Origin of the sequence: Flavobacterium caseinilyticum, from assembly GCF_004349085.1 — a bacterium.
Classification (GTDB): Bacteria; Bacteroidota; Bacteroidia; order Flavobacteriales; family Flavobacteriaceae; genus Flavobacterium; species Flavobacterium caseinilyticum.
Genome location: NZ_SMFM01000002.1, coordinates 173,015 through 230,685, shown reverse-complemented (window position 1 = coordinate 230,685; position 57,671 = coordinate 173,015). Strand labels below are relative to the sequence as shown.

Genomic DNA, 57,671 nt, shown 5'->3' with positions numbered 1-57,671 from the left:
TTGTAGCTCCAATGGCGCGAAGTTCTCCACGAGCCAATGCCGGTTTCAGAATATTCGCCGCATCCATAGCACCTTCGCCACCGCCGGCTCCGACAAGCGTATGGATTTCGTCAATGAATAATACAATATCACCTTCAGCAGAAGTCACTTCTTTTACTACGGATTTTAATCGCTCTTCAAATTCACCCTTATATTTAGCACCGGCAATCAGCGCTCCCATGTCAAGAGAATAGACGATTTTATCTTTTAAATTGTCCGGAACATCGCCATCTACAATTCGGTGTGCCAAACCTTCGGCGATAGCGGTTTTTCCGACGCCGGGTTCTCCCACTAACATCGGGTTATTTTTGGTTCTACGAGTTAGAATCTGCAACACCCTGCGAATTTCCTCGTCACGACCAATAACAGGATCGAGTTTACCGGCACGGGCCAATTCATTGAGGTTTTTTGCGTATTTGTTCAATGAATTATAGGTTTCTTCAGCCGAAGCCGAAGTTACTCGTTCCCCTTTTCGCAATTCTTCTATTGCCGCTTTCAATCCTTTTCCGGTTACGCCCTGATCTTTTAAAATTTGGGCTGCCTTAGTTTTAGAATCAAAAATCGCCAAAATTAAATGCTCCACGGAGACGAATTCATCATTCATTTTTTTAGCAATAATTTCTGCTTCATTTAGGGTTGTGTTTGCAGTTCTTGAAAGCATAATTTCGCCACCGGAAACTTTTGGAAAACTTTGAATCGTGCTATCTAAAATTTGAAGAAATAGAGGAACATTTACGTTTAATTTTTTCAAAATAAAAGGAGCCACATTTTCATCAACTTCAAAAATAGCCTTGAAAATATGTTCGTTCTCTATTTGCTGTTGCCCTTGGCTTTGCGCCAATTGCTGCGAAAGCTGAATGGCTTCCTGAGATTTGATCGTGAATTTATTTATGTTCATGATGTTATATAGTTTTGTGGTTATTTAACTAACTTTGCAATTCAATATTCAATATATATTCCATTACAATAATACCGACAAATTGACAGAAATTTCATGATTTATATCATATTTCAAAGTCAAAATGTCTTAAAATAAGACAATTATGAGTTTTTTTAAAAATATATTCAGCAGTTCCGACGACGCCAATGCAAACGAAAACAAAATCAACTGGAATGAACTGACCGGTTTAGCGCAACTGGATGAAATTATTGCTGTGTCGAATGAAAAACCAGTTGCGATTTTCAAACACAGTACACGATGCAGCGTAAGCAGAATGGCGCTGAAACAGTTTGAAAATCAGTTTGATAGCTCAGATAAAGTTACACCTTATTTTTTAGATTTAATAGCACATCGTGATATTTCTAATGAAATTGCAACTCGTTTTGGAGTGTATCATCAGTCACCACAATTGATTCTTATAAAAGACGGAAAAGCCATTTATAATGTTTCGCACAGTGATATTGATGCTGAAGAATTGAAGAAAAAATTGTAGATTTCTTTCGACAAATATTTCTAATATTCTCCTGTAGAGCCCCCACCACTAAATCCTCCACCACCAAATTTAATTGGTGACTCTTCTTGATTTATTTCTGGTTGCAATCCAAATTGTGAGGCAATAACTATTGTTTCTAAATTTAATTGAGAATTAGAATTTGAGAAACGATCTGGCAGAAAGGTTAATCCAGTTTCATTATTCTTGATTTTTTTAATCGAGAAATAAGTAAAGACAAACAAAGCCAATCCAGAAATGGTTAATGCCTCTTCAGGGAGAAGAATGTGGTGGTAATAGAGAATGGTGAAAATAGAAAAGGCAAGTCCCAAAAATCCAATCCAAAGCATTATCTTGTCTTTTTTTATCAAAGAATAAACTAGATAAAAAGCTGGGACAATAATGGTGAAAGCATAAAAAAATAGTGCAAAAGAAATTTCTTGAGTCGCTGGAATCTCTTTTTTTAGCAATAAAACAGATAATTCTCGTACTACTAAATAATTTCCAGATAGATAAAATAAAATTAAGCTAAAGCTATTTACTAATTCTATTCCCTTTGAATAATAAGGCAATTTAATGTTCTTTAAGGCTATTTTGGCCGAGAAATATAACAGCCCCGAAAATAACATCAGAACAAAGGGCAAGATTGATTTTCCGATGTCACCAAATTCAAACATCAAATACGCCAAGCTCCCTGTTAGTCCCAGACTAAATAGTAATGCTGATGATAAATAGATGTATCTTAAATAACTAATTATTGATGCTGCAGCAATAGTTATAAAAACTGCTAAAAAATTTCCCTTGGTAGTAATTCCCACTCCTAAAAATAAAAGCAATTGCGCGCCTAATAAAAAAGCATCGTCAAGACCAAATCCATAAAATTTTTGTTTGGCTAGAAATTCTATTCCAACAAAACCAATTATGGAATACACAAATAATAGTATTTCATCATTAAAATTTTCAAAATTTATGGAAAAAATAGAAAGCATTCCACAAATTGAAGAATATAAGAACTTGCCAAGTAAAAAAAAGCCTAATCGAATTAATATGTTTTTATGCCTTTTTAAAGTGGACAATTCACCAATTATAGTTTGGTATTGAGCTGGATCGATGAAACCTGATTCTTTTAAAGAAGAGGCTTCATCAACAAACAAAGTGTTGTCTAATAAGCTTTTATTGTAAACTATCATTTGAAGTTTTTTTATTAAAGTTCTTAATCAGTTTGATAAACATTACTATTGAAAGAATCAGATAGGCAGGTGTCAAAAAAATTAATGGAGTAACTAAATATTCAGGGTTTATCTGCTCCAAAATTTTAAAAAGTAAAAAGTTAAATCCTAGATAGGCATATAAAATTGTGAATACAAATATCGAAATTGAACCCATTTTATGGCTTATTCTGTAAAAATAATAAGTGGAAAGCCCCAAAATAATTTCAAAGAAATACCAATAAACTTCTAATAGATTGTTTAAACAAGCAATACTAATTAGATGTAAGGAAAACGTAAAATAGATTAAATTAAAATGCTTTTTTAGGTCTATTTTCGTGGCATAAATTGTCCATAGTACAAGAGCTATTCCTAAAAGAATGCCCGAATAACTTAACGAAGTGGTGTTGTAAGTGGTATTGTTTAATAATGCTGGTGGACTAACCGATAATCCTACAAAAGCAGCCAGTCCAGTGATGGCAATAGATAAGACACTTTTGTTGTCAAAATAATAAGCGCAAAAAAAGCAAATTAGTGTAGGGATTAATGTTGCCAAACCATAATGTGTTCCAAAAGGATGGTACTGGTACTGCAAATAACCAATAAAAGTACAAGTTAAAATAGTGGCAGAAAGCAGCAAATAATCAAAGATTGGATTGGCAAAAGCAGTTTCGTTTTTTTTGAAATTACCAGCATTTTTGAAGCAAAAATAGAAGCATATAATCGTCACTACAAGTATAAAAGAAAGTATGGCAATGTGGCCAATACTGTCGATGTTTTGATAAATTATAGTCCCCATTCCAGAGGTAAACAGCAAAACGGACAGATAAAGTAAAAATCTCAATTCATTGCGGAGTGAAAAGATATTTAAACTTCGATAGGCTTGAATCTGTAGGTATTGTTCTTTTGAAATAAGATTTCTTGCTAAAAGAGTTTGTGTTGCTTCTGATTCAAATTTTTTCATTTCAATTAATTCAGATAAGTATAAATCAAATATAAGGAATTACACAATAAAAAAAAACGCATCGAGGTTACCGATGCGAAATTATTTTTATATGAAACAGAGTTTAAAAAGCCAATCTCATTTTCTCTTTGATTTCCTCCAAACAAAGGTTGTTGATGCTTCCTTCGTGCGTATGTCTGGTTTCTTTGGGAGATTGAAAAGTACCATTTTCAAGCTGCTCAGCAACCGCTTTATACGCGTCTCTAAAAGGCATTCCCGTAACTACCATTTCATTTAAAGTGTCAACGGTAAACAAATAATTGTATTTTGGATCCGCAAGAATATTGTCTTTTACTTTAATGTCTTTGATTGCAAAAATCGCGATATCCAAACAGGCTTGCAGGTTTTGAATCGCTGGAAATAATCCTTCTTTCAGTAATTGTAAATCCCTGTGATAGCCACTTGGCAGGTTATTGGTGATTAAAGTAATTTCGTATGGTAACGCTTGGATTTTATTGCATTTCCCGCGAATTAATTCAAAAACATCCGGATTTTTCTTGTGTGGCATGATACTCGAACCGGTCGTAAGATGCGAAGGCAAAGTGATGAAATCAAAATTCTGACTCATATACAAACAAACATCCATCGAGAATTTAGCCAAAGTTGCCGCGACGCTGCTCATAGCAAAAGCAACTGTTTTCTCTGATTTTCCACGGCTCATTTGTGCCGCTACCGAATTGAATTTTAAAGTTTCAAAACCCAATTCCTGTGTAGTGAATGTTCTGTTGATAGGAAATGAACTTCCGTAACCTGCAGCTGATCCTAATGGGTTTTGGTCCACAATTTTCAAAGCAGCATTCAACATCGTTACATCATCAATCAAAGTTTCGGCATAAGCGGAAAACCACATTCCAAAAGAGGAAGGCATTGCAATTTGTAGGTGCGTGTATCCTGGTAATAAAACATTTTGGTGTTTTTCGGCTGATTCCATCAGTAAATCAAAAAGGCTTTTTACTTGCTCTTTTAGTTCTTTAACTACATCTTTCAAATATAAATTAACATCTACCAAAACCTGGTCGTTACGGGAACGGGCAGTATGGATTTTCTTTCCGGCGTCACCCAATTTTACGGTCAGTAAATATTCGATTTTGGAATGCACGTCTTCAAAGCTGTCTTCTATTTCGAATTTTCCGCCTTCAACGTCTTTTATTATTTCTTCCAAAGCCAAAACCAAAGAAACGGTTTCGGAGTCTGTTAAAAGACCGATTTGTCCCAACATTTTTGCATGTGCGATAGAACCCAATGCATCATATTTGGCCAGAACTAAATCCAGTTCTCTGTCGTTTCCAACGGTAAAATGTTCGATTTGCTTATCGGTTGGTATTCCTTTTTCCCAAAGTTTCATATTGTGGATAATTAGATTTTTAGACTGTTAGATTTTTAGCCCCGATTACTTCACTTAATTTCTATTTTCACAGGAGTTCAGTGAACTCCGTTTGCAGTGGAAATCCTTTTATTTTTTTTCTTTAAAAAATAAAAGATTGCAACGTATAGCGGGATTAGCTCCTGAAAATAATCAGGATAAATTCAAATTATTTTATTGTTTGAAAAAATCAGTTAGTATTTTGATATACAATTTAATTCCTTCTTCGATTTCGTTTATAAATATAAATTCGTCTGCCGAGTGTGACCGCAGGGTTTCACCAGGTCCTAATTTTAAGGATTGACAACTCAAAACCGATTGATCCGAAAGGGTAGGCGACCCGTACGTGGTTCTTCCCACTGCGATTCCGGCCTGTACCAATCCGTGAGCAACTGGAATCGAAGACGCATTCAAATGCATCGAACGCGGATTGACTTCAGCAGTTAAATGTTGTCTTACGGTATCTAAAATTTCTTGATTGCTATAACAATCATTCACCCTGATATCGACAACCAAATGACATTCAGCAGGAACTACGTTGTGTTGTTTTCCAGCAGAGATTTGTGTTACCGTCATTTTTACAGGACCTAAAACCTCCGATATTTTTTCGAATTGATAGCTATTAAACCATTCAATAACGGGTACCGCATTATAAATAGGATTATCCGGATTGTTATGTGCGGCGTGACTGGCAGTACCTTTTACGATGACATCAAGTACTAGTAAACCTTTTTCGGCTACGGCCAATTGCATCAAAGTTGGTTCACCAACAATCGCACATTCCAGTTTTGGTAAATGTTTCAATACGCTGTTTAATCCATTTTTTCCACTGCTTTCTTCTTCGGCTGAAGCGACCATCACAATATTGTAAGGCAAATTTTCATTCAGATAAAAATATACAAAAGTGGCTAAAAGCGAAACCAGACAACCTCCCGCATCATTACTTCCCAATCCAAATAATTTACCATCTTTTACGATAGCTTTAAAAGGATCCTTGGTATAACCTTGGTTTGGTTTTACGGTATCGTGGTGTGAATTCAGTAAAAGCGTTGGTTTGGACTTGTCAAAATTCTTATTGAAAGCCCAAACATTATTATTCTCTCTTTCGAAAGGAATGTTATTTTGTGTGAACCAATTTTCAATTAAAAGTGCAGTTTTGTCTTCTTCACTAGAAAATGAAGGCGTTTCAATCAGTGCTTTTAATAGCGCAATGGCTTCTTGTGTAAGGATTTCTATACTCTTCATATTTTATTTGCCACAACGGGTCTGTTATTTACGACGAAGGCACAATGACACAAAATTTTCAGTTCGTGTAAATTTGTGAAATTCGTGTTTAACTTTTTATAATTCTATACTTGTGTACAATGAGGTCTTGTCTTGCAACATGCGATGATGACCAATTTTTATTTTTTGAACTCCTTTGGATAAACTGTTGAAACAGTTGTCTAATTTAGGAATCATGCCCGAATGTATCGCTTTTTCGACTTTTAATTTGGAATATAGTTCTTGATTGATGTTTTCAATTACTGAAGAATCGTCTTCGGCATCATATAAAACACCAGGTTTTTCGAAGCAATAATTCAATGTGACATCAAAAACTTCTGATAAAGCAATTGCTAATTCACTGGCAATCGTATCCGCATTCGTGTTTAATAATTGTCCTTTTCCATCATGTGTTATCGCGCAAAATACAGGGACAATGCCATTTGAAAGCAACGTTTCCAGCAATTCGGTATTCACTTTTTTTACATCGCCCACGTAGCCATAATTGATTGTTAGGTGGTTTCTTTTATCCGATTGAATTAAATTTCCATCAGCACCAGAAAACCCTATCGCATTGGTGAAATTTGCTTGTAATTGAGCAACAATATTTTTATTAATTTGGCCTGCATAAATCATCACAACAACCTCAAGCATAGCAGCATCGGTGATGCGTCTTCCATCAATCATTTGAGGTATTAAACCTATGCTTTCGGCCATTTTGGTAGCTGATTTTCCTCCGCCATGAACGAGTATTTTATCCCCTTCAATTATAGAAAAATCAATTAAGAACTGTGCTAATTCCGCTGGATTATCAATAATGTTTCCTCCAATTTTTATGATTGAAAGTGGTTTTAGGTTCTTGGTTTTTGGTTTCGGACTCATCACTAATATTTTAAAAGTCTTTTCTCTATTTTCTATTTTCTAAAATCTTCTGCAACACTAATTGCGCTGCATACGTTCTATTATTGGCTTGTTCAATAACAATTGAATTTTCGCTGTCAATCACTTCATCGGTAACAATCACATTACGTCTTACCGGTAAACAGTGCATGAATTTAGCATTGTTGGTTAGCTTCATTTTATCGGAAGTTACGGTCCAATTTGGGTCAGAATTTGTAATCTGACCATAATCGTTATAATTGCTCCAGTTTTTGGCATAGATAAAATCGGCATTTTCGAAAGCTTTGTTTTGGTCGTATTCAATCTTGGAATCTTTCGTGATTTCGGGATTCAACTCATAGCCTTCGGGATGCGTAATCACAAAGTCGGCATCTTGTAACTGCATCATTTCTACAAAGGAATTGGGAACAGCTTGAGGTAATGCTTTAGGGTGTGGCGCCCAAGTTAAAACTACTTTTGGGCGGTGTTCTGTTTTGTGCTCTGCCATAGTTATAGCATCGGCAAGAGATTGTAATGGATGTCCAGTAGCACTTTCCATATTGACAACAGGCACGGTGGCGTATTTTAAGAAACCGGAAAGTACAATTTCGGCATTGTCTTTTTCTTTATCTACCAATCCGGCAAAAGCCCTGATGGCAATTATATCGCAATATTGAGAAACTACCGCAGCAGCTTCTTTTATATGTTCCGAAGCACCTGAGTTCATGATGGCTCCATCTTCAAACTCAAGTGTCCAACCTTCACTGGTAAAATTCATTACCATGACGTTCATTCCCAAGTTTAAAGCTGCTTTTTGTGTACTCAAACGCGTTCTTAAACTGGAATTGAAAAACAACATGCCTAAGGTTTTGTTTTTTCCCAATTTTTTGTTTTTAAGAGGTTTTTTCTTGATTTTTAATGCTTGTTTCACCCATTTATCGAGCGAATCTATGTTTTGTATGGAGATGTAGTTCATTGCAATTATGAATTATGAATTATGAATTGTCGAAAGATGATCCAATATTTGGATGAAAAAATAGATAAAAATATACTTATAATTCAGTTAAACTTTCTTTTAAAGCTATTATAAAGGTGTCAATTGCTTCCTTCTTGATTGTCAATGGAGGAAGAATTCTTAATAAGTTTTTATTATTAGCATTTCCCGTAAAAATATGTTTATCAATAATCATTTTTTTACGAAGTGTACTTACGTCAAAATCAAATTCTACGCCTAACATTAATCCTCTTCCTTTTACTTGGATCACTTCAGGAACTTGTTTTATTGCTTCTGAAAAATAGGCGTAAACGTCATTTACGTTATCCATTAATTTTTGACTTTCAATCACATCCAAAACTGCTATTCCGGCGGCACAAGCCAAATGATTTCCACCAAAAGTAGTTCCCAATAATCCATAACTAGCTGTGAATTTTGGAGAAATCAGGATTCCGCCAATAGGAAATCCGTTACCCATTCCTTTTGCCAGACAAATAATATCTGCTTTGATGTTATGATGCTGATGTGCGAAAAACTTCCCGCTTCTTCCGTATCCTGATTGCACTTCGTCCAAAATCAGAACGGCATCGTATGCTGCACATATTTTTTCTAATGCCTGGAAAAATTCAGTTGTACCTTGGTCTAAACCACCAACTCCTTGAATTCCTTCAATGATAACAGAAGAAACATCTCCTTTTTTTAATTCGTTTTCCACCAACTCGATGTCATTCAATGGTAAAAAAGTAACGATTTGTTGTGCATTGATTGGCGCAACAATTTTTTTGTTATCTGTCACCGCAACTGCCGCCGAAGTTCTTCCGTGAAATGCATTATCAAAAGCAATAACACGTGATTTATTGTTGTGAAAAGAAGCCAGTTTCAACGCATTTTCATTGGCTTCGGCTCCGGAACTGCACAAGAATAAAGTGTAATCTTCCAATCCTGAAAGTTTTCCTAATTTTTCCGCTAATTCTACCTGCAATGGATTCTGAATCGCATTGGAATAAAAACCAATATTATCCAATTGATTTTTTAATTTGGCAACATAGTCCGGTTGTGTGTGTCCAATGGAAATTACTCCATGACCACCATATAAATCTAAATATTCCACTCCTTTTTCATCTGTAATTGTGCAATCCAGCGCTTTTACAGGAGTGATGTTGTATAATGGGTAAACGTCAAATAAGTTCATTTTATTTTTTTGTTTAAATGGTTTAAGGTTTAAAGTTTAAAGTTACGTGTACAACCTTAAACTTTAAACTTGAAACAAATTTTTTCTAAAATCCGCTTGGTTTCAAATGCAATCCTGTGGTTTCATCCAATCCAAACATCAAATTCATGTTTTGTATGGCTTGTCCCGAGGCTCCTTTTGTCAAATTATCAATTACTGAAGTAATCAATAACCGGTTTCCTTTTTTTATTAAACTGATAATACATTTATTCGTTTGAACCACTTGTTTCATATTGATTCCATTGGTAGTAACCGTTACAAAAGGCTGGTCTTTGTAAAAAGCCTCATATTTAGCTACTACATCTTCCAGATTTTCTTCGATTGTTGTGTATAATGTAGCGAAAATCCCTCTGGCAAAATCCCCTCTGTTGGGTACAAAAATCAATTCGTTTGTATAATTCGCTTGCAATTGGTTTACACTTTGGTTTATTTCGCCCAAATGTTGATGCTCAAAAGCTTTATAATGCGACATGTTGTTCGATCTCCAGCTAAAATGCGTCGTTTCCGAAGGTGAAACTCCGGCTCCCGTGCTTCCGGTTGTAGCACTGATATGAACGTCAGTTGCTAGTATTCCGGCGTTCGCCAAAGGCAATAATGCCAGTTGGATTGCTGTCGCAAAACAACCTGGATTAGCTATGAATTGAGCGTTTTTGATCGCTGCTTTATTCAATTCTGGTAAACCGTAAACGAAAGTTTTACTGTCAAAATCTTTGTCTTTTGTCAATCTGAAATCATTTCCTAAATCGATGATTTTGGTATGGCTTGCAAATTGATTTTGCTCTAAAAATGATTTTGATTTTCCATGACCTAAGCACAAGAAAACCACATTTACATTTGGATTTACGGTATCAGTAAAATTCATTTCGATATCGCCCATCAAATCATGATGCGCAACATGCAGCGGTTTCCCGGCATTTGTTGTGCTGTAAACAAAATCAAGTGTGGCATTGGGATGAAACATCAGTATTCTGATGAGTTCCCCCGCTGTGTAACCTGAACCACCAATTATTCCAATATTAATCATGTGTCAGTTTATTTACAGATGAAAATATGTTTTGGGCATTCCCCAGAATTTTGATAAATCCTTTGGCATCGTCAGATGTCCAAGCATTGTTCATTTCTCCATATTGTCCAAAACTGGTATTCATTAAATCATTTTCAGATTCAATTCCGTCCAATGTAAAGTGATATGGTTTTAGCGAAACTATAACGGTTCCGTTTACAGTGGATTGAGTGTCTTCCAAGAAAGCCTCGATGTTTCTCATTACAGGATCTAAAAATTGCCCTTCATGAAACAACATTCCGTACCAGTTTCCTAGTTGTTCTTTCCAGTATTGTTGCCATTTACCCAGCGTATGTTTCTCCAGTAAATGGTGTGCTTTGATAATGATTAAAGGCGCAGCGGCTTCAAAACCAACTCTTCCTTTAATTCCGATAATCGTATCGCCAACATGAGTATCTCGGCCAATTGCATATGCGCTGGCTAGTTTTTCTAATGCAACGATGTTTTTTGTTGGTGTGTCCAATGTCCCGTTGATACCTACTAATTGTCCTTTTTCAAATTGTAGTGTCACTTTCTCTTCACCCGTTTTTTGCAATTGAGAAGGGTATGCTTCACTTGGCAACGATTGATTAGAGGTCAATGTCTCTTTACCACCTACGCTTGTTCCCCACAATCCTTTATTAATTGAATATTGTGCTTTTTCCCAAGAATAATGAACTCCGTTTTTGGCTAAATAATCCACTTCTTCCTGTCTTGATAATTTTAAATCACGGATAGGAGTGATGATTTCAATTTCGGGAGCAATGGTTTGAAAAATTAAATCAAAACGAATTTGGTCATTTCCTGCGCCGGTACTTCCGTGAGCAATTGCTTCAGCACCTACAGATTTCGCATATTTAATTGCTTCAATGGCTTGAAAAACACGTTCAGCACTTACAGATAATGGATACGTATTGTTTTTTAAGACATTTCCATAAATCAAATATTTAATGGCTTTGTCGTAATATTTATCTACGATAGTAAGGTTGGCATGTTGGGCACTCCCTAATTCGTAAGCTCTTTCTTCAATAGCGGCTAGTTCCGCTTCATCAAATCCACCTGTATTGATAAGGACTGTATGAACTTCATATCCTTTTTCATTTTTTAAATATTTTAGGCAATATGAGGTGTCTAATCCTCCGCTGTATGCTAATACTACTTTTTTCATGATATTATTTTTTTTCCTCCCCCCAACCCCCTCCGAAGGAGGGGGAGCCAATACTGGCAAAAGGGGAATTTTTATTATTAATTTTTTTTCTCTCTTTGGCTCCCTTCCCTTCAAGAATCCCGAGGCTTCGGGAGGGGAGGGGATTTATTTTTTTAAGAACAAGGCTTGTTTAATTGATTTTAATCTATTGAGAACTCTTGTGTTAAATGGATGTTCAGGCGGATCTACCGGTTTTTCTTTTGGATCATAAAGCATTCCGGTGCACAAACACATTTTGTTGTCTTTACTTTTGAGGATTTCATAATTGGTGCAGGTTTGGCATCCTTTCCAAAAACTTGGATCGCTGGTCAATTCTGAAAAAGGAACTGGTTTGTAACCTAAATCGGAGTTGATTTTCATTACTGCAAGACCAGTTGTAATACCAAAAACCTTGGCATCTGGATATTTCTCTAATGAATAATCGAAAACAAATGATTTGATCTTTTTAGCTAAACCTAAATTTCTGTAATCAGGATGTACAATCAGCCCGGAATGTGCCACAAATTTCCCGTGTTGCCAACTTTCGATATAGCAAAAACCTGCAAATTTGCCATTGTCTAATGCAATTACAGCATCTTTGCTTTCCATTTTTTTCTGGATGTATTCAGGAGTTCTCTTAGCAATTCCCGTGCCTCTTAAAAGGGCGGATAATTCTATAGTATCGCATATTTCCTGCGAATACTTATAATGTTCTTCGTGAGTTGTTATAATAGAAATATTCATTTCAAAAGCTAAATTTTTGAGTTATAAAATGATTTGTGATTTTGTAATTGAAATATCTCCTTGCCAAATTTAGCTATAACATCAAACCAGTTGATTGTTGTGCAATAAATTGAACCGCAATGCAATAGTAATGAATATGTAGCTTTTTTTGGATTTGAAAATCCAATGGAAAATAAGGTTGATTTCAAAACGGAAAAATGAAAAATGAATAATAAAACGAAACAGCTTTTGGGTACTATAGAGATAGTATCCGTACTTCGGGAGAAGTAGAAGGTCTGTTTGTCCGTGACAAAGAAGTTATATGTAAACTTGTTTTATTCATTGGTACAAAAGTACACTTATTTTTATAACACCATGCAATTTTTGTGTTTTCTAACAAAATTTTAATGTATTGTGTGTTTTTTTTAAAATAAAAAACTCCTTGATAGTTTGATTATCAAGGAGTTTTGCGTACAGAAATTAAATTTAAGGGATTAGTTTCTAAATTTATTTCGACTTATGATATCTTTAATTTTAGCTTTTAAGTCTTCTCCGGTGTCATAAACCATTTGTTCACTGTTAGGAAAAGCTACTGGTTTTCTGTCAAAATAAGAGTAATAATTATCGTCAGAAGCCCGTCGATCTCCCTTGTAAGTAGCATAAATATTTTCGAAAATGAATTCGCTGCTTAGAGGAAAAGATTGTAATAATTGATTGCTTTTAAAGTTAATGTAGTCAATTTTTGCTGTAATTTGACACGACTTAAATTGTCTGAATTCATAAATCCTGGCAGTTACAGTTTTGAGGTTATCGACCATAACTACTTTTCCTTTTTCGTCCAGCATTTCCTTTCCGTTGGCATCAATTAGTTTTTTGACACCGTCTTTGATGATGCGTTCTTTTACAAATTCTCTTTCTTTTATTTGCTCTGGCGAAATATAAATTTGTCTAAAATTGATTACCATTCCATAATCATAGCTGATTCCTTTTTGTTTGTTGCTATGATAAACTGTCCATTTGTCATTTAATCCTAAAGTGCTAAAATCCAGTAAGTCATTTTCAAGCCGGACCGGAATGATCATATTTGTTTCATTTTTAGTGTAAACCGAAACGTAATCAGAACCTTTGAATCTTGCATCATCCATCAATCGCAGAACATCTTTATAATTTGGATTTATCTGGTTTAAATAATCCAAATCATCATACGCTTTTCGGTAATTCATCTTGTCTGATGTCGCCAATAGTTTTTTAGCATTAGCATACAAATAAGCAGACAACGCATTTTTGCTGTCAATGATCTGATCGTTATAGTTGTCGAATGCGAAAATGGCATTTCTACCTTCTTTGATTAAACTTAAAGGAAGTAAGGGTTTTATTTTTTCCTGTCGGGAATTCAATTGCAAATAGGTATTGTACATTTTTTCCAATTGTGCGGGATTAGCATCTTTTGCCAATAAATTTATTGCATTCAAATCGCGTTCTTTGGCTTTGGCGAAAGCCTCTTCGAGCAAATAAATATAATCTTGCTTGCCTTTTTTATCTTTATTGGTTTGCAAATTGGAAACGGCATTATCTATTGCCTGATCGTAATTTCCGGAACTTAGTAAATTTTGGGTTTGCTTTACGCCACAGGAAGAGATTAGGACCAAAAAGGATATTAAAAGAGTAATTTTTCTCATAAGCTTTACGATTGAACAGATGATTTTTATGATGGCAATGCTGCTTTTTTCAAACAGATTAATTGATTCTAATTTTCAAAATCCAAAAATATTGCCATAAAAAAACCTAACAAAAATAGTACAATTGTTAGGTTTTTAGAATGTGTATTTTACTTTTTATTTTCTGACGAAAGGTGGTAGTAACTTACTGGAAACTTCACCAAAACCAATGCGAACATGTCCATTTTGGCAATGTCCTTTCATGATTACAGTGTCATTATCGTTGATAAATTTACGTTCCGTTCCGTCATTCAATTTTATTGGATTTTTTCCGCCCCAAGTTAGTTCTAACATCGAACCATAACTGTCTGGCGTAGGTCCGGAAATAGTACCAGATCCCATCATATCGCCAGAATTTACTCGACAACCATTAGAAGTGTGGTGTGCTAATTGCTGACTCATTGTCCAATACATGTATTTGAAATTCGAATGTGAAATAACTGTCGCTTCTGAATTTTCAGGCTGAATAGCTACTTCCAAATTAATGTCAAAAGAATGTTTTCCTTTTTGTTGCAAATAAGTAAGTGGAGTAGGTTCTTGTTTTGGTCCTTTGGTTCTAAAAGGTTCTAAAGCATCCATAGTCACAATCCAGGGTGAAATTGATGAGGCAAAGCTTTTCGCCAAGAACGGTCCCAGCGGTACATATTCCCATTTTTGGATATCACGTGCGCTCCAGTCATTTAATAAAACCATTCCGAAGATGTATTCTTCAGCTTCAGTAACAAGGATGTTTTCCCCCATAATGTTTACATCAGTGGTTATAAACGCTGTTTCCAGCTCAAAATCTACAGAACGGGAAGGACCAAAAACCGGTGTGGCTTCTCCGTTTGGCAATGTCTGTCCCATCGGCCTGTGAACCGGAATTCCAGACGGAACAATGGTAGAACTTCGGCCGTGATAGCCTACAGGAATGTGAAGCCAGTTAGGTAACAATGCGTTTTCAGGGTCACGAAACATTTTTCCTACATTGGTTGCGTGCTCTTTGCTGGAATAGAAGTCCGTGTAATCACCAATAAGTACCGGTAACTGCATTTCTACATCTTCCATTTTGAAAATTATGATGTCTTTATCTTTTGCATTATCCTGTAATTTCGGATTTGTCACATCAAAAAGCTCTGCAATTCGGTTTCGAACCAGACGCCATGTTTTTTGACCATCAGAAATAAAATCATTCAAAGTGTCCTGCATGAACATATCATCCGTCAGCTCAATGCCTTCAAAATATTTTAATTGTTGTAAAGCTCCCAAATCAATGGCGAAATCTCCAATTCTTGTCCCTACGGTTACTATGTTTTCTTTAGTGAGAAAAACTCCAAAAGGAATGTTTTGAATGGGAAAATCACTGTTGACAGGTACTTCTAGCCATGATTTTCTATTGGTATCGTTAGCTGATATTGGCATATTTTGTTAATTATTTTGTTGAAAAATTACACATCAAATATATCATAATCTAACTATTAACCAAACGTTTTTTTGTATTTTTGCATCAAATTAACGAAAATCAAAAAAATGCAACGCGACGAACAAATTTTTGACCTTATTCTGGAAGAACAAGAAAGACAAATTCACGGATTAGAACTTATTGCATCGGAAAACTTCGTAAGTGACGAAGTGATGGAAGCGGCTGGTTCTGTTTTAACTAACAAATATGCTGAAGGATATCCTGGCAAAAGATACTACGGCGGTTGTGAAGTAGTTGATGTTGTGGAGCAAATTGCTATTGACAGGGCCAAAGAATTATTTGGTGCTGCTTACGCAAATGTGCAACCACATTCCGGTTCACAAGCCAATACGGCGGTGTACCACGCATGTATTAAACCTGGAGATAAAATCTTGGGTTTTGATTTGTCTCATGGTGGGCATTTAACGCATGGTTCGCCAGTTAATTTTTCGGGACGTTTGTATACTCCTTCTTTTTATGGTGTAGATAAAGAAACAGGAAGATTAGATTATGATAAAATTCAAGAAATAGCGACTAAAGAACAACCAAAATTAATTATCGCAGGTGCTTCGGCGTATTCCCGTGATATGGACTTTGAGCGTTTCAGAGTAATTGCTGACAGTGTTGGCGCTATTTTATTAGCTGATATTTCGCACCCTGCAGGTCTTATTGCTAAGGGCTTAATGAACGATCCATTGCCACATTGCCATATTGTAACTACTACGACACACAAAACATTACGTGGTCCTCGTGGAGGATTAATCTTAATGGGTAAAGATTTTGAAAATCCATTTGGCTTAACAACCCCAAAAGGCGAAATCAGAATGATGTCTTCTTTATTGGATTTAGCTGTTTTCCCTGGAAATCAAGGAGGACCGTTAATGCACATTATTGCCGCAAAAGCAGTAGCTTTTGGTGAAGCTTTGAAAGATGAATTTTTCACTTACGCTTTACAATTGCAAAAAAATGCCAACGCTATGGCGGAGGCTTTTGTAAAAAGAGGATATGAAATCATCTCTGGCGGAACTGACAATCACATGATGCTGATAGATTTAAGAAATAAAAATATTTCTGGAAAAGATGCTGAAAACGCATTGGTTAAAGCAGAAATAACCGTAAATAAAAACATGGTGCCATTTGATGATAAATCTCCATTTGTAACTTCAGGAATCCGTGTAGGAACTCCGGCAATTACTACTCGTGGCCTGGTTGAAGCAGACATGGAAACCATTGTTGCTTTAATCGACAGAGTTTTGATGGATCACACTAACGAAGATGTTATCGAGGCAGTGGCGAATGAAGTAAACGAAATGATGAGCGAAAGAGCTATTTTCGTATACTAATTTTTTTGTTTTAGAGTTTAAAGTTTAAGGTTTAAGGTTTAAAGTTTTGGAATCAACAGTTATCAAATACTATTGGGTATTTAAATAATGTATTGGTTTCTGAATTTTAATTTTAAACCTTTTTCTTTAAACTTTAAACTTTTTCAAACTTTAAACAAATTTTGTAATGTCTGTATTAAGATTAAAATTGCCAACTGATCCAAGATGGGTCAATATTGTAGAAAAGAATATCGAGGAAATCTTGACTGATCACGCTTGGTGCGAACAAAAAGCAGCAACTAATGCTATTACCATTATTACAAACAATTCCGAGCATCAGGATTTAGTAAAGGATTTATTGGCTTTGGCCAAAGAAGAAATCGATCATTTTGAGCAAGTTCACAATATTATTATCAAGCGCGGACTCAAATTGGGTCGCGAACGCAAGGATGACTATGTCAATGAATTGTATTTGTACATGAAAAAAAGTGGAAATGGCAGCAGAGTTTCCAGTTTAGTGGAACGGTTGTTGTTTTCTGCCATGGTCGAAGCCAGAAGCTGCGAGCGTTTCAAAGTGCTTTCTGATAATATCAATGATGAAGAGCTGTCCGTTTTCTACAGAGATTTGATGGAAAGCGAAGCAGGTCATTACACGACTTTTATCACGTATGCAAGAAAATATGGCGTAGGAATTGATGTCGAAAAACGCTGGAGAGAGTGGATAGAATTTGAAGCTTCAATAATAGAAAATTACGGGAAAAACGAAACGATTCATGGATAATTATCAGAAAAAAAACATCAATAATCAGGAATGCTTTTACGATATTTTTGATTAAATTTTTGATGCATCTGCATTTTCCAAAAAGAAGGTTTTACATTAAAATTACATTAATTGTTATGGATTAATATTTTTTAATTTATATTTATGATAAATATTAACTTTAACAATTGTTTAATTAAATGAAACTCAATTTTAGTTATGACGGAAATATTGCTGTCAAGGCGATACTACAAGAGCAATTAGAACACTTAGATATTAAGTTTCAACTCCTGGATTTGGGACAAATTGAAATAGGAGATGATGTTTCTGAGCAGAGTTTTACAACGCTTCAGACTAATTTAAAAAAGTACGGAATTCAAATTGTAGATAATCCGAAAGGACAATTAATTCAAAAAATTAAAGATGCAATAATTGAAATCGTATATGATAAAGAAAAATTCCCAAACATCACGATTTCTCAATATTTATCTGATAAATTGAATTTCAGATACGGGTATATCACCAATTTTTTTTCGGAGTACACGCATACTTCTATAGAGAATTTTATTATCCTGCAGAAAATCGAAAGAGCAAAAAAATTAATTATGGAAGAGGAGCTCACTTTAACCGAAATTTCGCATGAATTAAACTACAGCAGTGTAGCGTATTTATCCACACAATTTAAAAAAGTTACAGGATTAACTCCTTCTTTGTTCAAGAGAATCGTAGTGAAAAGAAGAGAAATGACAAATAACGATTAAAAGAAAATTAGAAAAATAACGCCCCAATTTTATGATTACACATCAAGATTCAATGCACATTCTTTTAGTCGATGATGACGAAGATGATCGTGCTTTTTTTAGCGAAGCGATTCAGGAACTTAAAATGAATAATAAATTAACACTGCTTAAAGATGGCAATGATTTAATGGATTATTTAATACTGCCAGAAATTAAATTGCCTCATGTGCTGTTTCTTGATTTGAATATGCCCGGTAAAACTGGCATAGAATGCCTGAAGGAAATCAGAGCCGACACTCGTTTTAAAGACGTTTCCATTGCCATATATTCTACTTCATCCTCAGAAAAAGATATTGAAGACACTTTTATAGGAGGAGCAAATATTTATATTAAAAAACCCAATGATTTTTCGAAACTAAAAAAAGTGATAAAAGAAGTCGTAAATATGAACTGGCAATTTCACACTTCAGGCCTAAATATTGAAACTTTTTTCTTTAGCGTTTAATAGAGGATAAATGAAAATTTTAGGACTGTATAAAAATTCTCAGGTATTCAAAATAGCTTTGGCTATAGCAATTCTGGTGGTTTGTTTTATTGGCTCGGTATTTTATTCGCAAATGAAAAAACTGGATGCTACAGTTGCATTGATTGCCAACTCCAATAAAACGCAGCTGGAATTAGAAAAACTTTTATCGGTTATTAGTGTCTATGAAACGAATTTAAGGAGTTACATTATTACCAAAGATGAATCCTATATACAAGATCGATTTTTGAGTAGAGGAAAAATTGAAGAAAGCATCCAGAACTTAAAGGAATTAACTGCGAACGACACCTTAGCAAATAATGACATAAACCGCCTTCAGATACTAATTGAAAACAGATTTAAACTTTTCAGACAAACACTGCTTATTGCTAAAAGTAAAAATGCTGTTCCGTTAGATTTAAATGAAAAGTTGCTGGAAAGCAGCCATGTTACACAAGTTATGAAAGCTTTTGTGACGAAAATAATATTTTCCGAAAGTGCAAAAACGAAGTTTCAAAATGACAACCATCAGTTTGAATTGCGGGATTCCATAATAACGGCTTTTTTATTAGTGCTCATTTCCCTTTTAATCTTGTGGCTGTCATTCAATAAAATGAATGTCGATATTGCTGAACTCAAAAAAGCCAACGATAAATTAAAACTACTCAATGAGTCGTACAATACCGCTGAAATGACAGCCAATTTGGGCCATTGGATGGTTAATTTAACATCTGACACCTATTCTTTTTCGGATAATCTTTTTCGGCTGATGGGAGTTGCACCCAACGCATTCGAGCCCAATCTGGAAAACTCAGTTAAATACATTCATCCCGATGATGTAGAACAGGTAACCAAATTACATATGGATTCTCTCGTTAATAGACAATATACCTCAACGATTTTTAGATATTTGACTGCAAAAGGAGAGCTAAAGTATATTATGGGAGTGGGAAGTTTTACTAAAAATGGAGCTGGAGATTTGATTAAAATTGGAGTAAATTATGACATTACCAGCCAATATAAAAAAACGCTGGAACTAGAAAAGAATAACAAGGAACTTCAATACATTAACAAAGAACTGGAGGCTTTCAATAACATCGTAAGTCATGATTTACAGGAGCCACTTCGCAAAATTCAGATGTTTATTTCCAGATTAGAAGAAAAAGAATTCGAAGTGCTATCGATGCAAGGGAAAGACTATTTTTCAAAAGTTCGTGCGACGGCTAACCGAATGCAGAACTTACTGATTGATTTAGTAGACTATTCCAGAACCATAAAAGGCGATAAAGTTTTTAGCGATACGGATTTGAATGCAGTACTGAACGAAATAATGCACGATTTATCGACTAACATTGAAGAGAAAAAAGCAGTAGTTAATGTTGGAAATTTGCCCATTATAAAGGCCATTCCCTTTCAGATCAAACAGCTTTTTATCAATTTGATTTCAAATGCATTAAAATACAGCAAAGAAGGAACTCATCCCGAAATAAATATTTCCTCACTGACTATAACGGAAAAGGAAATGCAGGATTATAAAATTAGCAACAAAGAAGATTATTATAAAATTGTTGTTTCGGATAACGGAATTGGCTTCAAGCAGGAGTACGCCGAGAAAATATTTCTATTATTCAAACGCCTGGAAACCGATGCAAAATATTCAGGAACCGGACTTGGTCTGGCTATTTGCAGTCGAATTGTAGATAATCATAAAGGGTTTATAAAAGTAAAAGGTGAACCAGGCGTGGGAGCTGAATTTTATATTTTCATTCCAAAAGGAGATTTGCTTTAATTTTATAGTTTCATCAATAAATCTTAAGTAGAAGCTCCCACAGTGGGCTTTAAAACTGATGGAAAATTCCCTATGCTTCCCAACAGTAAAAAGCTCCAGTCTACTGCATTTCCTTTAACGCGGAAAGCTTTTTGGCTCGTAATTTTACAACAATGAATGTAACTTCAAAATGGATATTGTCGTATATTTATAGAAGAAATTACAACAATTTACAAAGTTAAATAAGAAGCGAAATGAGTCTGAAATTACAATCACTATTTTATCTGCTAATTTTCAGTGCGCTTTCTTGTTCCAAAAATGAAACTGAAGAAATAAAACCAACCTTAGGCGCGGTTACTGAAAGTGTCTACGCATCCGGAGTGATCAAAGCGGAGGGTCAGTACACTGTTTATGCAACGGTAAACGGGACATTGCAAAAAGTAAATGTTATCGCCGGTCAATCCATAACTAAAGGACAGTCGTTATTTGAACTGGAAAGCGATAAAGCGGAACTGAACACGGAGAATGCGCGTTTAGCGTATCAATTAAGTCTGGAAAGCAGTCGGTATATTCAGGATAAAATTGCCGAAATGGAAATGAAAGTGCAATCCAGCAGAGACAAATTGACGTTGGACGAATCCATTTACAACCGCAACAAAAACGTCAGAAACCAGGGAGGAATTTCGGAAGTTGATTTTGAGAGAGTGGAATTAGCGTATAAAAGTTCCAAAATTAATCATGAATCGGCTAAAAAACAATTGGCACAACTTAAAGCCCAATTAAAGAACGATCAAAGCAGAAACTCGGTTAATCTTCGGATAAATCAGAAATCCCAAAGTGATTTTAGCGTCAAAAGCGCCTTTTCCGGACAGTTGTTTGATATCTTGGTAAAAGAAGGAACGCTAATTACACCGCAAACACCTTTGGCTATAATTGGTCAGTCCGATTCGTTTGTATTGGAACTGGAAGTAGATGAAAATGATATGGTTCGTGTGAGCACGGGACAAAAAGTATTGGTGACAATGGATAGTTATAAAGGACAGGTATTTGACGCCTTGGTTGATAAAATCTATCCGATAATGAACGAGCGTTCCCGTACTTTTAAAATCGAAGCTCATTTTGTAAAACCGCCCCAAAAACTGTATCCAAATCTTACAGCTGAAGCCAATATTATCATTCAGATAAAGCAGAATATCATTACGATTCCAAAATCATATTTGATAGAAGGCAAATATGTTTTAGTAGATAAAGACGAAAAACGCGAAGTGAAAACCGGTTTGAGTGATTATCAGAAAGTGGAAATAGTATCGGGGTTAACCGCCGAAGAAACGATTTATAAACCCAAATAATGAACTTTAAACTTATTTTAAATATCGCTCTGCATTTGCTTCAGGCGCGATTGAAGCAAACAATTGTTGCTGCTATTGGCGTTACTTTCAGCATCGCCATGTTTATTGCTTTAATTAGTTTTATGAATGGTTTAAATGATTTATTGGATGGCTTAATGCTGAACAGAACGCCTCATGTGCTGCTGTACAACGAAATTAAACCTTCCGAGAATCAGCCCATACTTTTGTCCGAGGCGTTTAAGGACAACACGAACTTTGTTCGTTCGATTAAACCGAAAGACCGTGGGAAATCCATTTACAACAGCAAAACAATTCTGGCTGTTTTAAAACAAGATCCAAGGGTTATTGATGTTGCTCCAAAGGTGACTTCGCCCGTTTTTTTTAATTCGGGGACAATCGAAATCTCAGGAATAATTAATGGAATTGATGTTCTATCCGAAGATAAATTATTCAAAATCAGCGATTATATCATTGAGGGAAAAGTAGCTGATTTGCTTCAGAATAACAGTATTATAATAGGAAAAGGTTTGTCGGATAAAATGCTCCTTGTCAAAGGCGATATCATCAAAATTACCACTTCTAAAGGAAATTTAGCTTCGCTAAAAATTGTCGGTATTTCCGAAATTGGAATAGCAGAAATCGATAATGTGATGAGTTATACCTCGTTGGCGACAGCCCAAAAATTATTGGGAGAACCCACAAATTACATAACCGATATTCAGCTAAATTTATACGATATGACCACGGCACCTGCTGTAGCAAAAGAGTTTCGGGAAAAATTCAATCTCGATACGATTGATTATCAAACCGCAAATTCGCAATTTGAAACCGGAAGTTCGGTCCGAACTATCATTTCCTATTCCGTTGGAGTGGTGTTGCTGATTGTTGCCGGTTTTGGAATTTATAATATCCTGAACATGATGATTTATGAAAAAATGGACAGTATTGCGATTTTGAAAGCCACGGGATTTTCAGGTAATGATGTGAAATGGATTTTTGTTTCGCTTTCGATCATTATTGGACTTACCGGAGGATTGTTTGGGTTGCTGTTTGGTTATATTTTCTCCTCTATTATTGATGTTATTCCGTTTGAAACGGCTTCATTACCTACGGTGAAAACATATCCCATAAATTACAATCCACTATATTATGGTATCGGGATTACTTTTGCATTATTTACAACGACCATTGCCGGACTTTTTCCTGCTTTAAAAGCCAGTAAAATAGATCCCGTGGAAATTATCAGAGGAAAATAAAAATGGAAAATAATACTGTTTTAGAAACAATTGGTCTGAGCAAATATTTTTACGATCCTGTAAAATTTCAGGTTTTGAAAGATATAAGTATGCGCGTCAATCATGGTGAATTTGTTTCAATCGTAGGAAAATCCGGCTGTGGAAAATCGACTTTGTTGTACCTGCTCTCTACGATGGATACCGATTATGACGGTCAGATATTGATTCACAACGAACTTGTTACTGGAAAAACCGACAGAGAATTAGCAGTAATCAGAAATGAAAAAATAGGTTTTGTATTTCAGTTTCATTACTTACTGGCAGAATATAATGTGCTGAAAAATGTGATGCTTCCGGGGATGAAATTAGCCAAATATTCCAATAAAGAATTGGAGCATCGCGCTATGGAACATTTAAAAACACTCGACATGGAAGATCAGGCGCTGAAAATGCCAAATCAGTTAAGCGGCGGTCAAAAACAGCGCGTAGCGATTGCACGTGCTTTGATCAACGATCCGTTTATTATCATGGGCGATGAACCTACCGGAAATTTAGACAAGAGAAATAGTGATTTAGTTTTTGATATTTTTAATAAGTTGACTCAGGAGAAAAATCAGACTTTGCTGGTGGTCACGCATGATTCGGATTTTGCCCAAAAAACCAATAGAATTATTACAATGGAGGATGGGAAAATAATTTCTTAAGCCGTTATCCAAAAATGGTTCTCGATACATTTTAATAAAACCGCTTTCGCTAATTTATTAAAACACTCGAACTGACGATCAAAATTCTACATCGAACCGTCTCTTCGAGTGTTTTTGGCTGCAACATTGTGATAGAAAAGGAAGAGTACATTAGCCAAAAATGTATCGAGAAGCATTTTAATAAAACCGCTTTCGCTAATTTATTAAAACACTCGAACTGACGATCAAAATTCTACATCGAACCGTCTCTTCGAGTGTTTTTGGCTGCAACATTGTGATAGAAAAGGAAGATTACATTAGCCAAAAACGTATCGAGAAGCATTTTAATAAAACCGCTATCGCTATTTTATTAAAACACTCGAACTGACGATCAAAATTCTACATCGAACCGTCTCTTCGAGTGTTTTTGGCTGCAACATTGTGATAGAAAAGGAAGATTACATTAGCCAAAAACGTATCGAGAAGCATTTTAATAAAACCGCTATCGCTATTTTATTAAAACACTCGAACTGGCGATCAAAATTCTACATCGAATCGTCTCTTCGAGTGTTTTTGGCTGCAACATTGTGATAGAAAAGGAAGATTACATTAGCCAAAAACGTATCGAGAAGCATTTTAATAAAACCGCTTTCGCTATTTTATTAAAACACTCGAACTGACGATCAAAATTCTACATCGAATCGTCTCTTCGAGTGTTTTTGGCTGCAACATTGTGAAAGAAAAGGAAGATTATATTAGCCAAAAATGGTTCTCGATACATTTTAATAAAACCGCTTTCGCTAATTTATTAAAACACTCGAACTGACGATCAAAATTCTACATCGAACCGTCTCTTCGAGTGTTTTTGGCTGCAACATTGTGATAGAAAAGGAAGATTACATTAGCCAGAAATGGTTCTCGATACATTTTAATAAAACCGCTTTCGCTAATTTATTAAAACACTCGAACTGACGATCAAAATTCTACATCGAACCGTCTCTTCGAGTGTTTTTGGCTGCAACATTGTGATAGAAAAGGAAGATTACATTAGCCAAAAATGGTTCTCGATACATTTTAATAAAACCGCTATCGCTAATTTATTAAAACACTCGAACTGACGATCAAAATTCTACATCGAACCGTCTCTTCGAGTGGTTTTGGCTGCAACATTGTGATAGAAAAGGAAGATTACATTAGCCAAAAACGTATCGAGAAGCATTTTTATATAATCATTGTCGCTTTACATAATCGGATAGGTGTTTTTAATAATGATCACCAGCGGGATTATACCACTATAATTTCATGTTTGTACAGCAATCCTTTGGCACCTTGCAAAGAAAAAACGGCTTTCTTCAGTTTCGTTGTTTTGGGATCAATCGTGTAATTATAACTGGTTTTAAAATTAGCTTTGTTGGCAATTGCTTTTGAAAATTCAGAGCGGTATAAATCGCAGTTGTCAAAAACGACTTCGGTCAAATCAGTGCTCATGAAATCGACGGCAATAATACTGCAATTGGTAAACGAGGTTCCTTTGATTTTTAAAGTATAAAATTTAGAGAAATTCAAAATACAATCATTAAAAGCAATTTCGAAAATCAATTTATCGCACATGGCAAAATTGACATCTTTGATTTCGCAGCGATTGAAGGTTACGGTTCTAAAGGCTACATAATTAATTTTAGCGTTACTAAAAGTGCAATCATTAAAGGTGCAGTCAATGAAAGTAACCGCCACAAAAGCACAGAGAGAGAAATTACAATTGGTAAACGTACAGCATTCAAATTCCTTTAAATTGACTTCTTCCTCATTATACGTGATGTTGTTGTATTCAATATCTAGAAAATATGCTGCCATTTTGGATTTTAAATTCACTTTTATTGTTTTCTCCTCACCACAAAGAAACAAAATTCGGAATTGTGAAACAGGATAAATGAGCCTTATTATTTTGCAGCGTTAAACTCTTTCGTGATCACCTTTCCACTGCTGAATCGCTTTTTTGATAGCTGTTCCCGAAAGATTTTCGTTCAACGCTCTTTGAGTCAGTGCGGGAAATTCATTGTCGGGGGCAAAACGTAGAGCAAATAGCTGATCGTCATTTAATTGTTGCTCAAAATCCTCCAATCTTTTCCCAGTAATAGAAAAATAACGGTATTGAAGTTCCAAACGGACGATTCGGTTTTGTAAAGTCAACGCATAATGCTGTCGCAACATAAAGGCAAGGCAAAAAAGCACTACAAATATCCCACTGATAAACGCCCAAATTAACGAATCTTCTGTCGTGAAACTAAAATAAACGCTGAAAGCTAAAAACGTCATTACTATAGGATAGTATACAAAATGATGAGGCGGATAGTAGCGAATGTGATTTTTATAAGATTGAGTTTCCATAATTTATTTTTTTTAAAGATACTCAAAACAACTTATTTTGGAAGTGAACCGGATTCTTTATTGCCAGAAAACCAAAATTATATAAGTTTTAGTAGTGGTTAATAGCTGTAATTTTAGTGGTAACAGACATAGTTAAAATTATGCACTTTAGTGTATTTATCTTTCAGGTTAGAAAATTTTTACCACGAATTTCACGAATTTGCACTAATTAATTCGTGATAATTTGTGAGATTTGTGGCAAATAAATAATTGATACAACTTTGCAGACTTTAAGTCTGCCAACCAAAACTATATACTTTCAGTTCCTAGTGGTTTATTTCAACGGAGGTATTGCTGAATTTTGGGAAAACCTTTGGAATTGATATAACTTCTAACTGACATTAATTCCATAATTTTATTCAAAAATAACCCGTTGGGTGTAATTTAGTTTTTGATAAAAATTTTTCGTCAGTTCGAGGTATTATTTTTATTTTAATACAGCAATATCAAATGACATATTATATACTTTTTATTTTGTTTCTCCGCCCTTTGACTGTGGCAGCAGGGCACCCGCTTTTCGAAAATTCTGAAAAAATCCAACGCTGTTTGAGCGAAGCGAGTTCGTTGGATTTCAGAATTTAGAAAATAGTGGGTCGGCGAACAGTCGTGGGCTAGCGTTTTTTGTTTCTTTTTTGGGCGATGCAAAAAAGAAAAATAGCTATTAGAAACACAGTTATTTATCGTATGTATAATTTTAGTTAAAATGCAATAAAATAATGTGTTTCCTTACAATTGTATTGTATCATTTTTCTCTCGAAGGCTCGGGAAGAGAATCATATCGACAACAAGAAAAATTTAAATAAAAAGGGTATGCGATACATTTTTTGTTCTGCTTTGCTCCACAAAATTCCGAAGCGTCGGGACAAACTGACGTTTTTAATAATTATACTCACTAAATAAAAATTAATAATTATGATACCAACAAAAGGATACGCTGTAGCAGATGCTAAGACTGATTTAGCACCATGGAATTTTGAAAGAAGAGAAGTAGGACCGCATGACGTGCAATTTGATATCCAGTTCTGTGGCGTTTGTCATAGTGATCTGCATCAAATAAAAGATGATTGGGGTGGCGCAATTTACCCGATGGTTCCCGGACACGAGATAGTGGGGAAAGTAATAAAAGTGGGAAGCCATGTCAAAAAATTTAAAACAGGGGATTTAGCGGGTACGGGATGTCTGGTAGATTCTTGCAGAACCTGTGAAAACTGTCAGGAAGGTTTAGAGCAGTTTTGTGCAAATGGAAGTACTGCGACTTATAATGCATTGGAACAAGATGGAAAAACACCAACCTATGGCGGATATTCGAATACAATTGTAGTACACGAAGATTTTGTGCTGCATGTTTCGGATAAATTAGATTTAGCTGCAGTTGCTCCCTTGCTTTGTGCCGGAATTACCACTTACTCGCCTTTAAAACATTGGAAAGTAGGAAAAGGACATAAGTTAGCAGTTTTAGGTTTAGGCGGTCTGGGACATATGGCAGTTAAATTTGGGGTTGCCTTTGGTGCTGAGGTTACCGTTTTGAGTACTTCCCCCGATAAAGAAGCTGATGCCAAAAAATTAGGAGCGCATAAATTTATTGTTACTAAAGATGCGGAGCAACTAAAAAGTGCCGCTGGATATTTTGACTTTATTCTGGATACAGTTTCAGCACCACACGATCTGAACTTGTATTTATCCTTATTAAGAACAAATGGAGTACATATTTGCGTGGGAGTGCCACCAACACCTTATGAAATTCATGCTTTTAGCTTAATCGGCGGCAGAAAAAGCTTGGCGGGTTCATTGATTGGCGGTTTGCCTGAAACACAGGAAATGTTGGATTACTGCGCTGAACATGGTATTGTCTCTGAAATAGAAATGATTGATATCAAAAACATTAATGATGCCTATGACCGAATGGTAAAAGGGGATGTTCGCTACCGTTTTGTAATTGATATGGCGACATTGTAAATACAAGGTTAAAAGATTTAGTAAAGCCCTAAACATTTGAGGTGTTTAGGGCTTTTTTGTTATAAATAGTATTGAGATTAAGTACCAAATCATCCTCCTGATCGCCAGTCGTCGCTAGTTCGATTTCTAAACCCTGTAAACAATTAAGATTATGGTTTAAGCTTATATCTTCAATTACTGATAGTTTAGTGTTAATATTTAAAAATAAATTATCGAAATGTGGAAACCCGTAAAATAAATAACACTAAACTAAATACTTTCGCAACTTTATTATTCCAAATATCACTAAAAGTGGGTATCGTCACTGTAAATAAATACGTGTTTATTTACAACTTTACAAATAAACCTATTTCTAATTTTTAAACCATAAATAAAATGAGCAATTCAAAGCAATTGAGCTCCGCAACTAAAAAAAAAGTTTTTTCTTCTTTTGAGCATAAATAGTGAGAAAAATTTTAATCGTAAAGCAATTGATTTCCACTACATTAATATTGGTTATATGTAGTTTATCGGTTTATTGTGCTCTTTGTCGATTTTTTTGGTTTTTATAATTAAGATAAAAAGCATTTATTTTACGTACTTTTGCCCGCGATTGCCCTTTTTTAGCCCATTTATGGGAGTATGAGGGGCGAAGCCGTGGAATAAAATGAGCAAAACTACTTAGAATTAAGTTAAAACTCCTTGAAAAAGCAGTAAAACACAGGAAACCGTAAGGTATTTAATTTTTTAAACCTTCGCATATTAATGATTAACAATAATGGTGTGTATCATAAACTTTTTAAGCACCGAACTTCAATAAAAAAAAGAGATCAACTAGTTTTTCTATTTCTTGTTTCTATATTATGTTACATATTTAATTAACATAATATTGGACCAATTGAAGATGATTAGCAAAAAGCTTAGTTAAAAATTATACAATAAATTGTCAAGTTCAAAAACCATAGCAAAAAACACGATGTTCTTATACATAAGAATGATTATTACCATGGTTGTAAGTCTGTATACTTCACGTGTTGTATTAAATACACTTGGTATAGAAGATTACGGTATTTATATTATTATCGGTGGTGTAGTCACTTTATTTAGTTTTTTTAATTCTGCCATGTCCTCAGCAACACAACGTTTTTTAGCTTTTGATATAGGTACTAATGATGAAGTAAAACTAAAACAAACATTTAATGCCACTCTAAATATTCATATTGGAATTGCAATATTAGTTTTAATTTTAGCTGAAACAATTGGGTTGTGGTTTGTAAACTATAAATTAAATGTTCCAATAGAGAAAATGAATGCTATAAATTGGGTATATCAATTCTCAATATTTGCATTGTTAGTGGGAGTAGTGCAAGTGCCCTACAATGCTTTAATTATCGCAAGAGAAAGAATGAATATCTATGCTATTTTTAGTATTGTAGAGGTTTCATTAAAACTATTTATACTTTATTTACTCATTGTTTCTCCATTTGATAAGTTGAAAACTTATGCTGTTTTGATGTTTTTTGTAACAATTCTAATAGCTATTTTTTATACATATTATTGTAAAAGAAATTTCACGGAAAGTATTTATAAATTCTTTTATGAAAAACAATTATATAAAATATTAATATCCTATTCTGGCTGGAATATCTTCGGTAATATTGCTGCAGTTGCGAGAGGACAAGGAATTAATATTCTTTTAAATTTGTTTTTTGGAACAGTCTTAAATGCTGCTTTTGGTATTACACTTCAAGTTCAAGGAGCTGTACAAGTCTTTGTCGCTAATTTCCAAATGGCAGTAAATCCTCAGATAATTAAGAATTATGCAAATGGGAATACTAAACAATCTTTAAATTTAATATTTCAGAGTGCAAAATTTTCTTATTTCTTATTATTTTTAATTGTTTGCCCTATTCTGTTTAGTATAGATTTTATTTTAAAAATATGGCTCATAAATCCTCCTAAATATACAGCTATTTTTGTTACTCTAGCCTTGATAAATCTATTAATTGATTCTGTTTCAGGACCTTTAATGACTGGTATTCAAGCAACTGGTAAAATAAAATGGTATCAGATAGTAATTGGTTCTTTTATATTTCTCAATCTGCCAATAGCATATGTTTTATTAAAAATTTATAATAAGCCAGAATTGGTATTTTTTAGTAGTATAATAATATCATGTATTTCTTTTTTATTCAGACTTTATTATGTAAGAAATAGCTTAAAACTGTCGGTTATTGATTTTTTTAAGCAAGTAGTCAGCAAAATATTTGTTGTAAGTTTTATAGTTTTGGTGATGATTTTATTCTTTAATCGAATAGACGTGAGTCTATCAGAATTTCAAATTGTTATGATTAGGTCCTTTTATATTATAATAATTACAATCATAGCAATATCACTATTTGGTATTAGTAAAAACGAAAGATTATTTATCAAACAATTTATCTTCAATAAAATTAGCAAGTAATGAAGAATCCAACAAGTATACAAGAAATAGTTAAGCAGGAATTATGTACTGGTTGTGGTATTTGTGTATCTGAATCACCATCCTCACTGAAGATGCAATGGAATGAATATGGATTTTTAACACCGCATCAAATTGGGGACAATATCAATGACAATGCAATAAGAGTCTGTCCATTTAATCCTAGTCCAGATGATGAGGTTAAAGATGAAGATAAATTAGCAGATATATACTTGAAGGGAGCTACTAACTATGATCCAAAAGTAGGTAGGTTTGAAAATACTTATGTTGGTTATTCTAACGAATACAGAGAAGTTGCGTCATCTGGAGGTTTAGCGACTTACATCTTTAAAAAATTATTAGAAGATAGAATTGTAGACTATTTATTTATTGTAAAAGAGGTAGAAGGTACATATAAGTACCAATTTTTTAATCAGGTAAATGATATAATTAAAATTTCTAAAACTAGATATATACCTGTATCGTTAGAAGAATTGTTTTTAAAAATTAATGAGGTAGATGGGAAAGTTGCCGTTTCAGGTGTTGCTTGCTTTATAAAAGCGATTAGATTGAAGCAGTATTATAATCCAGAATTAAAATTAAAAATTCCTTTTTTGGTTGGGATTATTTGTGGTGGTTTAAAAAGTAAATTTTTTACTGATTACTTAGCACAAAATTCAGGAATTAATGAGGCATATTCAAAACAAGAATATCGTATTAAAGATAAAAAAAGTTTATCATCAGACTATTCATTCGGAGCATATGATGAAAAAAATAATTTTCATCAAATGAAAATGAATACTGTTGGAGACATGTGGGGAACCGGTCTTTTTAAGTCTAACGCGTGTGATTTCTGTACTGATGTTCTAACAGAATTAGCAGATGTCTCACTAGGGGATGCTTGGTTAGAGGAATATAGAAATGAAGGTCTAGGAAACAGTGTTGTAGTTACCAGATCGAAATTAGCAGATCAAATTGTAAGAAAAGGGATTAGAAATGGTTCTTTGTGTGTTACTGAAATTAGTAAAGAAAAAATAATAGCTTCACAAGCTTCAAGTTTTATACATAGGCAAGACGCTATTGATTTTAGAATAAAAACAAGAAAATTTAAAAATAAATTAGTACCAAGCATAAGAAGAAGAAATTTAAAATCTATTAGTTTGCCATTTAAACTAGTTCAACTTCAAAGACAAAGAACACGTAAAATGAGTTTAACAACATGGCGACAATTAAAGGATCATAAAAAATTTAAAATCTCGATGAAATATGATTTAAAACTTTTAATTCTGTTAACAAAAATTAATCATAAATTAAGAAAACGAATAATTTAGGTATTAGATTCTGAAATTAAAAAAAAACACTAAATATTTTGTTGTCAGTATATTTCTTAAATTGAGCGTAGTGAAAAAAATGAGTTATTTCTTTTAAAGAAATATATTTTGAAATTTAAATTTTTAGTAGCTATCAAGTGCAGAGACCACATTATTCGCCAAGTATTTAAATTATTTTCTTGATTATATAAAAAAAGAGAAAATCACAAAAAATTTGAAAATGCTTTTTGTTTAGATGTTTATGATTTTAAACTTAATTTATAAAAAACATAAGAAGTAGCGCTACTAAAAAAAACTTTATTAAACTTTGGAAAAAAAATCAAAGTTCTTTATTTTTTGATATTAAAATTTAAGAAATAAAAATAAAGCAAATGATTTTATTAAGTATTACCAATGGATTGCGAGATTAATGTGGATTGTTGAATTAAAATTATTTAATTTTTATGAGTGAGCGTATAAAATATTATGATATTCTGAGAGGAATAGCCATAATAGCTGTTATTTTAATTCATACTTTAAATGTAGAGGTGAATAATGTAATTTCTTGGACGGCTATTTTAATTAGACAATTAATTAATTTCGCAGTACCGCTTTTTATTGCTCTTTCAGGTTATTTTATGGCAGACAAGGTTTTTAATACCCAACATACCCATAAAATGTTTCTTGAAAAACAACTTGTAAGAGTTTATTTGCCATATCTGATTTGGAGTTTACCTTATATGTTTTTGGGTTTGTATTTTCATGCAGATACTATTTTGATTAGTTTGTTCAAACTGATAACCTTTCAAACTTCAGGAATATTTTATTATGTATTGTTAATTATTCAATTTTATGTCTTTCTTCCATTATTAAAGAAAATGGCAAATACAAAAGGGCTTATTATTGCTTCATTATTGAGTTTTACCAGTTGTTTAGTTCTGATTTTTTTAAAATTATTTCTGGAAATAGAAGTTCCTTTGATTATATATGCTGGTAATCTTGTCACATGGTTAATGTTTTTTATACTGGGGATGTATTTGAAAAATAATAAAATGAACATAAATAACACAGCATTACTGATATTGATTATTCTTAGTTTAATACTCGAAATGATTGTGACAAAAATTCATTATGATTTATTAAATAACATGAATGAGGCAATAACGGCAGTAAAATTATCAAGTTTCATATATTCGGGAATGATTATTACTCTTTTATTAAGGAAAAAAGATGTATATATCGAAAATTTTAAATTTTTGGAATCATTGGGTCAAGTATCTTACGCAATTTATTTGAACCATTTACTAATATTACTTTTTGTAAATAACTTTGTTAAAGAAGCAAGTCTGACAAATCAATTATTAATTTTCTTGTTTACAGTAGGAGTTTCTTATCTTATTTGCATAATGATAAAGTCTATTAATAAAAACATAGCACATAAATATTTAGGAATATAAAAAAAAATGAAAAAAATAGCAATTCTAACCCAACCGCTTCACACCAATTATGGTGGAATTCTTCAAGCATACGCTTTACAAAGAATTTTAAAAGAATTAGGGCATGATGTATTGACAATTGATAGAGTTCTTCCGAAACTATCTTATAAAGTAAAAGTGCTTTCCGTCCTGAAAAGATTAATAATGAAAATGCTTGGTCGATACAAAGGTCCGATTCGAATTTGGCCGACAGTAACTGAATATTCTACAATAGCTAGAAAGACCCAGCATTTTATTGATAAATATATTTCTTTGACTGAGCGTATTGAGAATAACAAAGAATTGGTTCATTTAAAGAAATATAATTTTGATGTATACGTTGTTGGCAGCGATCAAGCATGGAGACCTCAATATTCGCCTAATATTTTAAATTATTTTCTTGACTTTGTTGAAAATGAAAAAAGGATAAAAAGGTTATCTTATGCTGTTTCATTTGGTGTAGATGAATGGGAATTTAATTCGGAGCAAACCAAGCAAGCAGCTGAATTAATAAAACTTTTTGACGGTGTCTCTGTGAGAGAACTTTCAGGTGTTTTACTCTGTGAAAAATATTTAAATGTTAAAGCAGAGTTTGTGCTGGACCCTACTTTACTTTTAAATCAAAAAGATTATATTGAATTAGTCAGGGAAAGCTCTTCTGTTAATGATGTAGATAATGGAGGTAAATTATTTGCATATGTTTTAGATAGAAGTGTTGAAAAACAAAATTTAATTTCTAAAATAGCAAAGCAGTTTAACAGTACTGCATTTGAAGTAATGCCTGAAAATAATTTCCAAGAGGTAGGTTCAAGACGTGTAGATGATTGTGTTTATCCGCCTATTACAGATTGGATTAAAGGATTTATGGATGCCGACTATATTGTTACAGATTCATTTCACGGTACCGTTTTTTCCATAATATTTAATAAACCATTTATCACTATAGGAAATAAGGGCAGAGGTTTGTCACGTTTCCAATCTTTACTTTCATTGTTTAATCTTGAAAATAGACTTGTTATTGATTGTAATAATGTTCCAGTTTCTTTATTAGAAGAGCAAATTGATTTTAATAAAGTAAATGAAATTCTTAATATTCAAAAGGCAAAATCAATACAATATTTGATTAATGCATTAAACAAGTAGTATAATGGATAGGATACTAATTTCAATTATTGTTCCAGTTTACAATGCTCATAAATATTTGCATAAATGTATTGATAGTATTTTAAATCAGACTTTTTTAGATTTTGAGGTATTACTAATTGATGACGGTTCTAAAGACACATCTGCCGAAATATGTGATGAATATGCCTTAAAAGACAATAGATTTAAAGTTTGTCATATTCCTAATTCAGGAGTATCTGCAGCACGTAATAAAGGTATCGAACTGGCTAGCGGAACTCATATTGCTTTTATCGATGCTGACGATTGGATTGAAAACGTTTTTTTAGAGCGATTTGATGAGATTTTGAACTATGATAAAATTGATCTAATTGTATGTGGGTATTGTTATGAGTATGGATCTAACAAACCACAACAATGTTATTCCTTGCCCAATCAAAAAGCAAAAACGAAAACTCAATTGGGTGCGGTTATTCCAGAATTGGAATATAATAGAATGCTTAGCAGTGTATGGGGAAAATTGTACAGACGTGATATAATCGTCAATAATAAATTAAGTTTTGACACAACGATAAGTTTTGGAGAAGATACAATATTTACTTGGAGTTATTTATTTTTAGTAAATTCTATTGCAGTTACCGATACAATTGGATATCATTATGTACAGTATGATGAGTTAACTTTAACTAAAAAGGTATATGGATACGACATAACCAAAAAAATAAAAGATAAGTCTTATGAATTAAGAATGGAAGTTCTAGAAAAATATGATTTATTTTCAAATAAAAAATTTCTCAATGCAATTCAAGGGGAATACATTATGATGTCAATTTTAGCCAATTTGTCTATGTATGATTTAGCCTTTAGAAAAGAGAGGAAAGAGAGATATGAAAACTGGTTAGAATTAGCAAATAATGCGCATATAAATGAAATGTATATCCAATCAAGATTTATTAAAACTGTACAATTTTTGCTTCTTTATAAACAGATAAACGTTTTAGATTTAGTTTTAAAAAGTAGAAATTTAATTATTGGAAAATAATCCTTTTATTTAGCAAGAAAATAATAAACAATAAATGAATATACTGATATGCATAGGTCGGCTTTATATGGGCGGAATTGAAAAGTACGCAATGGATTTAGCATTAGGTTTAAAGAATAGAGATCATAATGTACATCTCTTGGTTTTTTTTCAAATTTTAAATAGTGAAAAAAAGCAATTACTACTAAATGAGGGAATTACTGTACACGAGTTACTTTTAAAATCTGGAAAGGATTTAAGATTACCTATTCGATTTGGAAGACTATTAAGGCTAATAAAACCGGATATAATTCATTTAAATATACTGCCTTTCTTGGCAGTAATTCCATTAATTTTTTATAGAAACAAAACAGTTTATACCATTCACCAGATTGCTAATAACAAGTTTGTCGCTAAAATTTACAGTTTTGTTATTAAAGGTATTATCGGGATTTCGAAAAATGTAAAAGAAGTACTGAAAAACCAAAATGGTTTTTTTCAAAGAAATTATTGGACTGTTATAAATAATGGTATTGTGTTGAACGATGTAAAAATACCTGACTATGCTAGCGGCATTATAAATTTGGTAATGGTCTCAAGATTAGCGCAGGACAAGCAACCCGATCATGCTATCGAGATATTAAATTATTTACATACTAATTCTAATCTGGATTACGAACTAACACTAGTAGGTAATGGAGATATTGATGATGATAGCTTTACGAAAATGTTAAAAGAAAAAGTTAAAAATTTTGGACTAGAAAACAAAGTTCACTTTGTAGGTTGGCATGAAGATGTCAGTGAATACTTGCTGAAAAGCCAAGGATTTTTAATGCTGTCAAGATTAGAATGTTTTCCATATAGTGTAATTGAAGCAATAGCACATGGAGTTCCGGTATTTAGTTATAAAATAGAAGGAGGTTTACATGATTTACACATAAACCATGAAACTGGAATTGTTAGTGACAAGAATGATCCAGTTAGTTTAGCTTTAAAAATTGACAATGTTTTTAAAGATCCTACTGTTTGGAAAAAATTTAGTGATCAAGCCTTTCAAAGATCAAAGTCTTTTTCTGTTGAAAAAATGGTGCAAGAAACAGAGCATTTTTATTTTAACTTATAAATTAACTTGAAATGAAAACAGTTTTGAAAGCGCTTTTGGGGGATTTACTTTATTTTTTAACCAAGTTGGTAGGATACTTGTATTGGAATTATAAAGGTGTTCGAATTACTTTTAGCTGCCAGGTAGCAATGAAAGCAAAAATTGCCAAAGGTTGTGTTTTTACAGGAAATAGTATTATTACGGAATATGCAGAAATAGGAGCGTATACCTATGGGCACAATGTAAACATCAATAATGCGACTTTAGGAAGCTATTGTTCGCTCGGGCCTGATGTTAAAATAGGTTTGGATGAGCATCCATTAGATAAAGAGTCTACACACCCACATTTTTATCAAAAAATAACTCAAAATAGAAGCATAATTCAAGATCATGTTTGGATTGGAACGAATTCAGTTATTTTATGTGGAGTAAAAATTTTTGAACATTCGGTAATTGCAGCCGGCGCAGTTGTAAAACATGATGTAGAGACGAGAACTATTGTAGGAGGAGTGCCTGCACAATTCCTCAAAAGAATTTAAATTGAACAATTCTATTTTTTGTAGTACTGAAAAAATCTTAATTAAGTCAAATATGGATAAGCCATTACAATTTTCTGAAAAGATAGTTATCAGGAAAATTAAAATTTAATTTTTTAAAGATTAAGCTTTCTTGATGTAAAGTAATAAGGTGTGTTTTAAAAAAATATAAAACATGTATCAATAAAAATGAAAAAACTAAAAGTAGTTGTTTACCACGTAGGAGCAAGAGATAAATACTCAATTGCTAATTATTTTGCAGATAAACAAATGTTGCATGCTCTTATTACCGATTATTGGTTTAAACTATCAAGATTTATGTTGTTTGGAAGAATTAGAGAAAAAGCAAATAGAAGATTTTCAGAATCTTTGCAAGATGATAGAGTGTATTCATACCCATTTGTAAAAATCATAAAAAATTTATGGAATAGATCGCAAAATTTATCAGCAGATCAGATTTGGATACTGCACGATAAAGCTTTTACATCTTTTGCTTTACAAAAAATGAAAAAATTAAAACCTGATGTTCTCTATGGGTACACGAATGCGAGTCTAGAAGTTTTAGAATATTATAAAAACCACAAGAATGTCTTAAAAATTCATAATCAAATTGATCCTGGTTTAATTTATTACGAAATTAAAAGAGAATTAAATTTACTTTTTCCTGAATTAGAAAAAACAGCAGAAACTATTTCACTTGAATTTATTGAAAGAATTAAAAAAGAATGGGAACTCGCGGACTGTATTATTGTAAATTCTGAATATTCTAAAAAATCACTTTCAAAATACGTATCACAAGATAAGGTAATTGAGATTTTACCACTAATCTACGACAGAAAGAAAAAGTTTAAAACATTCAAACGAGAATATTCCGATAGACTTAATGTCGGATTCGTAGGAAATATTTCTGTAATTAAAGGATTTAATAAGTTTATAGATGTAGCTAAAAATCTAAATTCAGAAATGAATTTTATTGCAGTTGGCACTTTTTTATTGAATGATACTATTATGGAAGAGACAAAGTCTTACATTACTTATACTGGTCATCTTACTATACAAGGTATGCAAGATATATACAAAACAATTGATGTACTGGTCTTTCCAACCTATTGTGACGGTTTCGGAATGGTACAATTAGAGGCGATGGATAATGGTATTCCTGTTTTAGCATCAAGATATTGTGGTGAGGTTGTAATTGACAATTATAATGGTAACATAATTGAAACTGCTGATGACATTATAAATGTTCTTTCAGTTTTGAACAATGATAGATATTTATTACAAAAATACTCTGAAAATGCTTTCGAAACAATAAATAATTTTTCACAGGAAAAGTTTGAGTTGAGGTTTAATCTGATTCTTGAAAAATATTTGTCATGATTTACTTTATCCTTTTATCACTTTTATTTATAATAGGGATTGGCTTTGGATTGACTGATTTTCGAACACATTTTTTGTTGCTATTCGCCTTGATTGTATATTTTATATGTTTCTTTTTAGGGCCTTTGAATTCAGTAAACTACGACTTGTATACGCATTTGGGTGGTTATTTTCGCGCTGGATTTGATGACACTATGGAATTGTATATTCTGGCCATTTTATGCTTGTTGCTAGGCTATGCTATTTCTTATAATGTAACTAAAAATAAAGAACCTAATAAAGTAATTTACTTACTTAATCCAAAAAACAAATACTATATGTGGTTGTTTTTCATCTCTTTAGTCTCTATGATTCGAAGAAATATTGTTGACGAAGTATATGGTGGCGGTTTTTATAATTATTTAAGTTTTTTAGGAGATTCTCTCATTTTAGCTTTTATCACACTAATATATCACAAACAATTCAACAAAAAATGGCATTGGATTTTGTTGGCAGCTACGCTTTTGTGTTATATGATCCTTGGGTTTCGTTACCGCATTCTTTTACTGATTATTGGGGTCATTTACCACTTTGCAATAACTTCCAAATTTTCATTCAAAGTAGTTTTTAAATGGATTTTTTTAACATGGCTGGTGGCATACAGTATAAATTTTATTACCCTCAACCGCACTGCACTAAGTACTTTAAACTTTAATGAAGTAAGTTTTGAATCAAAAGTACAATATGGTTTGTCACCCTACCAATTGGTTATGCACCAAACCGATAATTACAAGACCGAAATGATGGTAGTAAAGTACATCAAAGCTAATGATATTGAGCAAGATTATGGGGAATCGATGTTTGCTCATATTCTCATTCGGATCGTTCCGGCTAGTTTTTTTGAGGGCAATAAAAAACCAGAAATACCACAAATTGCGGTAATAAAAAATTCCTTTCACTCTGTTGAAGGTATGTATGCTGGCGCTGCTGTGTCAAATGTTACTCAATTCTACATCGCTTTTGGTTATTTTGGAGTGGTGTTTTTCATGTCGCTTTTAGGTGTTTTTCTGGGGAGTGTTGCAAAACGTACTAACCTTTATGAACCACGAGATCGGGTAGTGGTTGTGATGATACTCATGGTTTTGTTTCAAGAAATTACGCGCGGATATTTGCCTCAAAATGTGACCCTACTCGCATTTCTTTTAATAACGTTAAAACTATTTTATAAAAAACAATATGTTAGCACTAGTAACCAATATACCTACACCTTATAGAACGGCTTTTTTTAATACTTTACAACAAGAGCTTTTAAAAGTAGGACAAAGTTTGCATGTGGTATATTGTTCAAAAACCGAAACTGGCAGACATTGGCAATTTAATCCAGAAGAAAACAACTATGTCTTTACCTTTTTAAAAGGCTGGCATCCTGAGTTTAAAGGTTTTTATCCGCATGTTAATATTGGTTTACTATCCCATTTAACAAAATTAAAACCAGATTGGATTATGTTAGCCGGAAGTTGGAATGCGCCGGCTACAATTACGGTAATCCTAAATAAAAGGAAGTTGAATTGCCCAGTTATTTTTTGGAGCGAAGGACATTTTGATGCCCAAATGCGAGCCAATAAATACATCGATTTTCTTCGAAAAACTGTTTTAAATAAATTAGATTATTTTGTTGTGCCTAATGTAAAATCAAAAGAGTACATCTTGCATTATAATAAAAGTGCCATAATCGACTTTTTGCCAAATACCATTGATGAAAGCTTTTTTTCCTTATCCAAAAACGATTCGAAAGAGCAAAACAGAAAATTAAAAAAGTTACCTATTGATAAAACTATTTTGATATTAGTGTCGTCTTTGGATAAGCGGAAGGGCGTTTTAGATTTTTATGAAGCGTTTAAAAAATCTAAAAAAGATACACTTTATGTAGTACAAATCGGAACAGGGGAATTTTACGATACTTTAAAAGAGCGGCTGATTGCAGATAATCTTTCAGAACAGTACCGCCTCACTGGACAATTAAAAGCAAATGACGTTAGAGCGTATTTAATTGCTGCAGATGTTTTTGTTTTGCCAACAAAATCCGACCCCAATCCGTTAAGCCCAATTGAAGCCGCTTTTCTCAAAAAAGCTTTATTGCTTTCTGCAAAAGCCGGCAACGCCCAAGATCTTATTCCAAATAAAGAAAATGGATGGATACTGAACCAAATTACTAGTGCAGATATAATTGAAAGTATAAATAAAATTGCAGAAACCGATAAACAACGATTAGAAGAAATGGGTGAAAAATCCTTTCAAATAGTTTCCGATTCTTTTACTAGAAAAAAGGCATCAGAGTATCTTATCGTTTTTTTAAATAAAATAAAAAAATGAAATGAAAGTACTCATTGATAATTCCAATCTTTTTGCCGGTGGCGGCCTGCAAGTGTCATTTTCATTTTTGCGCGATTTAAGACGTTTGCAACTTGCGTGGGAATGGCATATAGTGCAATCTGTAAAATGTGCGGAAAATTTTGATGAATCCACTTTTCCAAGTAATTTTACCTTTTACAATCTCCGAAAAGCCGAAGAAATTTCAAAAAGAAAACGAATTAGCAGTGTTAAATATTTGGAAAACAACATTCAACCAGATTGTATTTTTACTCTTTTTGGACCATCGTATCACAAAAGTAAATTTCCGAAGATAGTAGGCTTCGCTTTACCGTATATTCTGTATCCCGATTCTCCGTTTTTTAAGCAAATTGGTTTTAAAGAAAAAATTTATTACAAGTTACTCTCTATTTTAAAAACCTATTCATTTAAAAAATATTCAGATACATTAATTTTTGAAACTGAAGATGCAAAAACTATTTTTACTAACAAGGCAAATTACACTAAAGATAGTTTTGTTGTAGGCAACACGCTGAACGAAATTTTTTTCGCGAAAGAAAAATTTATAGAATTAAAAATTACTGATTCTACTTCTTTAAACATTTTATTTTTAACTGCCAATTATGCCCATAAAAATATGCAAATACTTCCGGCAGTCATTAAAGTTCTTAGAAACAAAAAGCACCTTAAAGATTTCAAGTTTTTAATTACTTTGGATAAGGCTGAATTGAATTTCCCCATAAGTTGTGATGAAAATATTATATATTTAGGCAAAGTAGGGTTAGAAAAAATTCCTGCTCTTTATTCCAATTCTGATATGGTTTTTATTCCAACATTATTAGAAGTTTTTTCGGCAACGTATTTAGAGGCCATGTTCATGAAAAAACCAATTGTTGCTTCTGATTTGGGTTTTTCTCGCGAAATTTGTGGCGATGCAGCTTTGTTTTGTAACCCAACCAATGCAGAAGCCTATGCTAACGCAATTTTTGAAATATTTCATAATGAGAAACTTAGAAAGGAATTGATAGGCAAAGGAACAGAAAATTTGAAACGCTTTGGAACCAGTATGGATCGAACCAACGCCTATATAAGTATTATAAAAAATATAATTACTAAAAATGAAAATACAAAATAAAATTCTATTAATCACTGGTGGTACCGGTTCTTTCGGAAACGCTGTGCTAAACCGCTTTTTGTACACCGACCATTTCAAAGAAATCCGTATTTTTTCGCGTGATGAAAAAAAGCAGGATGACATGCGCAACCAATTAAAAAACGACAAGCTTAAATTTTATATCGGTGATGTACGTGATTACTGCGGTATAGAGCGTGCGATGCGCGGTGTAGATTACGTGTTCCATGCGGCAGCCTTAAAGCAAGTGCCTTCCTGCGAGTTTTTTCCAATAGAAGCCACCAAAACCAATGTGTTTGGTACCCAAAACGTTATTGATGCAGCAACAGCCAATAAAGTACAAAAAGTGATCTGCCTGAGTACCGATAAAGCTGCTTATCCTATCAATGCGATGGGGATTTCTAAAGCATTAATGGAAAAAGTAGCGATTGCCGCTTCCAGAAATACTAAAGATACCACTGTTTGCTTGACCCGTTATGGAAATGTAATGGCCTCACGAGGTTCAGTGATTCCGTTGTTTTTAAAACAAATTCAGGAAGGTAAAACCATTACGATAACCGACCCTAAAATGACACGTTTCTTAATGTCATTAGAAGAAGCGGTGGAGTTGGTTTTATTTGCTTTTGAGCATGGGAATCCGGGTGATTTGTTTGTCAATAAAGCACCGGCAGGAACCATTGGCGATTTGGCACAAGCCTTAAAAGAACTCTGTAATGCCGATACTGAAATAAAAATAATCGGAACGCGTCATGGGGAGAAATTATATGAAACATTGTGTACCCGTGAAGAAATGGTAAAAGCAGAAGATATGGGCGATTTCTATAGAATTCCGGCAGATAACCGTGATTTGAATTATGCACAGTATTTTTCGGAAGGAGAAAAGGATGTTTCCATAATTGAAGATTATCATTCCCATAATACAGAACAACAGGATGTGTCAGGAATGAAAAAATTATTAGCTACATTACCATTGATTCGAAAAGAAGTATTTGGAGAGGAAATTCATGTAACAAAAGTGCTTCGCAACAAAGTGGCAGGAATAAAAGTGTTCGATAAAGAAGTGACACTATTACCATAATAGCATTCAATTTGCTGTAATTAGAGGTTAAAAAATGATTCCAAATATAATAAAAGGAGGCAGGCATGCCGATTCAAGAGGAACTTTGTTTTACAACAATAATTTTGTTGCATCGGCTATCAAGAGAATGTACATTATAGAAAATAATAGTACTGATTTTGTAAGGGCTTGGCAGGGACATAAAATAGAACAACGATGGTTTTCTGCTTTGAAGGGTTCTTTTACAATCCGGTTGATTGCAGTTGACAACTGGGAAAGTCCAACCAAAAAATTGGAACAATTTAGTTTTACAATTAATGCAGAAAAATTAGATGTGCTCCATGTCCCTTCAGGATACATCAGCAGCATTCAATCGCTGGAGGAAGGATCTAAATTACTTTCAATGTCAGATTATTTGTCAGGAGAACTCCAAGATGAATACCGTTATGAATTTGATTATTTTAAATAATTAGTAGAAAAAAAACTAAAAGTGTAGTGACAATCACTAATCAACATTTACCAATCACCATTCAATAAAAAAATGATAAAAATAGGAATAACAGGTCAGGCCGGCTTTGTCGGGACCCATTTGTACAATACCTTGGGATTGCATCCTGACGAATTTGAGCGTATTGATTTTCAAAAAAGTTTTTTTGATAATGAAAAAAGTTTGGATATTTTCGTATCACAATGCGATGTAATTGTGCATCTGGCAGCGATGAATCGCCATAATGAGCCTCAGGTGATTTATGATACGAATGTTGGGTTGGTTCAAAAACTGACGCAATCCTTAATTAAAACAAAGAGCAAAGCCCACGTTTTATTTTCTTCTTCTACGCAGGAAGAAAGAGACAATCTGTATGGGAAGTCCAAGAAAGAAGGACGTGAAATGATGATCAGTTGGGCAAAAAATGCAGGAGGAAAATTTACAGGAATGATTATTCCGAATGTTTTTGGACCTTTCGGTCATCCCAATTACAATTCGGTAGTAGCCACGTTTTGCCATAAATTGGCGCATGGGGAAACTCCGACAATTGATGTGGATGGTGTTGTGAGGTTGATCTACGTAGGTGAATTGGTTACTGCAATCTTAAAAGAAATCAGAAGCGGAGAAAGTGACGAGGAGCTTAGTGTTCCCTACACTGCTGAAGCTAAAGTTTCAGAACTATTAAACCTTTTACAAAACTATAAAACAGGGTATCAGGATAATGGAGAAATTCCAGCAATCAATACCACGTTCGAACTGAATTTATTTAATACGTTTCGTTGCTACATGGATATCGCAACTCATTATCCGGTAAAATATGTTCAACATACCGACCCAAGAGGTTCTTTTGTGGAAATTATCCGATTAGGGGTTGGCGGTCAAGTGTCATTTTCCACAACTGTACCAGGAATCACAAGGGGAAACCATTATCACACCCGAAAAATAGAGCGTTTTGCAGTAATCAAAGGAAAAGCATTAATTCAACTCAGACGCATCGGAACTGATGAGGTTTTAGATTTCTACTTAGATGGCGACGAACCTTCGTACGTAGACATGCCAATTTGGTACACACACAACATCAAAAACATAGGAGATGAAATTTTGTACACCAATTTCTGGATTAATGAGTTTTATGATCCAAGTGATGCAGATACGTATTTTGAGAACGTATAATAACGAAACAGTATAGTGATCTATATTAGTTCTAGCGAAGTTGAGAGTCATTACAACGTTTTGATGGTTCAGCTTAATAGGTTCATTGAGCAAAAGAAGTAAATTATTGAACTGAAATCAATTATCAAGAGATATAAAAAATAAAAGATGAAAGCACAATTAAAGGTGATGACCGTTGTTGGAACCAGACCGGAAATAATACGATTGTCCAGAGTAATGGCCGCTTTAGACCATTCAGAAGCCATTGAGCACATTATCGTGCATACAGGTCAAAATTATGATTATGAACTGAATCAGATTTTTTTTGAAGATTTAGGGATTCGTAAACCAGATTTTTTCCTGAATGCCGCAGGGGCAACCGCTACTGAGACAGTTGGTCAGATATTGATTAAAATTGATCCGTTATTAGAAAGTGAAAAGCCGGATGCTTTTTTGGTTTTAGGGGATACGAACAGTTGTTTATGTGCCATACCAGCAAAAAAACGACATATTCCTATTTTTCATATGGAAGCGGGAAACAGGTGTTTTGATCAGCGTGTTCCTGAAGAGACCAATCGTAAAATTGTGGATCACGTTTCGGATATTAACCTTACCTACAGTGATATTGCCCGTGAATATTTATTACGTGAAGGCTTGCCGGCGGATAGAATTATCAAAACGGGTTCACCAATGTTTGAGGTGCTGAATCATTACTTGCCTGAAATTAGTGCATCAAATATTCTGAAAACTTTAAATTTAGAGGAAAATAAGTATTTTGTCATTTCGGCTCATCGAGAAGAGAATATCAACAGCGAAAGAAACTTCAAAGGATTAATGGATAGCTTGAATCTGATTGCTGAAAAATATGGCTTTCCAATTATTGTAAGTACACACCCTCGTACCCAAAAGATGATTGATACTAAAAAAATTAAAATGCGACCGGAAGTGCAGTTTTTGAAACCAATGGGATTCAATGATTACAACGCTTTGCAGATGAAATCTTTTGCTGTTTTATCAGACAGCGGAACTATTTCGGAAGAATCATCAACGTTAAATTTTCCTGCTCTGAATATTCGTGATGCACACGAGCGTCCGGAAGCAATGGAAGAGGCATCGGTGATGATGGTAGGCCTGAATCCGGAAAGAATTATGCAGGGTTTAACGCAACTGCAATATCAAAAAAGAGGTCAGGAACGCAATTTCAGACCGGTGAATGACTATTCGATGCCGAATGTTTCGGATAAGATGGTTCGTATTATTTTAAGTTATACAGATTATATCAAGAGAACTGTTTGGAATGAATACATTTAATTAAAGTTATGAATATACTTTTTTTGACATTGGTTAAGATCAATACGCTGAAGGAACGAGGGATTTATACTGACTTGCTTCGTAAATTTAGAGATGAGGGACATGAAGTTTTTGTAGTAAGCCCTTCAGAGCGCCGAGATAAAAATAATACACGTATTTCACAGCAAGATGGGGTTAGTATATTGAATGTCCGGACTTTTAATCTTCAAAAAACGAATATTGTGGAGAAGGGTATAGGGATTTTAGCTATTGAATGTCAGTACTTAAAAGCAATTATAAAGCATTTTTCAGAAATAAAGTTTGATTTGGTACTGTATTCAACACCGCCTATTACCTTATATAAAGTTATCGACTTTGTAAAAAAAAGAGACAATGCTTTCGCTTATTTGTTACTAAAAGATATTTTTCCTCAGAATGCTGTGGACATGAGAATGATAAAAGACGGGGGATTGATTCATCGACTGTTCAAAAAAAAGGAACGAAAACTTTATGAACTTTCCGACATGATAGGTTGCATGTCAGACGCTAACAAAAGTTATGTTATTGCTCATAATCCAACGATAGCTTCTGTAAAATTTGAAGTAAATCCCAACTCTATTGCACCTGTAGCGATACTTCAAACATCAGAAGAAAAACAACTTATAAAAGAGAAATATAAACTTCCTTTACATAAAAAAATAATTATTTATGGAGGAAATCTCGGTAAACCTCAGGGACTTGATTTTTTGATGGAAACAATAACAGCGACAACAAACCCTGACGTTTTCTTTTTAGTGGTAGGTTCGGGTACTGAGTATAACAGGATTTCTAATTGGTTTCAAAATAAACAGCCAGTAAATGCTTTGTTACTCGCACAATTACCTAAACAAGATTACGATATTCTTTTAAAAGCATGTGATGTGGGATTGATTTTTTTACACAAGGACTTTACGATTCCCAATTTTCCATCTAGGCTGTTATCCTATTTAGAAATGAAAATGCCGGTAATTGCAGCAACTGATGCTAACAGTGATATCGGCTGTGTGATAGAAAAAAATAATTGTGGCTACAAAGTTCTGTCCGGAGATATCACAGGAATGCTAAAAGCTATAGATAAAATAGTTTCGCCCGATGAAAATTTTACTCTAATGCAGGAAAATGCATGGGGTTTGTTACAGAAAGAATTTAACGTTGATAATTCATACGAGTTAATCAAAAATAAGTTGTAAAATAATTAATAATTTAAGCGTTTTATAATTTTTTTGATCTTGGTTCTAGATTTTCTTTGTTCTAAATACTGTTTATTTTTTTTAAGCGCTTCTTTAATTTTTAATCAACTGAAAATAAGCACGCTGCTAAATAATGAGGTTTAAAAGAACAGATGTAAAAAAAATTGTAACCAAGTAGCAATTTCCTTTGTATTATGATTAATAAAAACCAGTTTTTATAGTGTAATACTTAGCCGTTGAATTCCACTTCTGTAACAAGTAAATTCCACAACTGAATATTTAAAAGGAAAAGGTATGCGATTTGAAACAAAAATTTGCATACTCACTTTTACAAAAGTCGCCCAAAGCCATGGAGTTAAACATTAATTTATCCCTTTGAAAAGTTCTTCATTAGAGCGACCAGTTTAAATTAAAGTCACACTAAATTTGGTGATTTAAAAATGTAAGGATTTCACTTTTTTATTAAAGTGGAATCCTTTTTCTCATTATTAGTGATAATAGATATATTCCAATCTCAACAAAAGTGGAGTAAAAAAAGTATTGATAATCATGTTGCATGAAAATCGCAGTTGTGACAATTTTTTAAAGACAAAGCATAAAACGACCTTTTTTTCTTCTTTTTAGACGTTATTGTTACAGAAATATTAAAAATAAAAAGTATTGCGTTTCTTTATTTTCAATTGATTATAAGTACATTACATTTTTTTTGCTATTTGTAAGTATTGTGTGTAAAAAAATTAAGAAAAACACCATCAATTGTACTTACATTTGTATCAAAACTGCCCCTTTTCTGCTCATTTTTGTGAGTATGAACGGCGAAGCCGTGGAATGAAATGAAAATAACGGGTAATTTAAAGTTTATTTGGTTTACCAAAAGATAAATGTTAAAGATCGATTGAACAATTAGACAGTTTACCGTGTAAACAGTGCACCACTTAAACAAATAAACAGTTAACGAATTAACCAAATAACCGATAACCAGTTAACCAATTAAACCGTTAAACAGTCCATTAGACAATTATCCGATTAACCGGTTAAGCGAATAACACCTTAAACGAATAACCAAACAAGCAAAAATTGTATGTTCACTATAAATCTGAAAAACGACACCCATTTTTTATGTGCTGCTGAAGATACTATATTGATTGGTGCACAAAAAGAGAATATAACGATAGATTACAGCTGCAAAACTGGTCGTTGTCAATCGTGTAAGGCAAAAGTTATCAGCGGAACTTCATTCGCTAACATAGATGAAATTGGACTTAGTGAAGAGGAGAAATCACAAGGGTACATCTTAACTTGTGTTCGAAGTCCAACATCGGATTTAGTACTCGACATTGAAGATCTGAGTGGTTATGCATTGGAACAGGTTCGAACACTGCCATCAAAAGTGGACAAAATTACAGCGATTTCTTCTGATGTAATTGAATTACAATTACGAATGCCACCAAATGCAACATTTAACTATTTGTCAGGGCAATATGTAAATATAATTAAAGGAGATTTCAAAAGGAGTTACTCCATTGCCAATACTAGTTCAGCCGCTAATTTGGTTTTTTTTATAAAGAATTATAAAAATGGCAGGTTTAGTAACTACATATTTAATGAAGCTAAAATTAATGATCTACTTAGGGTTGAAGGCCCAATAGGAACTTTTTTTTATAAGAAGACCAATAAAAAGAATATTGTTTTTCTGGCAACAGGAACCGGGATTGCTCCGGTAAAGGCAATATTGGAACAGCTGGATGAAAATAACTTTGACTTTCTTGACAAAACAATTTATTTGTTTTTTGGAGGCAGAAACGAAGAAGATCTGTTTTGGAAACCTGATTTTAAAAATTTAAAAATCAATTTTATTGCTGTACTAAGCAGAAGCAATGAGCACTCGACTGCCGAAAAAGGTTATGTTCAGGATATTGTTGTTTCAAAAAAAATGGATTTATCGGATACCGTTATTTATGCCTGCGGTTCAGAAAACATGATCAAAGATTCAAGAGAATTATTAGTAAAAAACGGATTATCGGAAGATGCATTTTATTCGGATGCATTTATTAGTAGTTAGAGAAAGGGGTTAATCGGATAGGAAGAGGTTAATTGTTTAATCGGTTAGGTAGAGGTTAATCGGTTAACTGTTTAGGGAAAGGGTTAATTGGTTAGGAAAAGGTTAATTGGTTAACTGTTTAGGGAAAGGGTTAATTGGTTATGGAAAGGGTTAATCGGTTAGGAAAAGGTTAATTGGTTAACTGTTTATGGAAAGGGTTAATCGGTTAGGAAAAGGTTAATTGGTTAATTGTTTATGAGAAAAATTAATCGGTTATTGATTAAATTTTTTAGTTAAAATAAAGTACTCAGTCGGGTCAGATAAAGTGAAAATTATGAAAGCAGTCATTCTTGCAGGAGGTTTAGGAACCCGATTAAGTGAAGAAACGGTTTCAAAGCCAAAACCTATGGTGGAAATAGGAGGAAAGCCCATTTTATGGCATATTATGAAGACCTATTCTCATTATGGCATTAATGATTTTATAATTTGTTGTGGTTATAAAGGTTATGTGATTAAGGAATATTTTGCTAATTATTTTTTACATCAGTCTGATGTTACTTTTAACATGAAGGACAACAAAATGATGGTACATGAAGAAAGAGCTGAACCCTGGACCATTACATTAGTAGATACAGGCGATGATTCAATGACTGGCGGAAGACTTAAAAGAGTTGCCCAATATTTAAATGAAGAGGAAAGCTTCTGCTTTACGTATGGCGATGGAGTTGCAGATGTGAATATCGCAGCACTTTTGGAATTTCATAAATCTCATGGAAAAGACGCCACAGTAACTGCGACGTACCCGCCAGGCAGATTTGGAGCGTTGGATATCGTGGATAATGAAGTGCGACAGTTTCAAGAGAAGCCAAGAGGTGACGGAGCCTTGATAAATGGAGGTTTTTTTGTGTTGTCCCCTAAAGTGATCGATAGAATATCGGGAGATTCAACTGTTTGGGAACAAGGTCCTTTAAAAGGACTGGCAGCTGATAACCAATTAATGGCATTCAAACATGAAGGATTCTGGCAGCCTATGGATACGTTGCGAGATAAGATGCTTTTAGAGGAATTATGGGATACTAATCAAGCACCCTGGAAATTATGGAAGGATTAAAAGGAAAAGTAAATGCTTCTTTTTGGAAAGATAAAAAAGTATTTCTGACCGGACATACCGGTTTTAAAGGAAGTTGGTTGTCCCTTTGGCTTCAATCGATGGGGGCTGTGGTCAAAGGATATTCGTTAGCGCCGCCCACTGATCCATCGCTGTTTTTGGTAGCTGATGTTGCCAAGAATATGGAATCTGAAATAGGAGATATTAGAAACCTGGCGCAGTTAAAGGAAAGTATGCTTGCCTTTGATCCGGCTATTTTAATACATATGGCGGCACAGCCTTTGGTGCGGTTGTCCTATATGGAACCGGTGGACACCTATACCACCAATGTAATAGGTACAGTTAATGTATTGGAGGCAGCAAGAGCCTGTCCAAATTTGAAGGCAATCGTATCGGTTACGACTGATAAGTGTTATGAAAATAAGGAATGGGCCTGGGGATACAGAGAAAATGAACCTATGGGCGGTCATGACCCGTACAGCAGTAGTAAAGGTTGTGCCGAACTGGTTACAGCAGCGTACCGAAACTCCTTTTTTAATTCGAAAGACAGTGCGGCATTGGCAACAGCCAGAGCAGGCAACGTAATTGGCGGCGGCGATTGGGCAGACGACAGGCTGATACCTGACATTCTTAAAGCATTTGAAACTTCAAAATCGGTTGTCGTGCGCAATCCTTTGTCTACAAGGCCGTGGCAACATGTGTTGGAACCATTATCAGGCTATCTGGTGTTGGCAGAACATTTATATAATGATGGTCAGGAGTACGCGCAACCATGGAATTTTGGTCCGAAAGAGGAAGATTGCAAACCGGTAAATTGGATTCTGGATAAAATGGTAGCTACCTGGGGCGAAGGAGCTTGCTGGGAATTAGACAAAAATAATAATCCGCACGAAGCAGGTTTTTTAAAATTAGACTGTTCCAAAGCAGCATCAAGATTGAATTGGCAGCCCAAATGGAATTTGGAATATACCCTTAATCTCATCGTAAATTGGCAGCAGCACTGGAGAGCTGGCAAGAATATGAGAGAACAATGTTTAAAAGAAATTACAAATTATAGCAATTGATATTGATAATGGAAAGTAAAATAATTTTAGAAAATTTAAGGAAAGAAATAGCAGTACTAGTATCAAAATATACCGAAGAAGCCTATAAACAAAAGCCTTTTATTGCTGGTGAAACAATGATTCCACCTGCAGGAAAAGTTATTGGAAATGAAGAAATCCAGAATATGGTGGATGCTTCCCTGGATGGATGGTTAACAACGGGACGTTTTAATGCGGCATTTGAAAAAAAGTTAGCCGAATTTTTAGGCGTTAAATATTGTATTTCTGTAAACTCCGGATCTTCCGCAAATTTGGTGGCTTTTAGTGCGCTTACGTCGGCAACACTGGGAGACAGAGCCATCAAAAAAGGAGATGAGGTTATTGGTGTGGCAGCTGGTTTTCCCACCACGGTAAATCCTATTGTACAGTTCGGGGCAATCCCCGTTTTTGTGGATGTGGATCTGGACACTCATAATATTAATGCCGATTTAATAGAAGCAGCGATATCTCCCAAGACCAAAGCCATTATGCTGGCACATACCTTGGGAAATCCTTTCAATGTAGATAAAATTAAAGCCATTTGCGAGAAACATAATTTATGGCTGATTGAAGATTGCTGTGATGCTTTGGGTGCGACTTACAATGGCCAGTTAGTGGGCACTTTTGGAGACATAGCCACCTTAAGTTTTTACCCGGCACACCACATCACGATGGGAGAAGGTGGCGCTGTTTTTACTAACAATGCCGAATTAAAGGCAATAGCAGAATCATTCAGGGACTGGGGCAGGGATTGTTATTGTGCTCCCGGATGTGACAACACCTGCGGCTGTCGTTTTGAACAGAAACACGGGGATTTGCCTTTTGGTTACGACCATAAGTATGTGTATTCCCATTCAGGTTATAATTTAAAAATTACCGACATGCAGGCCGCTTGCGGATTGGCGCAAATAGATAAAGCTGCCGGGTTTATCGAGAAAAGAAGAGAAAATTTCAAATTGTTGTACAACAGCTTAGGTAACCTCATTGATTTTATACACTTGCCGGTAGTTACTCCAAACAGTAATCCTTCCTGGTTTGGTTTTCCGATAACGCTGAAAAAGGACTGCGGGGTTAATAGGGTTGATTTACTGAAATTTTTAGACCAAAACAAGATTGGATCCCGATTGCTTTTCGCAGGTAATTTAACAAAGCAGCCTTACTTTAAAAATATCGAATACAGAGTAGTTGGTGAACTGACCAATACTGACATTACTATGAATGATACTTTTTGGATTGGATTATATCCAGCCTTAGGGCAAGAACATTTTGATTTTGTGGCAGAGAAAATGGAAGAATTTTTTGGGTTGAATTTCTAATTTCATGAAAATAACTATTCTACTTACCGGTGCAACAGGTTTTTTAGGGAGTCATTTACTGGAGTCTTTTGTTAATCAGGAATTTGATGTAATAATTTTGAAAAGAACTACATCTGACACCTGGAGAATCAATCATTTGTTAAATAAAGTTCGAATTTATGATATTGATAGAGTCGATTTTACAACAGTTTTTAGTCTTGAAAAAGTCGATGTCATCATAAATACAGTATGTAGTTATGGAAGAAGTAATGAAAGCACTGCAGATATTGTGAATACCAATTTAATTTTTGGTTTAAATTTATTAGAAGAAGCAATAAAAAATAATGTAAAAACATTCATTAATACGGACTCTTTACTGCCCCGAAATTTGAATGACTACAGTTTATCAAAAGCTCAGTTTGCCGATTGGCTGCAACAGCGTTCCGAAAAAATACAGGTTGTCAATTTTAAAATTGAACAGATGTATGGTGCAAAAGATGACACTAATAAGTTTCTGCCTTGGCTGATGAATGAAATGATTAATAATACGGACGATATTAATTTAACCTCCGGAATTCAAAAAAGAGATTTTATATATATTAGTGATGTTGTTGCCGCTTATGATTTGATTCTACAGAAACGAATGAGTTTACCAAACTGGAGTCAGTTCGATATCGGTACCAATATATTTACGGAGGTGAAAGAGTTTGTTTTAATTCTTGCAGCCGCATTAGAAAAACTAAATAAAAGTAAAATAGTTTCCAGGTTAAAATTTGGCAGAATTCCTTACAGAAAAGGAGATATTATGCTGCCGGAATTAGATAATAGAAAATTAATTGAGTTGGGGTGGAAACCACAAGTGACCATCATCGACGGTATTCAAAAAATTTTAAACGATTAAAAAATGAAGTACCTGATAACGGGAGGTTGTGGGTTTATAGGATCTAATTTGGCTGCCGAAGTTTTAAAAAGAGGAGAGGAACTGGTTGTTTTTGATAATCTGTTTCGATTTGGGAGTGCCCTGAACTTAGAATGGCTTAAAAAACAAGGTGAATTTAAATACTATCCCTATGACATCCGGAACTTAAATGATATTGAAACGGTAATTAAAGAAGAACAGCCTGATGTTATTTTTCATTTGGCTGGCCAGGTAGCGATGACAACTTCGATCAGCAATCCTAGACTGGATTTTGAGATTAATGCGATGGGAACATTCAATTTATTAGATTCTGTCAGAAAATATGCTCCCAAGGCAATGATATTGTATTCTTCTTCCAATAAAGTATATGGGGATTTTGAAGACTTAACTTTTGAAGAAAAAGCGACCCGCTATGCCTGCAAAGAGCACCCTGACGGCTTTGATGAAAGCACACCGCTTAATTTTCATTCGCCTTATGGATGTTCAAAAGGAGCAGCGGATCAATATTTATTGGATTTTAATCGTATTTATGGCATTAAAACGGTGGTTTTTAGACATTCTTCGATGTACGGAGGCAACCAACATGCGACCATAGACCAGGGATGGGTAGGGTGGTTTATTCAAAAAGCATTAGAAATTAAAAAAGGGACCAGTAAAGAAGAATTCACAATTTCTGGTAATGGAAAACAGGTGCGAGATGTTCTGCATGCTTCAGACGTAGTAAACCTCTACTTTAAAGCAGTGGAAAACATTGAATCCGCAAAAGGAAACTCATTTAATATCGGTGGTGGAATTGAAAATAGTCTTTCGCTGTTAGAATTGTTCAAATTACTTGAAGACGTTCTGAATATAAAAATGAAATACAAACAGCTTCCTTTTAGGGAAAGTGATCAGTTAGTTTTTGTTGCCAATAACAGGAAGGCAACCAATTTATTGGACTGGACTCCGTCAACAACTCCTCAAAATGGAGTTAAGGAGAGTATTCAGTGGGCAGAATCGGTATTTAAATAATAGATTCAACTTCAAAACATTTTATTTAAATATAATAGAGTGCCAAAAGATCGTAGTTTTCAGAATGATAATAGAAGCAAATATTTGAATAAAAACCTGGAGAGATGAACTTTATGTTCACCAGCAGTATTTTTTTGAGTAAAATTGAAATCATCGCTATCACTAAAAATAGAGGCAACATAGAGGGAACAAAAAGTAGACTTTTTTACGAGGTAATTAAACCGAAAATTTCAACTATTTACAAGAAAAATAAAATAATAATTTTGAATTCATGAAACTTTCAGTTGTTGTTCCCACATTAAACAGATTAGAGTATTTAAAAATAACACTTAAAGATCTACTACCTCAAATTCAGCGAAATTTGGATAGTGTGGAATTGTGTATTTCTATCAATGCATCGGCAGATGAAACAGAGGCGTATATTAAAAGTTTAAAGGAAGAAAACCCTTTTATCACCTATAAAGCATTTACGGAAAGAGTCGAAATCTGTGAAAGTTTCTCAAGAAGTATAAATTTATGTAAAGGGGATTATATAATTATATTTGGCGATGATGATATACCTGCTCCATATATGATTGAGTCTGTTTTAGAGGTTTTGAACAACAATTTAAATATAGGTCTAATTCATTTTAATCGAGTGGTAGGTTCAGATTTAGGAGTGTCTCTAATAAATAAATTAAGGCTTGAAAATTCGAATTATGATTCGATTATTGAAGAGAACAGCTTATCGAATTTCATTGAGAAATATACGATTGCACCGGGCTTTATTTCGGCCTTGATTTTTAAAAAAGAAGCTTGGGATTTGGGTGAATATTTTGATACCTCTAATCATTTCGGATATGATTTTTTAGGAAGAATTTATGCGGGTATTGATAAATTGACGCCTGCAAATTGTTTATACATCAGTTATCCGTTGGTCATCCAAAGAATGGTGAAAAATAGGGAATGGAATGACACCTGGCCGAAATATTGGTTATTGGGTGTTCCTAATTTGTTACAGTCATTTGATGAATCAAAAATAACAGGTAACTCAATGTATACATGGCATAATGAGCTTAATAAATCTTGGTTAAAGTTTATTTACACGTTAGTTTGGGCTGCGGCATACAAAAAAAAATATAGACCTTTGATTCCCGAAATTCAAAAATTTCAACAAGGATCTTTAAGGAAGGCGGCTGTATTTTTAATTATTACTGTTACACCAGAAGTGGCTTTCAAACAAATTAGAAAATTTTTATACAAATGATAAAAGAAGATAAAAATCTAATTTCTTTAGCGAATTATCAGGATAAGATAACTTTAAAAAATAAGCTTTCAAGGTTATTGTGGAATATCGTTTGTTTTTTATTTTTTAGATTTTTTCCTACTACTTACTTTCGGATTTGGAGATTATTTGTTTTGAAACTTTTTGGAGCTAAAATTCATAACAGTTGCACGGTATATGCTTCTGTAAAAGTGTGGGCTCCTTGGAATTTAGAAATGGATGCCTATTCTTTATTAGGACCGGATGTTGATTGTTACAATCCGGATAAAATAAAAATTGGAGCTCACTCGGTCGTTTCACAAAAAGCGTATTTATGCTCCGCGTCGCATGATATAACAAATTCAAAACACCCTTTAATAACTGCACCTATAATAATTGAAGATCAGGCTTGGATAGGAGCTGATGTATTTATTGGAATGGGAGTTACAATAAAGCAAGGCGCGGTAGTTGGAGCAAGAGCGGCTGTTTTTAAGGATGTTGAACCTTGGACAGTGGTTGGCGGCAACCCCGCAAAATTTATAAAAAAGAGAATTATAAATCAATAGGTTACAATAGTTAACGGCAGTTGTAATAATTCAAAGTAAAAAAAAGAATGTGAGTTGAATTTAATTTCTTAAGTAGCACACATTCTGAAAAAAAACTTAAATTTAAGAAGTCTCAAAGACCTATACAATTGATGAGCGTAGTGTTATAAAAAATCCAAACCATTAAATCCAGAACGAGGTAGGTAAGGATGCTCGTCGGTGAACCGCGAGCGAATAATAGTTATTAATTTAAGTGCCGCAAGGAGCCAGCAGATTTAGGTATAGGAAGTTTATCAGGTAATGGAAACCTTACACAAACTTTGAATCAGAATCATATAGCCACCTTTGAAAAAAGGTTAAAAGTTGCAAAGTAGATTGCGACATATTAAAAAAAATAAATGAATAAAGTTTATATTACAGGCGTAACCGGTTTTGTTGGCAATAATTTAATGAATTATTTACAAAAGCACAACAAAGAAGTAGTAGGTGTCTCCAGAGTTGCAAATGGTGTCACTCAGACACTTGATTACACGCGTTTTCAACAACAGGCTAAAATAGATGCTAGCTCAATAATCCATTTGGCAGGAAAGGCGCATGATTTAAAAAATGTGGATGAGCCAGAAGCTTATTTCAAAGTAAATTTTGGTTTAACTAAAGAGATATTTGATACTTTTTTAGCATCGGAGATCGATGTTTTTATTTATATGAGTTCCGTCAAGGCTGTAAAAGACGTCACTACCGGAGTTTTAACGGAGAATGAAATTCCAACGCCTGCCACGGCCTATGGCAAATCCAAATTAAAAGCGGAACAGTATATTTTGTCAAACTTGCCAGAAAATAAAAGGGTTTATATCTTGCGTCCTTGTATGATTCATGGTCCGGGTAACAAGGGAAATCTAAACCTATTGTACAAATTAGTATCCAAAGGAATTCCGTGGCTATTGGGTGATTTTAGCAATAAACGGTCATTTTTAAGTGTTGAAAATCTTTGTTTTGTAATTAAAGAATTATTGGACAGAAAGGATATTCCTTCGGGAGTGTATCAGGTGGCAGATGACCTTT

Annotated in this window: 50 protein-coding genes (2 of these 50 running past the window's edge); 35 read left to right on the top strand and 15 right to left on the bottom strand. The window is 33.9% G+C overall.

From position 1 onward, the window contains the following. A protein-coding gene (gene clpB, locus E0F89_RS05460; RefSeq protein WP_131908842.1) for an ATP-dependent chaperone ClpB crosses the window boundary here: on the bottom strand, positions 1-937 show its beginning. Its footprint begins 1,670 nt before the window's first position; 937 of the gene's 2,607 nt are visible here — the first part of the coding sequence; its start codon is at positions 935-937; the stop codon falls past the left edge of the window. A 145-nt stretch (positions 938-1,082) separates the two neighbouring features. Here clpB and ytxJ point away from each other — a divergent pair, with 145 nt between their 5' ends. Next, a complete protein-coding gene (ytxJ, locus tag E0F89_RS05455; protein ID WP_131908841.1) occupies positions 1,083-1,472 on the top strand; it encodes a bacillithiol system redox-active protein YtxJ in 390 nt (129 codons plus the stop codon). Between the two features lie 20 nt (positions 1,473-1,492). Here the strand turns inward: ytxJ and E0F89_RS05450 are convergent, their stop codons facing one another. The 12 genes from E0F89_RS05450 to fahA form a co-directional block, all read right to left on the bottom strand. Beyond that, complete coding sequence (locus E0F89_RS05450) at positions 1,493-2,623, bottom strand: hypothetical protein (RefSeq protein WP_243699481.1); 1,131 nt, start codon at positions 2,621-2,623, stop codon at positions 1,493-1,495. Between the two features lie 19 nt (positions 2,624-2,642). Further along, on the bottom strand, positions 2,643-3,641 hold the full coding sequence (locus E0F89_RS05445; protein WP_131908839.1) for a DUF2157 domain-containing protein: 999 nt from the start codon (positions 3,639-3,641) through the stop codon (positions 2,643-2,645). Between the two features lie 103 nt (positions 3,642-3,744). Continuing rightward, positions 3,745-5,025: an argininosuccinate lyase gene (gene argH, locus E0F89_RS05440; protein ID WP_131908838.1), complete on the bottom strand. Its 1,281-nt coding sequence runs from the start codon at positions 5,023-5,025 to the stop codon at positions 3,745-3,747. A 192-nt stretch (positions 5,026-5,217) separates the two neighbouring features. Further along, on the bottom strand, positions 5,218-6,288 hold the full coding sequence (locus E0F89_RS05435) for a M20 family metallo-hydrolase (protein WP_131908837.1): 1,071 nt from the start codon (positions 6,286-6,288) through the stop codon (positions 5,218-5,220). 96 nt (positions 6,289-6,384) lie between these two features. Further along, positions 6,385-7,188 (bottom strand): acetylglutamate kinase, encoded by an 804-nt coding sequence (argB, locus tag E0F89_RS05430; protein ID WP_131908836.1) that lies wholly within the window; start codon positions 7,186-7,188, stop codon positions 6,385-6,387. Between the two features lie 25 nt (positions 7,189-7,213). Further along, entirely contained in the window at positions 7,214-8,161 is a 948-nt protein-coding gene (locus E0F89_RS05425) for an N-acetylornithine carbamoyltransferase (RefSeq protein WP_131908835.1), read from the bottom strand. Between the two features lie 76 nt (positions 8,162-8,237). Further along, positions 8,238-9,371, bottom strand: a complete 1,134-nt coding sequence (locus E0F89_RS05420; RefSeq protein ID WP_131908834.1) for an aspartate aminotransferase family protein — start codon at positions 9,369-9,371, stop codon at positions 8,238-8,240. 85 nt (positions 9,372-9,456) lie between these two features. Then, positions 9,457-10,434, bottom strand: a complete 978-nt coding sequence (argC, locus tag E0F89_RS05415; RefSeq protein ID WP_131908833.1) for an N-acetyl-gamma-glutamyl-phosphate reductase — start codon at positions 10,432-10,434, stop codon at positions 9,457-9,459. Continuing rightward, the gene (locus tag E0F89_RS05410; protein ID WP_131908832.1) at positions 10,427-11,620 is read right to left on the bottom strand and encodes an argininosuccinate synthase; all 1,194 of its coding nucleotides are present in this window, start codon (positions 11,618-11,620) and stop codon (positions 10,427-10,429) included. Before E0F89_RS05410 ends, argC begins: the two co-directional genes overlap by 8 nt. 144 nt (positions 11,621-11,764) lie before the next feature. After that, entirely contained in the window at positions 11,765-12,382 is a 618-nt protein-coding gene (locus E0F89_RS05405; RefSeq protein ID WP_131908831.1) for a GNAT family N-acetyltransferase, read from the bottom strand. Between the two features lie 473 nt (positions 12,383-12,855). Further along, a complete protein-coding gene (locus E0F89_RS05400) occupies positions 12,856-14,040 on the bottom strand; it encodes a hypothetical protein (RefSeq protein WP_131908830.1) in 1,185 nt (394 codons plus the stop codon). A 156-nt stretch (positions 14,041-14,196) separates the two neighbouring features. Next, positions 14,197-15,480 (bottom strand): fumarylacetoacetase, encoded by a 1,284-nt coding sequence (gene fahA / locus E0F89_RS05395; RefSeq protein WP_131908829.1) that lies wholly within the window; start codon positions 15,478-15,480, stop codon positions 14,197-14,199. Positions 15,481-15,588: 108 nt separating this feature from the next. Between fahA and glyA the strand changes: the two genes are divergently transcribed. The 8 genes from glyA (at position 15,589) to E0F89_RS05355 (ending at position 23,921) form a co-directional block, all read left to right on the top strand. Next, a complete protein-coding gene (gene glyA, locus E0F89_RS05390) occupies positions 15,589-16,863 on the top strand; it encodes a serine hydroxymethyltransferase (protein WP_131908828.1) in 1,275 nt (424 codons plus the stop codon). A 166-nt stretch (positions 16,864-17,029) separates the two neighbouring features. Beyond that, a complete protein-coding gene (gene miaE / locus E0F89_RS05385; RefSeq protein WP_131908827.1) occupies positions 17,030-17,623 on the top strand; it encodes a tRNA-(ms[2]io[6]A)-hydroxylase in 594 nt (197 codons plus the stop codon). 179 nt (positions 17,624-17,802) lie between these two features. Then, positions 17,803-18,363 (top strand): helix-turn-helix domain-containing protein, encoded by a 561-nt coding sequence (locus E0F89_RS05380; RefSeq protein WP_131908826.1) that lies wholly within the window; start codon positions 17,803-17,805, stop codon positions 18,361-18,363. 31 nt (positions 18,364-18,394) lie between these two features. Then, positions 18,395-18,847, top strand: coding sequence for a response regulator (locus E0F89_RS05375; RefSeq protein ID WP_243699480.1), 453 nt, complete (start codon positions 18,395-18,397; stop codon positions 18,845-18,847). 10 nt (positions 18,848-18,857) lie between these two features. After that, positions 18,858-20,654, top strand: a complete 1,797-nt coding sequence (locus E0F89_RS05370; protein WP_131908825.1) for a sensor histidine kinase — start codon at positions 18,858-18,860, stop codon at positions 20,652-20,654. 233 nt (positions 20,655-20,887) lie between these two features. Further along, positions 20,888-21,982, top strand: a complete 1,095-nt coding sequence (locus E0F89_RS05365) for an efflux RND transporter periplasmic adaptor subunit (RefSeq protein ID WP_131908824.1) — start codon at positions 20,888-20,890, stop codon at positions 21,980-21,982. Further along, positions 21,982-23,238, top strand: coding sequence for an ABC transporter permease (locus E0F89_RS05360; RefSeq protein ID WP_131908823.1), 1,257 nt, complete (start codon positions 21,982-21,984; stop codon positions 23,236-23,238). Before E0F89_RS05365 ends, E0F89_RS05360 begins: the two co-directional genes overlap by 1 nt. 2 nt (positions 23,239-23,240) lie before the next feature. After that, complete coding sequence (locus E0F89_RS05355; protein ID WP_131908822.1) at positions 23,241-23,921, top strand: ABC transporter ATP-binding protein; 681 nt, start codon at positions 23,241-23,243, stop codon at positions 23,919-23,921. Positions 23,922-25,184: 1,263 nt separating this feature from the next. Here the strand turns inward: E0F89_RS05355 and E0F89_RS05350 are convergent. Both E0F89_RS05350 and E0F89_RS05345 read right to left on the bottom strand, forming a co-directional pair. After that, a complete protein-coding gene (locus E0F89_RS05350; protein WP_131908821.1) occupies positions 25,185-25,754 on the bottom strand; it encodes a pentapeptide repeat-containing protein in 570 nt (189 codons plus the stop codon). Between the two features lie 99 nt (positions 25,755-25,853). Next, entirely contained in the window at positions 25,854-26,288 is a 435-nt protein-coding gene (locus tag E0F89_RS05345) for a DUF6526 family protein (protein WP_131908820.1), read from the bottom strand. A gap of 951 nt (positions 26,289-27,239) precedes the next feature. Here E0F89_RS05345 and E0F89_RS05340 point away from each other — a divergent pair. The 26 genes from E0F89_RS05340 to E0F89_RS05215 form a co-directional block, all read left to right on the top strand. Then, positions 27,240-28,283 carry an NAD(P)-dependent alcohol dehydrogenase gene (locus E0F89_RS05340; RefSeq protein WP_131908819.1) on the top strand — a complete coding sequence of 348 codons (1,044 nt, stop codon included), beginning with the start codon at positions 27,240-27,242 and terminating at the stop codon, positions 28,281-28,283. Positions 28,284-29,205: 922 nt separating this feature from the next. Beyond that, positions 29,206-30,726, top strand: a complete 1,521-nt coding sequence (locus E0F89_RS05335) for a lipopolysaccharide biosynthesis protein (RefSeq protein WP_243699479.1) — start codon at positions 29,206-29,208, stop codon at positions 30,724-30,726. Then, positions 30,726-32,054 (top strand): Coenzyme F420 hydrogenase/dehydrogenase, beta subunit C-terminal domain, encoded by a 1,329-nt coding sequence (locus E0F89_RS05330; protein WP_131908818.1) that lies wholly within the window; start codon positions 30,726-30,728, stop codon positions 32,052-32,054. The genes E0F89_RS05335 and E0F89_RS05330 overlap by 1 nt, the downstream gene beginning before the upstream one ends. 443 nt (positions 32,055-32,497) lie before the next feature. After that, on the top strand, positions 32,498-33,490 hold the full coding sequence (locus E0F89_RS05325; RefSeq protein WP_131908817.1) for an acyltransferase: 993 nt from the start codon (positions 32,498-32,500) through the stop codon (positions 33,488-33,490). 6 nt (positions 33,491-33,496) lie between these two features. Next, positions 33,497-34,651 (top strand): polysaccharide pyruvyl transferase family protein, encoded by a 1,155-nt coding sequence (locus E0F89_RS05320; protein ID WP_131908816.1) that lies wholly within the window; start codon positions 33,497-33,499, stop codon positions 34,649-34,651. 4 nt (positions 34,652-34,655) lie between these two features. Further along, entirely contained in the window at positions 34,656-35,672 is a 1,017-nt protein-coding gene (locus tag E0F89_RS05315; protein ID WP_131908815.1) for a glycosyltransferase family 2 protein, read from the top strand. 34 nt (positions 35,673-35,706) lie between these two features. After that, entirely contained in the window at positions 35,707-36,774 is a 1,068-nt protein-coding gene (locus tag E0F89_RS05310; protein WP_131908814.1) for a glycosyltransferase, read from the top strand. A gap of 11 nt (positions 36,775-36,785) precedes the next feature. Then, the gene (locus E0F89_RS05305; RefSeq protein ID WP_131908813.1) at positions 36,786-37,292 is read left to right on the top strand and encodes an acyltransferase; all 507 of its coding nucleotides are present in this window, start codon (positions 36,786-36,788) and stop codon (positions 37,290-37,292) included. A 186-nt stretch (positions 37,293-37,478) separates the two neighbouring features. Then, a complete protein-coding gene (locus E0F89_RS05300; RefSeq protein ID WP_131908812.1) occupies positions 37,479-38,669 on the top strand; it encodes a glycosyltransferase family 4 protein in 1,191 nt (396 codons plus the stop codon). Further along, positions 38,666-39,922: an O-antigen polysaccharide polymerase Wzy gene (gene wzy / locus E0F89_RS05295; RefSeq protein WP_131908811.1), complete on the top strand. Its 1,257-nt coding sequence runs from the start codon at positions 38,666-38,668 to the stop codon at positions 39,920-39,922. Before E0F89_RS05300 ends, wzy begins: the two co-directional genes overlap by 4 nt. Continuing rightward, positions 39,885-41,021: a glycosyltransferase family 4 protein gene (locus E0F89_RS05290; protein WP_131908810.1), complete on the top strand. Its 1,137-nt coding sequence runs from the start codon at positions 39,885-39,887 to the stop codon at positions 41,019-41,021. The genes wzy and E0F89_RS05290 overlap by 38 nt, the downstream gene beginning before the upstream one ends. A gap of 1 nt (position 41,022) precedes the next feature. Next, positions 41,023-42,153: a glycosyltransferase gene (locus E0F89_RS05285; protein ID WP_131908809.1), complete on the top strand. Its 1,131-nt coding sequence runs from the start codon at positions 41,023-41,025 to the stop codon at positions 42,151-42,153. Next, the gene (locus E0F89_RS05280; protein ID WP_131908808.1) at positions 42,137-43,228 is read left to right on the top strand and encodes a polysaccharide biosynthesis protein; all 1,092 of its coding nucleotides are present in this window, start codon (positions 42,137-42,139) and stop codon (positions 43,226-43,228) included. The genes E0F89_RS05285 and E0F89_RS05280 overlap by 17 nt, the downstream gene beginning before the upstream one ends. Positions 43,229-43,262: 34 nt before the next feature. Next, positions 43,263-43,676, top strand: coding sequence for a WxcM-like domain-containing protein (locus tag E0F89_RS05275; protein WP_131908807.1), 414 nt, complete (start codon positions 43,263-43,265; stop codon positions 43,674-43,676). 72 nt (positions 43,677-43,748) lie between these two features. Beyond that, positions 43,749-44,867 (top strand): polysaccharide biosynthesis C-terminal domain-containing protein, encoded by a 1,119-nt coding sequence (locus E0F89_RS05270; RefSeq protein WP_131908806.1) that lies wholly within the window; start codon positions 43,749-43,751, stop codon positions 44,865-44,867. A gap of 147 nt (positions 44,868-45,014) precedes the next feature. Next, positions 45,015-46,157, top strand: coding sequence for a non-hydrolyzing UDP-N-acetylglucosamine 2-epimerase (wecB, locus tag E0F89_RS05265; protein ID WP_131908805.1), 1,143 nt, complete (start codon positions 45,015-45,017; stop codon positions 46,155-46,157). Between the two features lie 29 nt (positions 46,158-46,186). Beyond that, positions 46,187-47,365, top strand: a complete 1,179-nt coding sequence (locus E0F89_RS05260; RefSeq protein WP_243699478.1) for a glycosyltransferase family 4 protein — start codon at positions 46,187-46,189, stop codon at positions 47,363-47,365. Between the two features lie 1,081 nt (positions 47,366-48,446). After that, positions 48,447-49,427: an FAD-binding oxidoreductase gene (locus E0F89_RS05255; RefSeq protein ID WP_131908803.1), complete on the top strand. Its 981-nt coding sequence runs from the start codon at positions 48,447-48,449 to the stop codon at positions 49,425-49,427. A 313-nt stretch (positions 49,428-49,740) separates the two neighbouring features. Then, positions 49,741-50,517, top strand: a complete 777-nt coding sequence (gene rfbF, locus E0F89_RS05250) for a glucose-1-phosphate cytidylyltransferase (protein ID WP_131908802.1) — start codon at positions 49,741-49,743, stop codon at positions 50,515-50,517. Beyond that, positions 50,505-51,578 (top strand): CDP-glucose 4,6-dehydratase, encoded by a 1,074-nt coding sequence (gene rfbG, locus E0F89_RS05245; protein WP_131908801.1) that lies wholly within the window; start codon positions 50,505-50,507, stop codon positions 51,576-51,578. The genes rfbF and rfbG overlap by 13 nt, the downstream gene beginning before the upstream one ends. Before the next feature lie 8 nt (positions 51,579-51,586). Then, on the top strand, positions 51,587-52,912 hold the full coding sequence (rfbH, locus tag E0F89_RS05240; protein ID WP_243699477.1) for a lipopolysaccharide biosynthesis protein RfbH: 1,326 nt from the start codon (positions 51,587-51,589) through the stop codon (positions 52,910-52,912). A gap of 4 nt (positions 52,913-52,916) precedes the next feature. Continuing rightward, positions 52,917-53,792 carry an NAD-dependent epimerase/dehydratase family protein gene (locus E0F89_RS05235; protein ID WP_131908800.1) on the top strand — a complete coding sequence of 292 codons (876 nt, stop codon included), beginning with the start codon at positions 52,917-52,919 and terminating at the stop codon, positions 53,790-53,792. Positions 53,793-53,795: 3 nt separating this feature from the next. Then, positions 53,796-54,821 (top strand): GDP-mannose 4,6-dehydratase, encoded by a 1,026-nt coding sequence (locus tag E0F89_RS05230; RefSeq protein ID WP_131908799.1) that lies wholly within the window; start codon positions 53,796-53,798, stop codon positions 54,819-54,821. 271 nt (positions 54,822-55,092) lie between these two features. Beyond that, positions 55,093-56,067: a glycosyltransferase family 2 protein gene (locus E0F89_RS05225; RefSeq protein WP_131908798.1), complete on the top strand. Its 975-nt coding sequence runs from the start codon at positions 55,093-55,095 to the stop codon at positions 56,065-56,067. After that, a complete protein-coding gene (locus E0F89_RS05220) occupies positions 56,064-56,630 on the top strand; it encodes an LbetaH domain-containing protein (RefSeq protein WP_131908797.1) in 567 nt (188 codons plus the stop codon). The genes E0F89_RS05225 and E0F89_RS05220 overlap by 4 nt, the downstream gene beginning before the upstream one ends. Positions 56,631-57,007: 377 nt before the next feature. Beyond that, a protein-coding gene (locus E0F89_RS05215; RefSeq protein WP_131908796.1) for an NAD-dependent epimerase/dehydratase family protein crosses the window boundary here: on the top strand, positions 57,008-57,671 show its 5' portion. It continues 269 nt past the right edge of the window; the window shows 664 of its 933 coding nt (coding positions 1-664); the start codon lies at positions 57,008-57,010; its stop codon lies beyond the right edge, outside the window.

Bases quoted from the DNA above. Each gene is read 5' to 3' on its own strand.
- E0F89_RS05325 (WP_131908817.1), top strand. From the start codon at position 32,498: ATGAGTGAGCGTATAAAATATTATGATATTCTGAGAGGAATAGCCATA.
- E0F89_RS05310 (WP_131908814.1), top strand. From the start codon at position 35,707: ATGAATATACTGATATGCATAGGTCGGCTTTATATGGGCGGAATTGAA.
- E0F89_RS05320 (WP_131908816.1), top strand. From the start codon at position 33,497: ATGAAAAAAATAGCAATTCTAACCCAACCGCTTCACACCAATTATGGT.
- E0F89_RS05280 (WP_131908808.1), top strand. From the start codon at position 42,137: ATGAAAATACAAAATAAAATTCTATTAATCACTGGTGGTACCGGTTCT.
- E0F89_RS05255 (WP_131908803.1), top strand. From the start codon at position 48,447: ATGTTCACTATAAATCTGAAAAACGACACCCATTTTTTATGTGCTGCT.
- E0F89_RS05230 (WP_131908799.1), top strand. From the start codon at position 53,796: ATGAAGTACCTGATAACGGGAGGTTGTGGGTTTATAGGATCTAATTTG.
- E0F89_RS05370 (WP_131908825.1), top strand. From the start codon at position 18,858: ATGAAAATTTTAGGACTGTATAAAAATTCTCAGGTATTCAAAATAGCT.
- E0F89_RS05435 (WP_131908837.1), bottom strand. From the start codon at position 6,288: ATGAAGAGTATAGAAATCCTTACACAAGAAGCCATTGCGCTATTAAAA.
- E0F89_RS05225 (WP_131908798.1), top strand. From the start codon at position 55,093: ATGAAACTTTCAGTTGTTGTTCCCACATTAAACAGATTAGAGTATTTA.
- E0F89_RS05355 (WP_131908822.1), top strand. From the start codon at position 23,241: ATGGAAAATAATACTGTTTTAGAAACAATTGGTCTGAGCAAATATTTT.
- rfbG (WP_131908801.1), top strand. From the start codon at position 50,505: ATGGAAGGATTAAAAGGAAAAGTAAATGCTTCTTTTTGGAAAGATAAA.
- E0F89_RS05330 (WP_131908818.1), top strand. From the start codon at position 30,726: ATGAAGAATCCAACAAGTATACAAGAAATAGTTAAGCAGGAATTATGT.
- E0F89_RS05410 (WP_131908832.1), bottom strand. From the start codon at position 11,620: ATGAAAAAAGTAGTATTAGCATACAGCGGAGGATTAGACACCTCATAT.
- argB (WP_131908836.1), bottom strand. From the start codon at position 7,188: ATGAGTCCGAAACCAAAAACCAAGAACCTAAAACCACTTTCAATCATA.
- E0F89_RS05375 (WP_243699480.1), top strand. From the start codon at position 18,395: ATGATTACACATCAAGATTCAATGCACATTCTTTTAGTCGATGATGAC.
- E0F89_RS05350 (WP_131908821.1), bottom strand. From the start codon at position 25,754: ATGGCAGCATATTTTCTAGATATTGAATACAACAACATCACGTATAAT.
- ytxJ (WP_131908841.1), top strand. From the start codon at position 1,083: ATGAGTTTTTTTAAAAATATATTCAGCAGTTCCGACGACGCCAATGCA.
- fahA (WP_131908829.1), bottom strand. From the start codon at position 15,480: ATGCCAATATCAGCTAACGATACCAATAGAAAATCATGGCTAGAAGTA.
- E0F89_RS05315 (WP_131908815.1), top strand. From the start codon at position 34,656: ATGGATAGGATACTAATTTCAATTATTGTTCCAGTTTACAATGCTCAT.
- rfbH (WP_243699477.1), top strand. From the start codon at position 51,587: ATGGAAAGTAAAATAATTTTAGAAAATTTAAGGAAAGAAATAGCAGTA.
- wecB (WP_131908805.1), top strand. From the start codon at position 45,015: ATGAAAGCACAATTAAAGGTGATGACCGTTGTTGGAACCAGACCGGAA.
- E0F89_RS05300 (WP_131908812.1), top strand. From the start codon at position 37,479: ATGAAAAAACTAAAAGTAGTTGTTTACCACGTAGGAGCAAGAGATAAA.
- E0F89_RS05235 (WP_131908800.1), top strand. From the start codon at position 52,917: ATGAAAATAACTATTCTACTTACCGGTGCAACAGGTTTTTTAGGGAGT.
- E0F89_RS05360 (WP_131908823.1), top strand. From the start codon at position 21,982: ATGAACTTTAAACTTATTTTAAATATCGCTCTGCATTTGCTTCAGGCG.
- E0F89_RS05365 (WP_131908824.1), top strand. From the start codon at position 20,888: ATGAGTCTGAAATTACAATCACTATTTTATCTGCTAATTTTCAGTGCG.
- E0F89_RS05405 (WP_131908831.1), bottom strand. From the start codon at position 12,382: ATGAATATTTCTATTATAACAACTCACGAAGAACATTATAAGTATTCG.
- argH (WP_131908838.1), bottom strand. From the start codon at position 5,025: ATGAAACTTTGGGAAAAAGGAATACCAACCGATAAGCAAATCGAACAT.
- miaE (WP_131908827.1), top strand. From the start codon at position 17,030: ATGTCTGTATTAAGATTAAAATTGCCAACTGATCCAAGATGGGTCAAT.
- wzy (WP_131908811.1), top strand. From the start codon at position 38,666: ATGATTTACTTTATCCTTTTATCACTTTTATTTATAATAGGGATTGGC.
- rfbF (WP_131908802.1), top strand. From the start codon at position 49,741: ATGAAAGCAGTCATTCTTGCAGGAGGTTTAGGAACCCGATTAAGTGAA.
- E0F89_RS05420 (WP_131908834.1), bottom strand. From the start codon at position 9,371: ATGAACTTATTTGACGTTTACCCATTATACAACATCACTCCTGTAAAA.
- E0F89_RS05380 (WP_131908826.1), top strand. From the start codon at position 17,803: ATGAAACTCAATTTTAGTTATGACGGAAATATTGCTGTCAAGGCGATA.
- E0F89_RS05305 (WP_131908813.1), top strand. From the start codon at position 36,786: ATGAAAACAGTTTTGAAAGCGCTTTTGGGGGATTTACTTTATTTTTTA.
- E0F89_RS05425 (WP_131908835.1), bottom strand. From the start codon at position 8,161: ATGAACTACATCTCCATACAAAACATAGATTCGCTCGATAAATGGGTG.
- glyA (WP_131908828.1), top strand. From the start codon at position 15,589: ATGCAACGCGACGAACAAATTTTTGACCTTATTCTGGAAGAACAAGAA.
- E0F89_RS05220 (WP_131908797.1), top strand. From the start codon at position 56,064: ATGATAAAAGAAGATAAAAATCTAATTTCTTTAGCGAATTATCAGGAT.
- E0F89_RS05340 (WP_131908819.1), top strand. From the start codon at position 27,240: ATGATACCAACAAAAGGATACGCTGTAGCAGATGCTAAGACTGATTTA.
- E0F89_RS05285 (WP_131908809.1), top strand. From the start codon at position 41,023: ATGAAAGTACTCATTGATAATTCCAATCTTTTTGCCGGTGGCGGCCTG.
- E0F89_RS05445 (WP_131908839.1), bottom strand. From the start codon at position 3,641: ATGAAAAAATTTGAATCAGAAGCAACACAAACTCTTTTAGCAAGAAAT.
- argC (WP_131908833.1), bottom strand. From the start codon at position 10,434: ATGATTAATATTGGAATAATTGGTGGTTCAGGTTACACAGCGGGGGAA.
- E0F89_RS05290 (WP_131908810.1), top strand. From the start codon at position 39,885: ATGTTAGCACTAGTAACCAATATACCTACACCTTATAGAACGGCTTTT.
- E0F89_RS05275 (WP_131908807.1), top strand. From the start codon at position 43,263: ATGATTCCAAATATAATAAAAGGAGGCAGGCATGCCGATTCAAGAGGA.
- E0F89_RS05345 (WP_131908820.1), bottom strand. From the start codon at position 26,288: ATGGAAACTCAATCTTATAAAAATCACATTCGCTACTATCCGCCTCAT.
- E0F89_RS05400 (WP_131908830.1), bottom strand. From the start codon at position 14,040: ATGAGAAAAATTACTCTTTTAATATCCTTTTTGGTCCTAATCTCTTCC.
- E0F89_RS05270 (WP_131908806.1), top strand. From the start codon at position 43,749: ATGATAAAAATAGGAATAACAGGTCAGGCCGGCTTTGTCGGGACCCAT.